The organism is Aliiroseovarius sp. F47248L, assembly GCF_023016085.1.
Classification (GTDB): Bacteria; Pseudomonadota; Alphaproteobacteria; order Rhodobacterales; family Rhodobacteraceae; genus Aliiroseovarius.
Window position 1 is genome coordinate 508,925 of the sequence record NZ_JALKBF010000001.1, and the last position, 57,671, is coordinate 566,595.

At 54.8% G+C, this 57,671-nt stretch carries 53 protein-coding genes (2 of these 53 running past the window's edge); 29 read left to right on the top strand and 24 right to left on the bottom strand.

Annotated elements, in window-relative coordinates:
* Window positions 1-1,282, top strand: the 3' portion of a protein-coding gene (locus tag MWU51_RS02565) for a bifunctional metallophosphatase/5'-nucleotidase (protein ID WP_247034336.1). 296 nt of this gene lie to the left of the window's left edge; only the last 1,282 of its 1,578 coding nucleotides appear in the window; its start codon lies off the left edge, out of view; it ends in the stop codon at window positions 1,280-1,282.
* A gap of 88 nt (window positions 1,283-1,370) precedes the next feature.
* The gene (locus MWU51_RS02570; protein ID WP_247034338.1) at window positions 1,371-1,676 is read left to right on the top strand and encodes a DUF1992 domain-containing protein; all 306 of its coding nucleotides are present in this window, start codon (window positions 1,371-1,373) and stop codon (window positions 1,674-1,676) included.
* A gap of 30 nt (window positions 1,677-1,706) precedes the next feature.
* Here MWU51_RS02570 and MWU51_RS02575 read toward each other — a convergent pair whose 3' ends face one another.
* On the bottom strand, window positions 1,707-2,267 hold the full coding sequence (locus MWU51_RS02575; RefSeq protein ID WP_247034340.1) for a flavodoxin family protein: 561 nt from the start codon (window positions 2,265-2,267) through the stop codon (window positions 1,707-1,709).
* A gap of 127 nt (window positions 2,268-2,394) precedes the next feature.
* On the opposite strand from MWU51_RS02575, the gene MWU51_RS02580 reads away from it, so the two are divergent.
* A complete protein-coding gene (locus tag MWU51_RS02580; RefSeq protein WP_247034343.1) occupies window positions 2,395-3,921 on the top strand; it encodes a malonyl-CoA synthase in 1,527 nt (508 codons plus the stop codon).
* A gap of 67 nt (window positions 3,922-3,988) precedes the next feature.
* Here the strand turns inward: MWU51_RS02580 and MWU51_RS02585 are convergent, their stop codons facing one another.
* The 6 genes from MWU51_RS02585 to MWU51_RS02610 form a co-directional block, all read right to left on the bottom strand.
* The gene (locus MWU51_RS02585; RefSeq protein WP_247034344.1) at window positions 3,989-5,314 is read right to left on the bottom strand and encodes an FAD-binding oxidoreductase; all 1,326 of its coding nucleotides are present in this window, start codon (window positions 5,312-5,314) and stop codon (window positions 3,989-3,991) included.
* Window positions 5,315-5,318: 4 nt separating this feature from the next.
* A complete protein-coding gene (locus MWU51_RS02590; protein WP_247034346.1) occupies window positions 5,319-6,665 on the bottom strand; it encodes a glutamine synthetase family protein in 1,347 nt (448 codons plus the stop codon).
* The gene (locus tag MWU51_RS02595) at window positions 6,662-7,474 is read right to left on the bottom strand and encodes an ABC transporter permease (protein WP_247034348.1); all 813 of its coding nucleotides are present in this window, start codon (window positions 7,472-7,474) and stop codon (window positions 6,662-6,664) included. Before MWU51_RS02595 ends, MWU51_RS02590 begins: the two co-directional genes overlap by 4 nt.
* Window positions 7,471-8,361 carry an ABC transporter permease subunit gene (locus MWU51_RS02600; protein WP_247034350.1) on the bottom strand — a complete coding sequence of 297 codons (891 nt, stop codon included), beginning with the start codon at window positions 8,359-8,361 and terminating at the stop codon, window positions 7,471-7,473. The genes MWU51_RS02595 and MWU51_RS02600 overlap by 4 nt, the downstream gene beginning before the upstream one ends.
* Window positions 8,358-9,503, bottom strand: coding sequence for an ABC transporter ATP-binding protein (locus tag MWU51_RS02605; protein ID WP_247034352.1), 1,146 nt, complete (start codon window positions 9,501-9,503; stop codon window positions 8,358-8,360). The genes MWU51_RS02600 and MWU51_RS02605 overlap by 4 nt, the downstream gene beginning before the upstream one ends.
* A 73-nt stretch (window positions 9,504-9,576) precedes the next feature.
* Window positions 9,577-10,662 (bottom strand): polyamine ABC transporter substrate-binding protein, encoded by a 1,086-nt coding sequence (locus tag MWU51_RS02610; RefSeq protein WP_247034354.1) that lies wholly within the window; start codon window positions 10,660-10,662, stop codon window positions 9,577-9,579.
* 164 nt (window positions 10,663-10,826) lie between these two features.
* Between MWU51_RS02610 and MWU51_RS02615 the strand changes: the two genes are divergently transcribed.
* From MWU51_RS02615 to MWU51_RS02625, 3 genes are all read left to right on the top strand, one after another.
* Complete coding sequence (locus MWU51_RS02615) at window positions 10,827-11,486, top strand: GntR family transcriptional regulator (RefSeq protein ID WP_247034363.1); 660 nt, start codon at window positions 10,827-10,829, stop codon at window positions 11,484-11,486.
* 129 nt (window positions 11,487-11,615) lie between these two features.
* Window positions 11,616-13,010: an aspartate aminotransferase family protein gene (locus tag MWU51_RS02620; RefSeq protein ID WP_247034365.1), complete on the top strand. Its 1,395-nt coding sequence runs from the start codon at window positions 11,616-11,618 to the stop codon at window positions 13,008-13,010.
* Between the two features lie 47 nt (window positions 13,011-13,057).
* Window positions 13,058-14,359, top strand: coding sequence for an FAD-binding oxidoreductase (locus MWU51_RS02625; protein ID WP_247034373.1), 1,302 nt, complete (start codon window positions 13,058-13,060; stop codon window positions 14,357-14,359).
* On the opposite strand, the gene modC is transcribed toward MWU51_RS02625, so the two are convergent.
* The 5 genes from modC to msrB form a co-directional block, all read right to left on the bottom strand.
* Window positions 14,356-15,456 carry a molybdenum ABC transporter ATP-binding protein gene (modC, locus tag MWU51_RS02630; protein ID WP_247034380.1) on the bottom strand — a complete coding sequence of 367 codons (1,101 nt, stop codon included), beginning with the start codon at window positions 15,454-15,456 and terminating at the stop codon, window positions 14,356-14,358. The genes MWU51_RS02625 and modC overlap by 4 nt on opposite strands.
* The gene (gene modB, locus MWU51_RS02635; protein ID WP_247034403.1) at window positions 15,453-16,148 is read right to left on the bottom strand and encodes a molybdate ABC transporter permease subunit; all 696 of its coding nucleotides are present in this window, start codon (window positions 16,146-16,148) and stop codon (window positions 15,453-15,455) included. Before modB ends, modC begins: the two co-directional genes overlap by 4 nt.
* Window positions 16,145-16,903 carry a molybdate ABC transporter substrate-binding protein gene (gene modA / locus MWU51_RS02640; protein ID WP_247034405.1) on the bottom strand — a complete coding sequence of 253 codons (759 nt, stop codon included), beginning with the start codon at window positions 16,901-16,903 and terminating at the stop codon, window positions 16,145-16,147. Before modA ends, modB begins: the two co-directional genes overlap by 4 nt.
* A gap of 162 nt (window positions 16,904-17,065) precedes the next feature.
* A complete protein-coding gene (gene msrA / locus MWU51_RS02645) occupies window positions 17,066-17,575 on the bottom strand; it encodes a peptide-methionine (S)-S-oxide reductase MsrA (protein ID WP_247034414.1) in 510 nt (169 codons plus the stop codon).
* Window positions 17,575-18,021: a peptide-methionine (R)-S-oxide reductase MsrB gene (gene msrB, locus MWU51_RS02650; protein ID WP_247034416.1), complete on the bottom strand. Its 447-nt coding sequence runs from the start codon at window positions 18,019-18,021 to the stop codon at window positions 17,575-17,577. The genes msrA and msrB overlap by 1 nt, the downstream gene beginning before the upstream one ends.
* A 499-nt stretch (window positions 18,022-18,520) precedes the next feature.
* Between msrB and MWU51_RS02655 the strand changes: the two genes are divergently transcribed.
* From MWU51_RS02655 to MWU51_RS02670, 4 genes are all read left to right on the top strand, one after another.
* The gene (locus tag MWU51_RS02655) at window positions 18,521-19,384 is read left to right on the top strand and encodes a hypothetical protein (RefSeq protein WP_247034418.1); all 864 of its coding nucleotides are present in this window, start codon (window positions 18,521-18,523) and stop codon (window positions 19,382-19,384) included.
* A gap of 179 nt (window positions 19,385-19,563) precedes the next feature.
* The gene (locus MWU51_RS02660; RefSeq protein ID WP_247034420.1) at window positions 19,564-19,815 is read left to right on the top strand and encodes a helix-turn-helix transcriptional regulator; all 252 of its coding nucleotides are present in this window, start codon (window positions 19,564-19,566) and stop codon (window positions 19,813-19,815) included.
* A gap of 1 nt (window position 19,816) precedes the next feature.
* A complete protein-coding gene (locus MWU51_RS02665) occupies window positions 19,817-21,118 on the top strand; it encodes a type II toxin-antitoxin system HipA family toxin (protein WP_247034422.1) in 1,302 nt (433 codons plus the stop codon).
* A gap of 305 nt (window positions 21,119-21,423) precedes the next feature.
* The gene (locus MWU51_RS02670; RefSeq protein ID WP_247034428.1) at window positions 21,424-21,888 is read left to right on the top strand and encodes a helix-turn-helix domain-containing protein; all 465 of its coding nucleotides are present in this window, start codon (window positions 21,424-21,426) and stop codon (window positions 21,886-21,888) included.
* 92 nt (window positions 21,889-21,980) lie between these two features.
* On the opposite strand, the gene MWU51_RS02675 is transcribed toward MWU51_RS02670, so the two are convergent.
* Window positions 21,981-22,727: a nucleotidyl transferase AbiEii/AbiGii toxin family protein gene (locus MWU51_RS02675; protein WP_247034435.1), complete on the bottom strand. Its 747-nt coding sequence runs from the start codon at window positions 22,725-22,727 to the stop codon at window positions 21,981-21,983.
* Between the two features lie 641 nt (window positions 22,728-23,368).
* Between MWU51_RS02675 and MWU51_RS02680 the strand changes: the two genes are divergently transcribed.
* The 3 genes from MWU51_RS02680 to MWU51_RS02690 all read left to right on the top strand — a co-directional run bounded on the left by MWU51_RS02680 (window position 23,369) and on the right by MWU51_RS02690 (window position 25,471).
* Window positions 23,369-23,671: a helix-turn-helix transcriptional regulator gene (locus MWU51_RS02680; protein WP_247034444.1), complete on the top strand. Its 303-nt coding sequence runs from the start codon at window positions 23,369-23,371 to the stop codon at window positions 23,669-23,671.
* Window positions 23,664-24,884: a type II toxin-antitoxin system HipA family toxin gene (locus MWU51_RS02685; protein ID WP_247034446.1), complete on the top strand. Its 1,221-nt coding sequence runs from the start codon at window positions 23,664-23,666 to the stop codon at window positions 24,882-24,884. Before MWU51_RS02680 ends, MWU51_RS02685 begins: the two co-directional genes overlap by 8 nt.
* Before the next feature lie 389 nt (window positions 24,885-25,273).
* On the top strand, window positions 25,274-25,471 hold the full coding sequence (locus MWU51_RS02690) for a hypothetical protein (protein WP_247034448.1): 198 nt from the start codon (window positions 25,274-25,276) through the stop codon (window positions 25,469-25,471).
* A 311-nt stretch (window positions 25,472-25,782) separates the two neighbouring features.
* Here MWU51_RS02690 and MWU51_RS02695 read toward each other — a convergent pair whose 3' ends face one another.
* The 3 genes from MWU51_RS02695 to MWU51_RS02705 form a co-directional block, all read right to left on the bottom strand.
* Window positions 25,783-27,150, bottom strand: a complete 1,368-nt coding sequence (locus tag MWU51_RS02695) for an exonuclease domain-containing protein (RefSeq protein WP_247034450.1) — start codon at window positions 27,148-27,150, stop codon at window positions 25,783-25,785.
* A gap of 78 nt (window positions 27,151-27,228) precedes the next feature.
* Window positions 27,229-29,256 (bottom strand): DNA phosphorothioation-associated putative methyltransferase, encoded by a 2,028-nt coding sequence (locus tag MWU51_RS02700; RefSeq protein ID WP_247034453.1) that lies wholly within the window; start codon window positions 29,254-29,256, stop codon window positions 27,229-27,231.
* 71 nt (window positions 29,257-29,327) lie between these two features.
* Complete coding sequence (locus MWU51_RS02705) at window positions 29,328-30,470, bottom strand: cysteine desulfurase family protein (protein WP_281502635.1); 1,143 nt, start codon at window positions 30,468-30,470, stop codon at window positions 29,328-29,330.
* Window positions 30,471-30,596: 126 nt separating this feature from the next.
* Between MWU51_RS02705 and MWU51_RS02710 the strand changes: the two genes are divergently transcribed.
* The 16 genes from MWU51_RS02710 (at window position 30,597) to MWU51_RS02785 (ending at window position 51,503) form a co-directional block, all read left to right on the top strand.
* Window positions 30,597-31,538 (top strand): DUF4007 family protein, encoded by a 942-nt coding sequence (locus MWU51_RS02710; protein WP_247034455.1) that lies wholly within the window; start codon window positions 30,597-30,599, stop codon window positions 31,536-31,538.
* Entirely contained in the window at window positions 31,528-34,878 is a 3,351-nt protein-coding gene (locus tag MWU51_RS02715; protein WP_247034457.1) for a hypothetical protein, read from the top strand. The genes MWU51_RS02710 and MWU51_RS02715 overlap by 11 nt, the downstream gene beginning before the upstream one ends.
* Complete coding sequence (locus MWU51_RS02720) at window positions 34,871-35,710, top strand: phosphoadenosine phosphosulfate reductase family protein (RefSeq protein WP_247034458.1); 840 nt, start codon at window positions 34,871-34,873, stop codon at window positions 35,708-35,710. Before MWU51_RS02715 ends, MWU51_RS02720 begins: the two co-directional genes overlap by 8 nt.
* Window positions 35,711-35,977: 267 nt before the next feature.
* Window positions 35,978-37,642: a DEAD/DEAH box helicase gene (locus MWU51_RS02725; protein ID WP_247034461.1), complete on the top strand. Its 1,665-nt coding sequence runs from the start codon at window positions 35,978-35,980 to the stop codon at window positions 37,640-37,642.
* Complete coding sequence (locus tag MWU51_RS02730; RefSeq protein WP_247034463.1) at window positions 37,639-39,405, top strand: ATP-binding protein; 1,767 nt, start codon at window positions 37,639-37,641, stop codon at window positions 39,403-39,405. Before MWU51_RS02725 ends, MWU51_RS02730 begins: the two co-directional genes overlap by 4 nt.
* A 1-nt stretch (window position 39,406) precedes the next feature.
* On the top strand, window positions 39,407-40,318 hold the full coding sequence (locus MWU51_RS02735) for a phospholipase D family protein (protein ID WP_247034466.1): 912 nt from the start codon (window positions 39,407-39,409) through the stop codon (window positions 40,316-40,318).
* A 419-nt stretch (window positions 40,319-40,737) separates the two neighbouring features.
* Window positions 40,738-41,616 carry a zincin-like metallopeptidase domain-containing protein gene (locus MWU51_RS02740; protein ID WP_247034475.1) on the top strand — a complete coding sequence of 293 codons (879 nt, stop codon included), beginning with the start codon at window positions 40,738-40,740 and terminating at the stop codon, window positions 41,614-41,616.
* Entirely contained in the window at window positions 41,613-41,816 is a 204-nt protein-coding gene (locus tag MWU51_RS02745; RefSeq protein ID WP_247034477.1) for a hypothetical protein, read from the top strand. Before MWU51_RS02740 ends, MWU51_RS02745 begins: the two co-directional genes overlap by 4 nt.
* Before the next feature lie 155 nt (window positions 41,817-41,971).
* Window positions 41,972-42,376: a hypothetical protein gene (locus MWU51_RS02750; protein WP_247034485.1), complete on the top strand. Its 405-nt coding sequence runs from the start codon at window positions 41,972-41,974 to the stop codon at window positions 42,374-42,376.
* A complete protein-coding gene (locus MWU51_RS02755; RefSeq protein WP_247034487.1) occupies window positions 42,377-42,607 on the top strand; it encodes a hypothetical protein in 231 nt (76 codons plus the stop codon).
* Between the two features lie 225 nt (window positions 42,608-42,832).
* Entirely contained in the window at window positions 42,833-43,423 is a 591-nt protein-coding gene (locus MWU51_RS02760) for a hypothetical protein (RefSeq protein WP_247034489.1), read from the top strand.
* Entirely contained in the window at window positions 43,410-45,218 is a 1,809-nt protein-coding gene (locus MWU51_RS02765) for a relaxase/mobilization nuclease domain-containing protein (protein ID WP_247034497.1), read from the top strand. Before MWU51_RS02760 ends, MWU51_RS02765 begins: the two co-directional genes overlap by 14 nt.
* Window positions 45,211-47,103, top strand: a complete 1,893-nt coding sequence (locus MWU51_RS02770; RefSeq protein ID WP_247034499.1) for a type IV secretory system conjugative DNA transfer family protein — start codon at window positions 45,211-45,213, stop codon at window positions 47,101-47,103. The genes MWU51_RS02765 and MWU51_RS02770 overlap by 8 nt, the downstream gene beginning before the upstream one ends.
* A gap of 249 nt (window positions 47,104-47,352) precedes the next feature.
* Window positions 47,353-49,056, top strand: coding sequence for an ATP-binding protein (locus MWU51_RS02775; protein WP_247034504.1), 1,704 nt, complete (start codon window positions 47,353-47,355; stop codon window positions 49,054-49,056).
* A complete protein-coding gene (locus MWU51_RS02780) occupies window positions 49,049-50,455 on the top strand; it encodes a UvrD-helicase domain-containing protein (RefSeq protein WP_247034507.1) in 1,407 nt (468 codons plus the stop codon). Before MWU51_RS02775 ends, MWU51_RS02780 begins: the two co-directional genes overlap by 8 nt.
* A gap of 178 nt (window positions 50,456-50,633) precedes the next feature.
* Entirely contained in the window at window positions 50,634-51,503 is an 870-nt protein-coding gene (locus tag MWU51_RS02785; protein WP_247034509.1) for an OST-HTH/LOTUS domain-containing protein, read from the top strand.
* 101 nt (window positions 51,504-51,604) lie between these two features.
* Here the strand turns inward: MWU51_RS02785 and MWU51_RS02790 are convergent, their stop codons facing one another.
* The 8 genes in view from MWU51_RS02790 to MWU51_RS02825 are tightly spaced (at most 20 nt apart) and all read right to left on the bottom strand, a layout consistent with a single transcriptional unit that may run on beyond the window.
* The gene (locus MWU51_RS02790) at window positions 51,605-52,603 is read right to left on the bottom strand and encodes a type IV secretion system protein (RefSeq protein ID WP_247034512.1); all 999 of its coding nucleotides are present in this window, start codon (window positions 52,601-52,603) and stop codon (window positions 51,605-51,607) included.
* Between the two features lie 20 nt (window positions 52,604-52,623).
* The gene (locus MWU51_RS02795; RefSeq protein WP_247034514.1) at window positions 52,624-52,800 is read right to left on the bottom strand and encodes a DUF4177 domain-containing protein; all 177 of its coding nucleotides are present in this window, start codon (window positions 52,798-52,800) and stop codon (window positions 52,624-52,626) included.
* Window positions 52,793-53,788: an ATPase, T2SS/T4P/T4SS family gene (locus MWU51_RS02800; RefSeq protein WP_247034516.1), complete on the bottom strand. Its 996-nt coding sequence runs from the start codon at window positions 53,786-53,788 to the stop codon at window positions 52,793-52,795. The genes MWU51_RS02795 and MWU51_RS02800 overlap by 8 nt, the downstream gene beginning before the upstream one ends.
* Before the next feature lie 2 nt (window positions 53,789-53,790).
* Window positions 53,791-55,104, bottom strand: a complete 1,314-nt coding sequence (locus MWU51_RS02805) for a TrbI/VirB10 family protein (RefSeq protein ID WP_247034518.1) — start codon at window positions 55,102-55,104, stop codon at window positions 53,791-53,793.
* Window positions 55,097-55,792, bottom strand: a complete 696-nt coding sequence (locus MWU51_RS02810; protein WP_247034520.1) for a TrbG/VirB9 family P-type conjugative transfer protein — start codon at window positions 55,790-55,792, stop codon at window positions 55,097-55,099. Before MWU51_RS02810 ends, MWU51_RS02805 begins: the two co-directional genes overlap by 8 nt.
* Before the next feature lie 3 nt (window positions 55,793-55,795).
* Entirely contained in the window at window positions 55,796-56,446 is a 651-nt protein-coding gene (locus MWU51_RS02815; protein WP_247034522.1) for a type IV secretion system protein, read from the bottom strand.
* A gap of 4 nt (window positions 56,447-56,450) precedes the next feature.
* On the bottom strand, window positions 56,451-57,230 hold the full coding sequence (locus tag MWU51_RS02820) for a type IV secretion system protein (RefSeq protein WP_247034525.1): 780 nt from the start codon (window positions 57,228-57,230) through the stop codon (window positions 56,451-56,453).
* Window positions 57,227-57,671, bottom strand: partial view of a lytic transglycosylase domain-containing protein gene (locus tag MWU51_RS02825; protein ID WP_247034526.1) — the 3' end only. Its footprint extends 704 nt past the window's final position; the window shows 445 of its 1,149 coding nt (coding positions 705-1,149); its start codon lies beyond the right edge, outside the window; the stop codon is at window positions 57,227-57,229. Before MWU51_RS02825 ends, MWU51_RS02820 begins: the two co-directional genes overlap by 4 nt.

The window sequence follows — 57,671 nt, forward strand, 5'->3', positions numbered from 1 at the left end:
GCTTGCCGCCGAGATGATGAACAAGATGGGTTATGACGCGATGACCGTGGGCAACCACGAGTTTGACGACGGCCCGGAGGTTTTGCGCGGTTTCATGGATGCCGTAGACTTCCCGGTGCTGATGTCAAACGCCGATGTTTCTGGGGAAGAGCTGCTGGCCGACAAACTGGCGAAATCCACCATTATTGAACGTGGCGGCGAGAAGTTGGGCCTGATTGGTCTGACTCCACAAAACACCGATGAACTGGCGTCGCCCGGTCCGAACATCATCTTCACTGATCCCGTGGAAGCGGTTCAGGGTGAAGTGGACAAGTTGACGGCGGAGGGCGTGAACAAGATTATCGTTCTGAGCCACTCGGGATATCGCATCGACCAATTGGTCGCTGAGAAAACTACGGGTGTAGACGTTATCGTTGGCGGACATACGAACACGCTTCTGTCGAACACGAACGAGCGTGCGGAAGGTCCTTATCCCACGATGGTTGGAAGCACGGCAATCGTGTCCGCCTATGCTTACGGAAAGTTCCTGGGAGAGCTGAACGTGACCTTCGATGATGATGGTAACATCACCGAAGCCACCGGCGAACCGATCATTATGGACGGAGCTGTGGCCGAGGATGAGGCAACCGTCGCCCGCATCACCGAAGCCGCAGCGCCACTTGAAGAGATCCGCAACAAGGTCGTCGCAACGACCAGCGAAGCGATTGAAGGGTCCCGCGATGTATGTCGCCACATGGAATGTGCAATGGGGAACCTTGTTGCCGACGCCATGCTGGATCGGGTGAAGGATCAGGGCATCCAGATTGCGCTGGCCAATTCCGGCGGGCTTCGCGCCTCGATTGATGTCGGTGAAGTGACGCAGGGCGAAGTTTTGACGGTGCTTCCGTTCCAGAACACGCTGTCCACGTTCTACGTGTCCGGTGCCACTTTGAAAGACGCGCTGGAAAACGGGATGGGCCAGTTCGATGACCCCGAGAATGACGGTCGTTTCCCGCAAGTTGCAGGGATGAAGTACGTGGTTGAAACGGGCAATGCCACGGGCGAACGCGTGGTAGAGGTCATGGTTGACATGAACGGAACGTGGGAGGCTTTGGACCCCGACAAGATGTATGGTGTTGTGTCCAACAACTATGTTCGCAACGGCGGTGATGGGTACAAGATGTTCCGTGACGCCGAAAACGCCTATGACTTTGGGCCGGACCTTGCGGATGTGACGGCCGAGTTTCTGGCCGCCAATGCGCCCTATCAGCCCTATACAGATGGCCGCATCACGTTGAAATAAAAAGATAGAAGCTCGGATGCCCCCGCTGGAAATCCCGGCGGGGGCTTTGCATTCTTGCTTGGTTTGTTGGGCAGGCTATGCTCATCACATGGATCATCCGCTTTTTGACCTTATTGACCAAAGAATACGTGATGCTCAGGCGTCGGGTGAGTTTGATAATCTGGCTGGTGCCGGGAAGCCTTTGCCAAACGTCGATGATCGAGAGAATGCGTTGATTAACCGGTTGGTCCGAGACAGCAACGCCGTGCCGGAAATTGTCAGCCTGTCACGCGAATTGCGCCGACTGCGAGATGAGTTGGCGGCCACGGGTGATAACACGCGCCGCCGCGACATCATGAAGGACTTGTCATTGATGGAGGCGCGGATTGCTATGGCGCGAAAGGCGTATCGCTAGAAGTCTGAGGAAAGATAGCTAGCGGGAAGGCTAAGCGCGCCCGTATGTCCATCGATCTGTCGCCGCCGCAATGCGAGCCCCGAAACGGCGCGCGGTCTCAAGATCGTCTTGTGGGAGGTCGTCATCCTGCCCCAATTGCTCGGTGACCATCAGCCCTAGCCAGCTTCCATCACGATTGGCGCCCAGGCGATCAGGCTTCACAGGCGCACCGATTTCGGAGAGCCCGACCCAGATCATACCCATCTGGGCTGCGAAAATGGACAACCTTTGTAACGTCGCCAGTTTATCGCCCGAGGGGTGGATGGCCGTCGTGAAACCCGCGCCGATCTTGTCGACCCATTTGCCATGCTCCCAGCGCGTGTCGACCTCTTCCAAAAACTGACTGAAGCGTGCGGCGGCGGACCCCATGTAAGTCGGTGCGCCGAATACGATGGCATCCGACGCATCCAGCGTTAGCCAATCGGCGTCGGTCATCGCCGCGACATCAATCAACTGGGCGGGCGGACCAATACCTTGCGCAATGGCCTGTGCTATGCGCTGCGTGTGCCCAAAGCCAGAGAAATAGGGGATACAGATGATCGGGTTCGTCATTCTGCCAACATGCTGCAATCGTGTAGATTGTCAATTTGGTAGATTTGACACCCGGCAATTGGAATGGCGGAGCGATTGACCCGTAGGGGGCGCGGGGCTAATCCATGCGCAGTGTCAGGAGGATAGAATGTACGTCTGGAACCACCTTGCCCAAGCCATCTCATGCGCGTCGGACGGGCGCCACGAAGCGACATTCCTGACGGATGCGCGCAGCGACAGGGTGATTACCTATGGTGATTTTTGGGCCAATGCGGAACGAATGGCCGCAGCACTGGTGGCGCTGGGCGTGCAGCCCGGAGATCGCGTGGCCGTGCAGGCTCCGAAAGAACCTGCCATGCTGGAACTTTATGTGGGCACCGTGCTTGCCGGTGGCGTGTTTCTGCCCCTGAACACGGCTTATACCCCTGATGAAGTGGGTTTTTTTCTTGGCGATGCCACGCCCCGCGTATTTGTCTGTGATCCGATCAATCAGGAGTCCTTGAAAAAAGTGGCGCGAGACGCCGATGTAGCGCAGGTTTTGACCTTGGGCAGGGATGAGGTTGGCACTCTCGTGTCAGCACGAGACGGGCAGAAACCGGGGTTTCGGGCCGTGCCGCGCGATGCACTGGACTTGGCGGCGATCCTCTATACCTCTGGCACGACGGGGCGGTCGAAAGGGGCAATGTTGACGCATCGGGCGCTGGCTTCGAACAGCGAAACTTTGCGCGATTACTGGCGGTTTACCGAACAAGACGTGCTGATTCATGCGCTGCCGATTTTTCATACTCATGGGCTTTTTGTCGCGACCAACGTGACCTTGATGGCAGGTGGGGCCGCGATATTTATGCCCGGCTTCGACACTGCCGCAGTGATCGAAGCGATGCCAAAGGCAACCACGTTGATGGGGGTGCCGACGTTCTATACCCGGCTGCTGAAAGATGATCGACTGGCCGAGGCATCGCGCAATATGCGCCTGTTCATCTCGGGCTCGGCCCCTTTGTTGGCGGATACGCATGATCAGTGGCGCGCGGTCACGGGACACGCGATCCTTGAGCGCTACGGAATGACCGAGACCAACATGAACACCTCGAACCCCTATGAAGGTGAGCGGCGCGCAGGAACGGTTGGTCTCCCGTTGCCCGGTGTCGAGGTGAAGCTTTGTGACCCGGAGACGGGGGCAGAGTTGCCCAACGGCGAGATTGGCGTTCTGGAGGTGCGGGGCGACAACGTGTTTGCAGGCTATTGGCAGATGCCCGAGAAAACGGCCGAAGAGCTTCGCGAGGATGGTTGGTTTATCACTGGCGACCTCGCCATGATTGACGCGGATGGTTATGTGACGATCGTTGGGCGTGGTAAGGATCTGATCATCACAGGCGGCTTCAACGTCTATCCGAAAGAGGTGGAAAGTGTGATAGACGATCTTGCCGGTGTCGTGGAAAGCGCAGTGATCGGCGTGCCACATGACGATTTTGGCGAAGCCGTGGTGGCGGTTGTTGTCCTTGAGCCTGAGGCTACCTTGGATGAGGCTGGAATTCTTGCAGGGATCTCTCGGCGCCTTGCAAAGTTTAAGCAGCCCAAGCGCGTCATTGTGGTTGATGCGTTACCGCGCAATACCATGGGCAAGGTGCAGAAGAATATTATGCGTGCGGACTACGCTGAACTGTTCAGGCGGTAGGGGCGTTGCCCCTCTTGGCTGCGCCAATTCACCCCAGGATGTTTAAGGCCAGAAGAAACCCAGAAGGTCAGGCGGCCGGTGGGCCGTCTTTTAACCGATAACCGAGGATGGCTGGGTAGAGATAGTTGCGCCTCAAACCCGGTAACGGGAAGCGCGGCAAAGCGCGCGTGTGAACAGGCAAAGCCGAGGATCGCCCCAGCGCCATATCCGCCAATCGTGCCCCCACCCACGTACCCATAGCGACCCCATTGCCGTGATAGTTCATGCCTGCCCAAGCGTTTTCCCAATCACCGATGGGCCCTGCATAGGGCAGAAGGTCGCGCGACAGGCTGATGAGGCCGGACCAGAAAAACGGGGTTTCAACGTTGGACCAGGCCGGAAATAATGCGGCGAGGTCTCGACGCATGCGCGCTCGCATCGCCGCTTGGCCGTGTGTACTTGCCCGGATGTTACCCCGCGCGCCGAACAGGAACCGGCGGTCTGGCAGCAGGCGGAAATAGTGCAACAGGTGTCGGCTGTCATAGGCCATCAGGTCGGTGGTCCAGCCTTGCGCAGAGATTTCGTCGTCAGACAAGGGGCGGGTGACCAGAATGTTGGATTGCAGCGGAAGATAGCGACCCGTGAGCCAGTCGGGTAGGCCGTCGGTGCCATATCCATTGGTGGCAAGGATCAGTTTCTTGGCCGTCAGGTGCCCGTTTAGCGTGACCAGCTTGTAGCTGCCATCCGTCCGCGTGATCGACTGGACCGAGCTGTGCGCATGAATGTGGGCACCTGCATTTCCAGCCGCATGCGCAAGCCCAGTCACGTATTTTCCGGGATTGAGCGCGAAGCCCAAAGGCACATGAAGTCCGCCATAAAAGGCACCCGACATGCCGTGGCTTACAAGATCTTGGTGTGGGATCAAAGTGGCGTTGATCCCGTGATCTGCCCATTGTTCCCGCTCGGCCTGCAAGGCGTGAAGCATGTCGGGGCGATGGGCCAGTTGCATCTCGCCGTCTGAATGGGTGTCGGCGTCGATATTGTGGGTTGTGATCAGATTTTTCACAAGGTCGATGGCACCACGCTGGGCCTTGAAGTAAGCTTGCGCCGCGTTCGCGCCATATTTCTTTTGGATGGTCGAGGGGGTCAACTTGTCGCCACCGATACAGCAAAACCCACCGTTGCGGCCAGAGGCCCCCCAGCCGGGTACATGCGCTTCCAGCAGGGTAACATCAACACCGGACTTGGCCAGATGTAAGGCCGCAGACAAGCCAGTATAGCCGCCGCCGATTATGGCAACATCTGTTGTTGTTTCGCCAATCAATGCGGGCCAGTTCTGGTCTGGCAGGGGCCAGATACATTCCGCCCGCGCCGCATCGGAATAGGCTAAGTCTTCATAGATGCGGCGGTGCATTACCCTAGAGTCGACCGAGATAGGCGCGGTATTCGATCTGGCTAATCTCGTTCGTCAACTGATCGATTTCATCCAATCGGACGGCGGAATAGATATCGCGGAAACGCGCGCCAAAAATGTCCGCTGCGATGTCGGATTGCGAGAAGCGATCGACAGCGCGGATCCAATCTGCAGTCAGACGCGGGGCGGTTTCTGCATTCGGATCGTCCAACGGCAAGGGCAGGTCCGGTGTCGTCTCCAACCCGTGCATAATGCCACCCAGAATAGCGGTGATGACCAGATAGGGGTTCACATCTGCGCCAGCGATCCGATGTTCCAGCCTAGCACCGGGCCCCGAGATCTCGGGCAGTCGGACGCCAGCGGCGCGATTGTCGTATCCCCAATCTGGGGCCGATGGGGCAAAACTCATCGGGCGATAACGGCGATAGGAGTTGAGATGCGGAGCGAAGATGGCTTGCAAATCACGCATTGTATCTAGCGTGCCACCCACGGCTGCGCGCAGCGTTTCAGAAGCCTGCCCACTGCCATCGTCAAAAATGTTTTTACCATTCTTATCAACAATGGACGCGTGCAAATGCATCCCGTTGCCAGGGAAATTTGCATAGGGCTTGGCCATGAATGTAGCCTCTAACCCGTGATTTCGCGCAACACCCCGCACCAACCGCTTGAACAGAAGAGCCGTATCCGCGGCCTTCATCACATCGTCTGTGTGGTGGAAATTAACCTCGAACTGGCCGGGGCCGTATTCGGCAATCAGCGTGTCGGTCGCAATACCCTGAATGGCAGAGATTTCCAGAATGTCATCCAGAACATCCTGCGTGCGTTCCAACACCTCAAGATCATAGTTCTGTGCGTCCGGGCTGCGGTCAGGCGGGGTTGGCGCCTCGTCTTCATTTTGGCGCGGTTGGATCAGATAAAACTCCAACTCGCTGGCAAGAACGGGATGCCAACCTTTGTCATGGAACCGGTCGACCATGTTTGAGAGCAACTTTCGCGACGATAACTCGCTGATCTTGTTGGTGTCGGGGTCCAGCATTTCAACTTGGACCTGTGCCATGTTGCCCTTGGCCCATGGTACGGGTTTAAGCGATCCCGGGATCGGAACAATGCGTCCATCCGGGTCACCCACGACAATGCCTAACCCTGTTTCGGACACCTCGGCCCCGAGGATATTCGGTACATAGGTGGAATGGGGCAGTCGCACTGCTCCGTCCGTTAGTTTCTGTTCGTCGTCTCCGGGCAACCATTTGCCCCGAAGAACCGCGTTGATGTCACAGAGCATCAGCTCAAGTCTGTCTGGCCGACCATGGGTGTCGCAATACCTGGCGTATTCTTCAAGGAAACTGCTCATTGGATGGCCTCTTGTTCGTCTTTCTGACGTTTGGCAATAGATCGTTTCGACGTGAGGGATGCACCAATCACGCCAATCGTCACCAAACCGATCATGATTGTAGACAGGGCGTTGATTTCCGGGCTGACCCCCAAGCGCACCGCCGAGAAGATCTTGATCGGTAGAGTGGTCGAACTTGGTCCGGAGGTGAACGACGCAATCACAAGGTCATCCAGTGACAGGGTAAACGCCAGCAGCCATCCCGAAACAACGGCCGGCATGATGATGGGCAGGGTGACAAGGCGAAACGCCTCGAACGCGGTGCAGCCCAGATCAAGCGCGGCTTCCTCCAGCGATTGATCGAAAGTGACAAGGCGCGATGAGACCACGACTGACACAAAACACATCGAGAAAGTGGTGTGCGCCAGCACGATGGTCAAAACCCCGCGGTCCAACCCGATCGAGATGAAGAGCAGAAGCAGCGACAGGCCGGTGATGACTTCGGGCATCACAAGCGGTGCATAGATCATACCGGAGAACACGGTACGACCGGGGAAGCGGCCCGCACGCACCATCACATACGCTGCCATCGTCCCCAGCACCGTGGCAATGGACGATGACATCACTGCGACTTTCAAGGTGACCCATGCGGCATCCAGAAACGCCTCGTTTCGGAACAGCTCACCATACCATTTGGTCGAAAACCCGGACCAGACGGTTACAAGTTTGCCCGCGTTGAACGAATAGGTGATCAGGATCATCATCGGGATGTAAAGAAACGCAAATCCAAGCGTCAGAGACACCGCATTGAACCATGACAGACGCCTCATTTCTCGGCCTCCCGTTGCTTTTCTTCGTTACGCTGAAACAGGACGATGGGGATGATCAGCAACAAAAGCAGGATGACAGCCACGGCCGAAGCCACGGGCCAGTCGCGGTTCGAGAAGAACTCTTCCCAAAGCACTTTGCCGATCATCAGTGTTTTCGACCCGCCCAGCAGGGCCGGGATCACGAATTCACCCATTGCGGGGATAAACACAAGGAACGAACCTGCTATGATGCCTTGCTTGGACAGAGGAAACGTCACCAGCCAGAAGGCGGTGAAGCGAGAGCACCCCAAATCCTCTGCCGCTTCCAACAGACTTTCATCCATCCGCTCGAGCGCTGAATAGATAGGCAGCACCATAAAGGGCAGATAGGTGTAGACGATGCCGATATAGACAGCGAGGTTGGTGTTCAGGATGATCAGCGGCTCGTTGATAATCCCCAGATACATCAAAAGTTGGTTCAGCAGACCCTCGTTCGACAGGATCGCTTTCCACGAATAAACGCGGATCAGAAAGCTTGTCCAGAACGGCAGAATAATCAACATCATCAGGGTGGGGCGCCATTCGTCAGGCGCTCGGCTCATCCCATAGGCAATGGGGTAGCCAACCATCAGGGTCAGAATGGTCGAGATGATGGCGATCTTCAGGCTGGAAAGATAGGCCTTCCAGTAAAGATCATCGCTGGCGAGCCACCAGAAGTTTTCCATATCCAACCCGGCCCACCACTCTTTCAGGCCCGCCCAACCTTCGGACAGGTCAAGCGTGGGAGTGTAGGGGGGGATCGATAGTGCGGTATCCGACAAGCTGATCTTCAAAACAATCAGGAACGGAACCAAAAACAGGGCAAGAAGCCACAGGTATGGGACAGAGATCAGAGCGAAGCGTTTCATTTGTCCAGCACCACGCCTGCTGTATCAGTAAAACTTAGCCAGACCTTGTCTTCCCATGTGATTTGACGGCGGTGTATACGGCGCGTGTTAGCGATCTGCGCCTTGATATTTTCGCCTGTCGAGGTTTCGATCACATAGGTGGACATGTTGCCCAGATAAGCTATGTCCAAAACCTTGCCCTTGATCACGTTGGTCTGATCCTTTGGGCGCGAGGTATAGATATTTAGCTTTTCCGGGCGCACCGCTAGTGTCGCTGCACTTCCAACGGGAAGGTCCAGATGCGAAATGCCGGTCAGCTCGGGTTGTCCTTCCGCCCAACTGATCGAGGCATGACCGTCGCCGGTCTTGGTGACATTTCCCTTGACCAGGTTTACGTCGCCAATGAAATCCGCGACATAAATCGACTTTGGTTCTTCATAAATCTTGGACGGCGTGTCGACTTGAATGATCTTGCCGTGGTCCATGACGGCAATGCGGCTGGCAACGGTCATCGCCTCTTCCTGATCATGGGTCACGATCACGAAGGTTGTGCCGGTCTTTTCCTGAATATCCATCAGTTCGAACTGTGTATCTTGCCGCAGCTTCTTGTCCAATGCGCCAAGAGGTTCGTCCAGCAACAAGAGCTTGGGGGCTTTGGCGAGCGACCGTGCCAAGGCAACACGTTGGCGTTGACCGCCGGAAATCTGGTGCGGTTTGCGATTGGCAAACCTGTTCAACTGCACAAGGGTCAGCATTTCTTCGACCCGTGCAGCGATTTGGTCTTTCGGTTTCTTGTCGCGTTTCAGACCGAACGCAATATTTTCGGCCACCGACAGGTGGGGAAACAGCGCATAGCTTTGGAACATCATGTTCACGGCGCGCTTGTTAGGGGGAATGGCGGCGATATTCTGGCCGTCAATCAGGATGGCACCTTCGGTCGGCGTTTCGAACCCGGCCAGCATCCGCATCATTGTGGTTTTGCCGCAACCAGACGGTCCTAACAGCGCAAAGAATTCCTGTGCGTAGATGTCGATTGAAAGGTCGTCGATCGCAGTAAAGTCACCCCAGCGTTTGGTGACATTCTGAAACTGGATCAAGGGCTTGGCCTGGGCGTCTTCCCATGGTGCGAAAACAGAAACCGGTGCAGTTGCGGCGTCAGACATAATAACCTCGGGTGGGTAAAAGGTAACGCCCCCCACATGAGAAGATCATGCAGGGGGCGCGAAAGCTCTTGTTTTAGGTGCCCGATTTGATCTTGGTCCAAAGACGCGTGGCAACGCGCTGCACCTTGGTCGGATAGGCTTTCTTCACATAGGTGTTCGCCATGGCTTCCTCAGTCGGATAGATGGCCGGGTCACCGATGACATCTTCCGCCAGAAATTCTTGCGAAGCCTTGTTGCCATTGGCGTAGTAGACATAGTTTGAAGCCGCTGCCATGTTCTGCGCATCCAGAATGAAATTCAGGAACTTGTGTGCGCCGTCCGGGTTTGGAGCGTCGGCGGGAATGGCCATCTGGTCAAACCACATCAGCGCACCTTCTTTCGGTGCGTTGTAGGCAATTTCAACTCCATTGTCGGCTTCTGCCGCGCGGTCGCGGGCTTGCAGGACGTCGCCTGACCATCCGAAGGCGACGCAGATATCGCCATTCGCCAGTGCGTTGATATATTCCGAGCTGTGGAACTTCTGAATGAATGGTGCGACCGGGCCCAGCACCTCTTCGGCGCGGGCGATCACGTCGGGGTCCTGACTGTTCGGGTCTTCGCCCAAATAGGTCAGGGCTGCCGGGATCACCTCGTCAGGTGCATCCAGAATGTGCACTCCACAGGCCGCCAGTTTTTCCATGTTGGCTGGGTCAAAGATCAACGAAAGGCTGTCGATCGGTGCATCGTCACCAAGAACTTCTTTTACCTTGCCGACATTTACACCCAGACCAGTGGTGCCCCACATGTAGTTGATCGAATAGGCGTTGTCGGGGTCGAACTGTGCTGTACGCTCGGCGATGACATCCCAGAGGTTGCCAGCATTCGGCAGTTTCGAGCTATCCAAAGTTTGAAACACACCGGCAGAGATTTGTCGTTCCATGAAAGACGCGGTGGGGACGACAACATCGTAACCCGACCCGCCAGCCAGCATCTTGGTTTCAAGAACCTCGTTGGAATCAAACACGTCATAAATGAGTTCAATTCCGGTCTCTTCTTCAAATTTCGCAAGCAGGTCCTCGTCGATGTAATCCGACCAGTTATAAACGCGCACTTCCTCAGCGGTGGCGGCGGTTGCCCCCAGTGCCAGTGCGACACCCAACATTACCCAAGTTTTTTTCATTTGCAGCTTCTCCCTGTTTGAGGCCGAAGCCCCGATTTGCAACATTTGATCAAAAAAATGCCATTTGCGCAATATGGTAATATTGCTGATAGCATAGTAGATTGCTTTCAAAGATTATCTTTGCAGCCGGAATTGGCAAAACAATTGTGATAAAGGGGGCGCACGTGTCCGAAAAACCCGCGAAACTACCGGATCACCAACGTGTTTACCGCAAATTGCGAGAAATGATTCTGTTTGGCGAGCTCGCTCCGGGTCAACCTGTCACCATTCAGGGGTTGGTTCAGGTGCTGGATGTCGGCATGACCCCGGTGCGCGAAGCGATCCGGAGACTAACTTCGGAAGGGGCGTTGATCTTTAAGGGCAACCGCCGAGTGTCAGTGCCGCAACCCGATATGGCGCAGTGGGATGAGATTGCATTCGCACGTCTGAGCATCGAACCAGAGTTGGCTCGTTTGGCTGCGAAAAATATCGGGCAGGCTGAGCTTGAGCGCTTGGTTAAGTATGATGATATGCTGAATGCGGCGATCGACCGTGGTGACGTGCGCGGGTATCTGGAACACAATTATCGCTTCCATGCCTATTTGTATGATCTGGCGGATTCCGAAGTTCTGTCATCCATCGCGAACATGTTGTGGCTGCGCGCTGGTCCGTCACTTCGCGTTGTTTTGGGGCGCTATGGCACTGCCAACCTGCCCGACAAACATGCCGAAGCGTTGGAGGCGCTGCGATCCGGCGACGCAGATCGGGTCGCCGGTGCCGTTCGTGGTGATATTGAACAGGGAATCGCTCAGGTTCGGGAAACTCTGATGACCGAGAAGATTTGATCAGATTGCGGTCCCGCCGTTGACAGCGGAAATTTTGATCATATTCTGACCGCAGCTTTTTGCAAGGCCGTGGCACAAACTGATTCCATGCCCGAACTTTGCGCTGGACTGTTTCTAGGAGTTCCCGAAATGAACAAGATCACAAACCACCTTCCCACCGCTGAGCTACAAGCGATCGACGCCGCCCATCACATGCATCCTTTCACCACAGATGATGAGTTGAAAAAGAAAGGCGTCCGCGTCATCACGTCTGCCGAAGGGGTCTGGCTGACCGACAGCGAAGGCGAACGGATCCTTGATGCGATGGCGGGCCTGTGGTGCATGAACATCGGATATGGGCGCAGCGAAATGGCGGATGTGGCCGCGCGCCAAATTCGCGAGCTTCCATTCTACAACACCTTCTTCCAGACAACCCATGTACCCGCCATTGCCTTGGCCCAGAAACTGGCCGAACTGGCACCGGGCGATCTGAACCACGTGTTCTTCGCCAATGGTGGATCGGATGCAAATGACACCAACATCCGTATGGTGCGCACGTATTGGGCCGAAAAAGGCCAGCCCGAGCGCCAAGTGATCATTTCGCGCTGGAACGCCTATCACGGATCAACCATTGGCGGCACCTCGCTGGGTGGTATGAAGGGGATGCACGAGCAAGGCAGCCTGCCGATTCCGGGCATCGAGTTCATTGATCAACCTCACTGGTATGCCGAAGGTGGCGATACTGATCCCGAGGCGTTTGGCTTGGAACGCGCCCAACAATTGGAAGCCAAGATCAAAGAAGTCGGCCCTGACAAAGTCGCTGCCTTCATCGGCGAGCCAATTCAGGGCGCAGGCGGTGTGATCGTCGCACCTGAAGGTTATTGGGCCGAGATTCAGCGCATCTGTAAGAAATACGATATTCTGTTGATTGCGGACGAAGTCATCACAGGCTTTGGTCGTACCGGCAACTGGTTTGGCTGCCAAACGCTGAACATCCAGCCGGACATCATGACCGTCGCAAAGGGGCTGAGCTCTGGTTATGTCCCGATCGGTGCATCAATCGTATCCGATAAAGTTGCCAAGGTTCTGGCTGCGACAGAGTTCAATCACGGTTATACCTATTCGGGTCACCCGGTCGCCTGTGCTTTGGCCTTGGAAAACCTGCGCATTCTGGAAGAAGAGGGCATCATTGACCGCGTTCGCAATGAAACCGCGCCTTACCTGGCCGAGAAGTGGCATGCTCTGGCTGATCACCCGATGGTCGGAGAAACCAAGATCGTCGGCATGATGGGATCGCTTGCGCTGACACCGGATAAGGCTAAGCGCGCACCATTTGCAGCGGATGCCGGGACCGTTGGCTACATCACGCGAGAACGCTGTTTTGCGAACAATCTGGTCATGCGTCACACGGGCGACCGGATGATCATTTCGCCCCCGCTGGTGATCAACAAAGCCGAGATTGAAATCTTTATCGAACGCGCCCGCAAATCGTTGGACGAGGCGTATGAGATCGTAAAAGAAAAAGGTCTGCTGGTTGCAGGCTGATCACAAACGGGCCGGGGCATTCCCGGCCCGATTTTCATGAGGTTTCAATGGATCTTTTGACCGCCAACGACAAGCACGGTGAATACCCGCAGTCTTGGTATGCTGCCACAGCCGTTGCGCCCGGACCCTATCCGGCGGCGGCGGGTGATTTGGCCTGCGATGTTTGCATCATCGGGGGTGGGTTCACGGGGCTGTCGGCGGCCCTTCATCTGGCCGAGCGTGGTTATGATGTGGTGCTGCTTGAAGCACAGCGTGTGGGCTTCGGGGCTTCAGGTCGCAATGGCGGGCAGGTTGGCACCGGACAACGGCTGGAACAGGACGCGCTGGAGAAGATGGTTGGGCGCGATGACGCCCGCAAGCTCTGGGATATATCCTTAGAAAGTGTCCAACTGGTGCGCGATATCGTCGCCAAACACGCGCCCGATGCCGGGTTCACCGACGGTATTCTGCACGCCATGCATCGGCCCCGTTATGTGCCCGATGATCACGCCTATGTTCGTAAGCTGAACGAGGAATATGGCTATGACCTGATCCGCTCAGTTGACAGGGATGAGATGCGCACATTGTGCGGATCGCCCGCCTATAGCGGCGGTTCACTGGACATGGGGGGCGGACACACCCATCCGCTTCGTTTGGCTTTCGGGATGGCGCGTGCCGCAGATGCTGCTGGGGTCCGGATATTCGAAACCAGTCGCGTGACGGGTGTGACGGATGGCCCGAAGGTGGTCGTTGATACAGACGAGTCGTGGATCACAGCCAGCCATGTCCTGTGGGCCTGCAACGGGTATCTTGGCCATGCAGAAGGTAACGTCGCCGCGCGTGTCATGCCTATCAACAACTACATCCTCGCGACCGAACCGCTAGATGACAGCTTTGCCAAGACGCTGATCCGCGACAGGCACGCCGTCGCCGACAGCAAGTTCGTGATCAACTATTTCCGCCTGTCGGAAGACAACCGGATGCTGTTTGGCGGGGCGGAAAGCTATGGCTACCGCTTCCCAAAAGACATTGTGAAACTGGTGTCAAAACCGATGTTGGAAATCTACCCGCAACTCAAGGACACCCAGATTGACTATGCGTGGGGCGGCACGTTGGGGATTACCTTGAACAGAATGCCCCATTTTGCTCGGCTTCAGGGCAACGTATTATCTGCGTCGGGCTATTCTGGTCATGGGGTGGCGATGGCAATCTTGGGTGGCAAGATGGCGGCCGAGGCCATTGCCGGTCAAGCCGAGAGGTTCGATCTGATGGCATCCGTGCCGACGCCGCGCTTCCCCGGGGGGGTCGCAATGCGCTGGCCGCTTCTGGTTGCGGCAATGTTCTGGTTTTCCCTGCGCGACAAGTTCTAACGGGATGCACCACCGACATCGCCCGGTGCCACGGCGACCGATTTTGCCACCGCAAAAACCGTGACACCGGGGTGTAAATCCATCGCTTTGACAGAGCGTTTCGTTACACGCGCCAATACACGTCCCGCAGCGGTATCAAGCGAGATGACGGCGCCCGGTCCATCGCTTGCCTGGATGTCTGCGATGGTGCCTGGCAAGATGTTCAGCGCCGACATGCCCTTAGGCCGGGAGTTCGACAAAATTACATCCTGCGCTGCGATGCGCAGACGCAGTTTTTCCCCGACAGCGCGATCAACATACGGTAAAAGAAAGGGCAGGCCGCCCGCCTCAAGTTCGGTCAAATCGTCGGGGTGATGGGCCGTCACCCGCGCTTCGATTACGGCGCCGATGTCACGCACACCACCAGGCCTGAAACTGGGATCGCCCAGTACCTCGGCAGCGGTTCCTTGACGAACCACCGTGCCCGCCTCCAGTGCCACTACAGTGGTTGCCAGTCGCGCAACCTCGGTCGCCGCATGGGTGACATAGAGGATTGGGACATCGCTTTCGTCGCGCAACCGTTCGAAATATGGAAGGATTTCGCCTTTGCGGGCATCGTCCAGGGCGGCCAGTGGTTCGTCTGCCAAGATCAGTTTTGGGCGCGCCAACAGTGCGCGTCCGATTGCGACACGCTGCGTCTCACCACCCGACAGACGGGCGGGACGTCGGGGCAAGAGCGGGCCGATGCCCAACATTTCAACTACGCGATCAAAAGCAAGTTGGTTTTTGGCCTGTCCTGTAACCCACCGGGCGTAGTCCAGATTGCGTGCGACGCTCATGTGTGGAAACAAGCGAGCATCCTGAAAGATGTATCCGAGTTGCCGTTTATGTGCGGGCAGGTGCAGGTTCTGCGCGCTGTCCATCAACACCTGATCCCCAACGACGATGCGCCCAGATGCTGAACGGCGAAGCCCCGCAACGGCATCAATGACCGATGTTTTGCCCGACCCCGACGTGCCGAACAGTACGGTCAGACCAGCGGGCACGTTGAACTTAACATCTAGCGTGAAGTTTTCCATCGCCTGTTGCAGATGGACGGACAGAACGGTCGTTGTCATGCGCCTTCCATCCGTTTGGAAATACGTCGCGCAAAGATCTCGGATAGGATCAGCGCGGCCATGGCCACAACAATTGAAACGATGACCAAACGCATCGCTTGTATTTCGCCACCTGGAACTTGCAAAAAACTATATATGGCCGAAGGAAGCGTCTGGGTTTGACCCGGAATGTTCGACACAAACGTGATTGTCGCCCCAAACTCGCCCATCGCTTTGGCAAATCCAAGGATCGTTCCTGTTAAAACACCAGGCAGGGCAAGTGGCAGGGTGACGGTGGCAAAGACATGCAAGTGGCTGGCACCAAGGGTCGCAGCAGCTTGCTCCAACCGCTGGTCAACCGCTTCGATGGACAGGCGGATCGCCCGCACCATCAAGGGAAACCCCATGATCGCAGCAGCAAGCGCAGCACCCGTCCATTGAAAAGCAATCCCCATGCCGACAGACTCAAGCAATCGTCCACCGGGGCCATTTACACCAAACACCAGCAAAAGCAGATAGCCGGTGACGACCGGGGGCAGGATCAGGGGCAGGTGCACCAACCCGTTGGCGAACTGCTTGCCTGGAAACTTCCACCGCGCCAAGGCGTGCGAAACAAAGATGGCTGGCGGAAGGGACAGAAGAGTCGCCCAAAACGCCACCTTCAAGGACAGCGCGACCGCCTGCCATTCCTGCGGACCAAGCCAGTCAGTCATGACCCATCCAACGTGATGAAGCCATGATGTTCAAAGATCGCTATCGCAGCGTCCTGCTGTAGCCAAATTAGAAAGTCACGCGCCGTGTCTGCGTTGTCGCCGGCAACAGCAGCGGCGGGATATTGAATGGCAGGGTGGCTGTCGGCAGGAAACGCCATTTCCACCTGCACCCTAAGTTCGGCTTTCGCATCACTCTCATAGACAATCCCAAGGGGTGTTTGCCTAAGCGCCACAAGCGCCAGTGCTGCGCGAACATTGTCAGTTTGTGCAACAAGTGGTGCGACGGCTTCCCATTGGCCCAATGTCTCAAGCGCCGCCTTGCCATATATCCCGGCAGGAACGGCTTCAACCAGACCCATCGCCAAGCGACGACCGCCCAGGTATCCGGCAAGGTTGGATAGTTCGTCGGGGGTAAGTGGCGTTTCTCCGTTCGGCGCAACAAGCACCAATGTGTTGCTTAGAAATTCAACGCGCGTGTCGGGAATGATTTGTCCGTTGTCTTCCAGAACATCCATCCAATCGGCGTTGGCCGAGATGAAAACATCCGCCGGGGCGCCCAGCGAAATCTGGCGCGCCAACACCGATGATCCTGCATAAGACCGGCTGACTTTGTGGCCAGTCTGAATTTCGTACTCTAAGACGGCAGAATCCAGCGCCTCTTTCAGGCTTGCAGCGGCAAAGACGGTGATTTCATCTGCTTGTGCTGGAGACGGGCTGATACAGGCCACAAAGGCCGTTGCTGAAAAGACCAGCATGGCGACGCTGCGACACAGCAAACTGATGTATGAAAAGATGCGAGAGGCAAACATGATCGTTGTGCAGATAACGACATGCGGGCGAAAGCAGCAAGGCCTTTTGCTGCAACGGATCAGGCGCAAGGGTCGTGGCAATTCCGCCCCATGCGCCTGATCGTGGTGTTATTCCGCCGCGTCGCGTTTTGGCAAAACCCAGTCGGGGCGCACGAAGTGACAGGTGTATCCGTTGGGAATACGCTCAAGATAGTCCTGATGCTCTGGCTCGGCTTCCCAGAAGTCGCTGACGGGTTCGACTTCGGTCACGACTTTTCCGGGCCACAGGCCAGAAGCGTCCACGTCAGCGATTGTATCCATGGCTTCGGCTTTTTGCGCGTCATCCACGTAGTAGATCGCCGACCGATATGACGGGCCGGTGTCATTGCCTTGTCGCATGGGCGTGGTGGGATCATGGATCTGGAAGAAAAATTCCAGCAGCCGACGAAAGGATATCTTCGCAGGGTCAAAAATGATCTCGATTCCTTCGGCGTGGGTGCCGTGGTTGCGATAGGTCGCATTTGGCACATCACCGCCTGTATATCCCACACGGGTCGAAATCACGCCGGGCAGTTTGCGGATCAAATCCTGCATGCCCCAAAAACATCCGCCTGCCAGAACCGCTCGTTCGTGTGTCATCAGATATCCTCCACTTGGTTAAGATAGGCACCATAGCCTTCCGCTTCCATTGCATCGCGATGCACAAACCGGAGTGAAGCCGAATTGATGCAATATCGCAGACCACCCCGGTCCGTCGGCCCATCCGGGAACACGTGACCCAGGTGGCTGTCGCCATGGGTTGATCGAACCTCAGTCCGTACCATGCCCAAGGTCGCGTCTTGTAACTCCTTGATGTGGGCGGTTTCGATCGGTTTTGTAAAACTAGGCCACCCGCAACCGCTTTCATATTTATCCGAGGATGCAAACAAGGGCTCGCCCGAGACGATATCGACATAGATTCCAGGTTCTTTGTTGCCAAGATATTCGCCACTACCGGGTCTCTCCGTACCGTTTTCCTGTGTCACGCGATACTGTTCCGGTGACAGTTTGGCGATGGCGTCAGCGGATTTTTCATATGTGCTCACTTCATTACCCCCTTTGGCATTGCAGATCAGTCTCTAGATGGGGATTGTACATCTAATTTTCCATGGGTCAGCGATCGTCGAACCGGTAGGCACGCATCGTAAGCTGAATAGAGGTTTAGCTGATATTTGTCTTGCGGAGATCGGCGCTCAACCCTCACGCGACTGGTGGCGCGGGCTTGGGCACCGGATATAGCAGGGGTTCTTGAAAAACATGCTGGAGGCGAGTACCGGAATCGAACCGGTGTACACGGATTTGCAATCCGGAAAATTTCGTTGATTTCAAAGGGAAAAATTGTAAACGGACTTGTTTCGTTCAGGGTCACTTTTCAATAGGTTACGAGGCCCAAGTAAACGGTTTTTCACAGTCTCCCGCTCTGGCGAAAGGGCAAAGAAAAACCGCTGAGGGGGCGGCCACCCACCTCAACGGCATAGAAGAATATTTCCGTCTCCAAACATATGGCATTTTCGGTCTGACCTCAACCCAATTGGCGGTGAGATCATGAGCTGGCGTATCGCAAATGAATGCGCCGAGCGCCGCTTTGGCAGCGCTGCGCGCAAGCAGATCATCATGTTCCTCGCCGACAAGGCGAGCGATGACGGCTCGGGCATCTGGTGCTCCAAGGGGACGATCCAGCGCCACACAGAGCTTAGCGAGAGCACGGTGAAGCGCACCATCATCGACTTTCTGCGCGAAGGCATTCTGATCGAGACGGGGCGGCGGCACTGCAAGAATGGCTACACCGTCATTTACCGCATCGTTCTTGAGCGCGTAGCCGCGCTCGAACCCACGGCCGAGCCCGATATTGAGACGGGGGTCACTGTGAACCCCGTCCAGCCTGAACCCGGTACGGGGTCCACGGTGAACGGGGTACGGGGTTCACGGTGGACCCCAAACCATCCTAAAACCATCCATAAACCACCTACGCGCAGGCGCGAGGCGGCGGAGGAGGTTGAAGATCTTGAAGCTGAGAAGATCTTGTCGGCCTATCCCGAAGACAGGATCCGAGACCGGCGAACCAGTCTGCGTCTGATCTCAGCGGCTGTGAAGGCCGGTGTGACGCCCTATGACCTGCTGCAGGCGGTCAAAGCCTATGCCAAGGAAAGCGAAGGCTTCACGCGCAGCAAGGTCTGTTTCTCGGATAACTGGTTCAAGATGCGCCGGTGGGAGAAGGGACTTGCCCAGGTACAGGCGGACCGCGAGAAGGCACGAGAGGCCGAAGCCAAAGGCCGTGCGAGCCTTGCCGAGTGGATCCACGAGCGCCATCCATTGTGCCGCCACATCACAAACCGACAGATCGAGGACTTGATCGCGTCAGAGCTGGTGACGCCCGAACAGGTTCGCGCTGCGGGGCTGCAGGCGTGAGTGTCGTTGTGCAATTTGAGATATGCCTTTCCATATCTCAGAAACGGCATTGTTTCTTGAGATAAGGCTGATGATGAGGTTTCGAATATGATGCTCAGATCATACCCGCTCTTTATGGTGCATAGATCATATTGACAATTTATGACTTAGAGGTCATATGTGGCGACAGGAGAACCGCAATGAAGCACCTCGTTCGTACATCAAAAAACTTGGGCCACGCAATTCGCGAAGCTCGAAAGGCAAAGAACCTTACCCAAAAGGAACTCGCCTCGATGAGCGGTGTCTGGCAAGAGACAATTTCCAAAATCGAGAACGGCAGCGGCGGAACCAAGCTGGAAACGGTATTCGATTTGATCGCGGCCTTGGAGCTCGAAATTACGGTGACCGAGCGCAGCAAAGGCGTATCAGACGGGCTTGAGGACATCTTCTGACATGGGCCGCAAGCGCAGCTACATACCGCTGAAAGTTTTCCTGAACGCGCGGCTCGTGGGTCAATTGGTGCGTGAGCCCTCGGGCGGCGTCAGTTTCGCCTATGCACGAGATTGGCTCGATTGGGAGCACCGGATGCCGGTGTCGCTATCGTTGCCATTGCGGGAAAACCGGTACAGCGGCACGCCTGTGATGGCCGTCTTTGACAACCTGTTGCCTGACAGTGACCTCATCCGCCGAAGGGTCGCGGAACGCGTGGGGGCCGAGGGCGTAGATGCCTTCAGCATGCTGTCACAAATTGGACGCGACTGTGTTGGAGCGCTGCAGTTTCTGCCTGATGGGCAAGAGCCCCAGCCATTGTCCGAGTTAACTGGAGAACCTGTTGACGAGGAACAGATCGGGGCCATTTTGAGCGACCTCGACCTCGCGCCACTGGGTATCCGCCGCGAGAATGACTTCCGAATTTCAGTAGCTGGCGCACAGGAAAAAACGGCCCTTCTTCGCAAAGACGGCCAGTGGATTGAGCCAACCGGCACAACGCCAACCACCCACATCATCAAGCCCCAAATCGGCAGGCTACCCAACGGCATGGACCTGTCCGACAGCGTTGAAAACGAATACTTGTGCCTGAAGCTGATGGAAGCGTTTGGGCTTAGAGCTGCGAATGTCGAAATGGCTCAGTTTGGCGACAAGAAAGCCTTGGTGGTTGAGCGTTTTGACCGGCGCTGGACGTCTGATGGCCGCTTGATCCGTTTGCCGCAGGAGGACTGCTGCCAAGCGCTATCTGTTGTGCCCACGCAAAAGTACCAGAACGAGGGCGGCCCAGGTATCTCAGATATCATGGAACTCTTGTTGGGGAGTGATGATCCCAACAATGATCGGTACGATTTTTTCAAAGCGAATGTCCTGTTCTGGCTGCTGGGCGCGACAGACGGGCATGGTAAGAACTTCAGCGTCAGTCTTTTGCCCGGAGGGCGTTTTCACATGACGCCACTGTACGACGTTCTGACGGTGCAACCGACAGTCGACGCCCGGCAGATCGAGCGGAAATACTTCAAGCTCGCTATGAACTTCGGCAACTCGAACCACTACAAAGTGGCGAACATCCTGGGCCGCCACATCGTGGAGACCGGCGTGCAATCCGGCTTGTCCCGCGCAGTCGTGCAGGGCCTGTTCGAAGAACTACAGGAGACCTCGCACGCGATCGTTGAGGCCACGTTCAATCAGCTGCCAGAGGGTTTTTCAGAGGCGTTGCTTGCCTCGATCGACGGGGCTTTGAAATCGAGGCTGCACCTGTTGAGTTAATGCTCACAAATAGGGTTGCGCCAAAATATCTACCTTAATCCATGCGTGAATCGCAGAGCAATATTGGGCACAGAAACGGCATGAACTGGGCGCATCGACGAACAGGTTGATGTTATCGCTTTTTCGGTGATCGATCTGTAGCATCAGCGCTTTACTCCTGCCTAAACCGAGCTCGTCCTTTGGTGAGAGGTTTCACCAATTTCGGAAGATCTTCATTTTATGAACGAACTGTTGGTTGCATTTACGTTTATTTCGATTATTTCGAGTAGGATGCAGGATCCCATCGCGTGAAAAGGAAAGAACCCATGATGATCCAAGCAAAAGAAACGTTCTCAGAACGTTTGCCGGATCAGGTCGAAATTGAAAATGCCGACAGTCTTCGCCGCATCCTTGCCTCGCAGGTGAAGGGTGATGAGGCGGTTGAGCTTCGGCTGGCATTTGGCGAGAAGCAGATTGAATCTGTGACGTTGGCCCCAGCCCTCGCGGCATCCTTGATGGAGTTGTTGCGGTTGGTTTCAAGCGGCAGAGGGTTCCGGATGATCCCTGTGGATGCAGAGCTGACGACCCAGCAAGCGGCCGATTTGTTGAACATGTCGCGCCCACACCTGGTGAAACTTCTAGAAGACGGGGAAATCGCCTTCTTCAAAACAGGTCGGCATCGTCGTGTGAAAGCAGCAGATCTGTTTGAATACAAAAAGAAACGCGACACTGATCGTTCTGACGCGCTGTCTGACCTCGCGGCGATGGACATGGAGGGCGATCTTTTGTGAGTGACTATGCCGACCGATTGCCCGATTTAAGCTGTTGTGAGTCCGACGTCAGCCGCCTTCCGAACAACTGTCCAGCTGGGGCAGGAGGCATGCTATTGGGTGATTTTTGAAAATAGTTCAATCGCCGATGCCTGAGCCGTCTTGGTCAAGTCTGAGAAATCCTCGCGAACAGTTAAGCCCGAAAGGATGCCCTGCGCGAGCGCAGGGCTCATCTGTTCAGCAACATTTTTTGCAAGCCCCACTTCCTTGGGAAAAGCTGAAAGAGCATTGACGACATAGTCGTCGCCGAAGACTTTCTGAACCGCTGCAATGTCGAACATATCACGTGGCTGCAGGTTCCACCCCCTGTGGAAAACTTTCTTGGCAATAATTTCGCTTGGGTTTTCAAGCAGAATTTGATGGCCGTTGACCTCGGTTGTGGTGGCATAGCCGTCGGTGAGCCAGCCGCAGCAAATGACATCGATCTCGCCGACCTCGTCAAAAACGATCTTTAGAGACTGCGTGCCGTCAGAGGCATAGCTGCTGGGACGCAGGTCGAGGGCGAAGTCTTGCGTTTCTGGGTTCATAAACGGCATGAGCTGAGGATCATCGACGAAGAGGTCGATGTCATGGCTTTCGCGGTGATCGATCTGTAGCATCAGAGCGGTACCCCCACCCAACGTCCAACGATCGATGATGAGTGCGTCTTTGTTTGCCTGTTCAATGATGGAAATGGCGATGTCGAAGAGATCGCTCCAGCGACTCGGGGAAGGCGCATTCATCCTGAGGTGCTTAAACTGCGAGAGGGATGGAGTTTGCGCACTGGGTCTGAAGATAGGCAGCGACAGTCTTCGCCCCATCTTCCACGCCCATCTCCTTCACAAAGTCCAACTGAAGGTCGGGCTTAACCTCTGTAAAGAAAGAAAAAACCGGGCCAAAAGCCTCTTTCATCGCGTCTAAGTTGGACACGCAGCTGGCGAGTTGATGTGCAGAAAGGTTCGCGCCATAAGGCGCGTTCACAGTTCCCAATACCTTGGAAGCCACTGCGGACACTTCTGCTTTCTCCTTTTCTCTGGCTATGTAGATAGCTGTTTTTCCCTAATTTTGCAATAAGGCAGAGCGCTCGCGCACAGTATGTGGTCTTAAGCGCGGCTTAGAAGCTTCTTTAAAGCAGGGCAGGCTGGGAGTGCTGCCATAAAGGCTTGTAACGCCTGAGCAGGTGCGCGCGGCGGGACTGCAGGCGTGACCTTCGAAAGAATGCACCGTGGCCGTTCCGCGCGAACAGAACCGTTGTGTGAGTGTGGTGAAGTGAGCCAGCAGGTGCAATAGAGTGACTGGGCAGCGTTTCGTAATGGTAACTTTAATGCGGTTAATGTTTTATTGAGATAACATAAATCTTGATTAGCGAGGGTGTTTGATCGGTGTGTTGGGTGGTGTTAATTGACATTAATGTTTTCTCAGCGTAACATTTATGGGCTTAGTGTCGCTTGGAGGTATCATTATGGCTGTTGCGATCAAAACGCCCAGAGCGGCGCGTAAGGAACTCGTGACACTTGGGGAAAACATTCGTGTAGCGAGACTGCGTCGCAAACTGACCGCTGAGATTGTCGCGCAGCGCGCCGGAACAACGCGGCAGACCATCGCGAAGATCGAAAGCGGGAACCCTGCAGTCAAGATCGGCACTTACGTGGCCGTGTTACAGGCGCTTGGCCTCCTGAAAGGCTGGGGGGATATCGACGACCCGGTCGGCGAGCAAATGGCCCTGGATGACCTCCCGCAGCGTGCGAGACTGAAAAATGGTTGAGGTCTGGATCGACTGGAAGGGGCTGAAACGCGTCGGCACGCTTCACCGCACAGCGGGGCGCGGCCGAGAGCGGGTGTCCTTCACCTATCATGACGATTGGCTTGCCGACGAAAATGCCTTTGGGCTTTCGCCGGACATGCCTCCCGTTGCGGGGCAATTCGTGCCTGAGGCAGGACAGGACATGCTTGCGCCGCTTGGGGATTCTGCCCCCGATACCTGGGGGCGAACGGTGATGCGGCGCTATGAGGGGCGCATGGCAGAGGCCGAGGGGCGACGTCCGAGAGTGCAGCAAGAAACCGACTACCTGCTAGGGGTGAATGACGAGACCCGTTTGGGCGCGCTGCGCTTCAGGGTTGATGGCGAGTTTCAAGCGCGCGACGGCATTGGCGTGCCTGCCCTCGTGAGCCTCGGGGATTTGCTTCATGCCTCGCAACGCGTTCTGCGCGGGGAAGAGACCGCTGAGGACCTTCAAATGCTGTTTGCACCGGGAAGCTCTCTGGGCGGCGCTCGGCCAAAGGCCAGCATCCTCGACCAACACGGCCGTCTTTCTGTTGCGAAGTTCCCGAAAGAGACGGACACCTATTGCGTGGAACGCTGGGAAGCCATTGCATTGGAGTTGGCAAGACGCGCCGGAATCACGGTTTCTGATCACACGCTTGCGACGGCGGGCGACAAGCCGGTTTTCTTGTCCCATCGGTTTGATCGGAACGATGACGGCAGGATCCCGTTCATGTCGGCCATGGCCATGCTGGGCGGCAAAGACGGCGAAAGCTACAGCTACTTGGACCTGGCCGATATCATCACCTCAGAAAGCGTGACGCCTGACCAAGACCGCGAAGAGCTATACCGGCGGGTCGCCTTTTCCATTCTCGTCACGAATCTCGATGACCACATGCGCAATCACGGATTTCTGCGGGGGCGTGGCGGCTGGCACCTATCACCGGCCTACGACATCAACCCTGTGCCGAACCAACCACGGGTGCTCAAGAGCTACGTTGATGACGACAATCCGGATGCCAGTATCGCCCTGCACCGCGCGCAACATGAATCCTATCTTCTCGAACGCGGCGAGGCAGATCGCATCATTGCAGAGGTGGCTGAAGTGACTGTGGCTTGGCGCGAAGTTGCCCGGGCCTTGGGGGCTCCGGAGAGGGAAATCAGGGAGATGGTGACAGCCTTTGAGCACGAGGAAGCGGATATGGCGCGTGCGTGAACTGGGGCAGCTATCGCCTCGCGATGATTTGCTTTGAAGACAAAGCAACACATCGGCGCGAAATTTACGCTGAAGCGCAAATCTCCAAAAATTACGCTGCAGCGTAAGATGTTGAGAATAATGGCCGCTGCGGTCTTTGAAGTTCCTGCGCCCTTATGGAGCAGGTTGACGAGACCAGTTAAATTTTGAGTGCCAAATCAGTTCCTCAATGCCGTGTTTCCGATTGCTGAACATAAGCGGGCAGCCGTAGCAGACGCGGTGCAAGCCTCGCTTCAACAAGAAAATTCCCCTGCGCCAGCGCATTCCTCGCGAGGCAATTTTCTCGCTGACAGCCCCTTGGTGCCAGCTTTGGTCATGTTCATCGAAACACTCAAAGTGAGGATCAAAAAATGGCTACTCAAACTCTGAAACTGAACGTCAAATCCGGCGAAAAAGACGGCAAGAATTTCTGGGACCGCTGCGGCGTCCTCTTCGTCAACACCGACGACAGCGGCAACATCACCTCAATCAACGTCAAACACAGCATGTTCCCCGATGTCGAGATGGTCGCCTTCCCGCGCCGCGACGAAGAACAGGTCACTGAGTGACCGGTGCGCCGGGGCGGGTTTCCCGCCCTGGCTTTTTGCAAGAACGATAGAACTTAGCATTACATCGAATTTCCCTCGAAATTTCATGGGAATACCAGCCAAAGCTAAGGTTCCTGAATGTGAAGGTTTCAACATCATTCAGGGCGTGTGCGGTGATCTGAATTAAAGAGGAGAGCTTTAGCCCGATGGCGATGAGCGCTCTACCGTGTTTGTATTTGGGATCAACTCACTACAGTTCTTCTAGTGAGCCAAGACCCATACGAAAGATCAGGGGCCGGAATAGAAGACGCGCCATGACAGGTGATGCAAACTCATGTGTCAATTTCCGAAATTCTTGTGCGATAGAAGTCTTGAAGTGCGCAAATCCGACCACGGTCTAACACCTCAGCACTGATAATCTCGTGGAGTTGTTCTTCTACCGTTGCCTTGGTCGTCCATGGAGTGGATGGCTCGTTGGTCAGCCAGCGGTCTCGGATCGCAGCGTTTGCTGCTGATCGGTAGTACACGGGTGCAAACTCTGGGGCGTTGGAGAAGATAAGCCGCATACCCAGTTGCTTGAGCCGGATGTCGTCCAGTTGAGTGACAATTCGAGCGCGGTCACGCCAGTCGGCTGAGGTGAATTCTTCAAGGGCCTGTTTGTCACCGGCGCTGTAGAATTCGTCATAGATCAACTGTTCGACGTTTTGAGCTGGCTCCTCATCCGCATAACGATCGGCCAAAGCCTGCCCCACTCGTTTATGAAATTCAGGATGCGCACGAACTAGCTGGGCGAGCGAACTGTGCGAAGCGTTGGGGCTGGCTACTGGAAAAACGTTCGGGACTTTGTTTAGGGAAATCGTCCGTATCAGCTTGGGTGATGTAGCAACCGCTTTGGCAAGTTCGCGATCGTTGGCATCGATGATAGACGCATCACAGAGGTCTAGATCGAGAAATGCGACAGAGTTACGGTTCTGCGGGTTTGTGCCTGCGTATGCACCGAAATAGGATCGTGGTGGTGCCGCCCCAAATCGTTCGACCAGGCGCACGGGATGCCCGCTTTTTAGCAATCGATCAACTTGGTGTTTGTCGCGGTTCAACAAGCATTGAGCCCAGACGGCAGGCGCGCGCTTGCGAATGAGTGATGCGATATGGATCGTTGCCTCTACGTCGCCGAGGGCATCGTGGGCGTCATGATTGGCAAAGCCGTTTGCCGGGGCGAGGCGATCCAGTTTGAAACTTTCGCGTCCAAGATCATCTATTGGCCATTCGAGGGCGTCTGGCTCGCGATCCCGGACTGCGTAGACCACCTTCATGAGATCTAGGCGGTCATTGTTGTCAAACTGGGTTTGATACAAGCTGGGATGAAGATTTTGATAGAATGACTGCCTGAGAAACTCTTCGTCAAAGGCAAGTGTATTGTATCCTGTCCATGTCGCCGGAGCCCAGCGTTTGATCAGGCCGCTAATCTGATGCGAAAACTCGAACCAGGATGGAAGAGCAGGGTCCATCAGCTGGTCTGGCGAGACACCTGTCACAGCAAGTGCCCATGGTGCTGGAAGTATGTGCGGTGCGAGCTTGCAGCGAATGTCCACGCGTTCAACCTGGTTAAGGTCGTCGTCCGTCAGGATCGCCGCAAACTGAAGGGGCTGGTCGAAAGCGGGTGATGTGCCAGTGGTTTCAAGATCGTAAAAAGCGAACATGCGTGACTACTAACGTCCTTTTTCTGCCAAAGTCCAATTCCTGCCTACCGTAGCGATGAAAGCATAAGTGCGTTTCATCTAGTTAGGAATTCTCACGCCAGCCTTAAGGAGGGTCTGAGCAAACTCCCGAAAACTTGGTCCTTCATTGCTGAAACTGAGAGTATTCAGATCTAGGACTTCCTGATCGAATGCTTTCTGTGCCGGTCGTCGAGGATCAGTCTCTGGCATATAGCGGGACTTAAGGTACAGAAGTCGGACGTCATTGTCTGCAGAATGGTCGATGATGGAAACGTCGAAGGTGTCGAACTCGACTTTCACTCGGGTCATCAAACGAGGCAAGAACGACGTCTCAAAATCGGCGTAGGTCAGCGCAGTCAGCTTTCGGCTGGTAATGTGAATTCTCAGCAGAGTTGTTTCGGACAGATCACCCGCTAGCCTTTCAGCGAGAGCTACGAACCCTCGAAGCCTGACGGAAAGTTCTTGGAGCCTATCAGTGGGAAATTGAAATCTGCCCTGTTCTAAATGACCGATTCCAGCAGCGGCTGCTGTTTCAGCATCTTCTAGGAGAAGGTCCTGGTTGCCGATCGAATAGAGGAGCGCTTGTCCAGATTCCTGCGCTCTTTTGTGGCTGCCAAAGAAAGCACGAATGTCGCGCCTTAGTTCAGGAGGAAATGAGCCATACGATTTTCTTTGTGAGAATGCATGCATTGCGAAGTGAAGGCTTAGATCTTCAGTTCTTGTGGCGACGATTCCTTCAAGTTCCTCGTGACCTATTTCTGCAATTGCCTGACTTGCCGCATACTGAAGGCCTTGCTTTGATCGCGAAAGCTTTGTCACAAGGCTTTTGGGAAGTTCTGAGATGTCGGGCTGACGGCCAAAGGCCCTGATCTCAGCAGCAAGGTCTCGGATGGTTGTTTTGTTGAGCTTGTCGTTAGGGTTTTTTGGGGTGCCTTTTTTCGATGCACTTGGTTTTGGAACGGAGCGATACTCACGGCCTTTGAAGCCTATTTGACGCCTTAGTAGGTATCTTTGCTCTTCCAACTCGTCCCGAAAGACCAAAAATATACCTTGGCCTACGGCCAAGGGTTCGACATTCAAAATGCTTACGATGAAGTCTCTGAGTTCTGCTTGGGTATAGTACTTTTGGAATGTCTGTCGGGACGTCAAGTATCCGTCGCGGTAGGGCCGCACGCCACTCAGGTCAGCCTTGCCGTACAACATGACGGATACGGCCAAGCAGAGCTCCGTTAGGCTGAAGGCGCGCCTAAGTGCCTCTGCCCGCTCTTCAGGATCTTCGATTACGTTGAGGACAAATCCAAGATTGGTGATTTGGTTCTTTTTTAGAGTACTGGGATTTGGTCGATAATGGGGATCCCAACCTTCGACGGTATAGCCATCAGACTGTAGGGCTCGGATGTCATCACCTTGACCGCATCCATAGTCCAAAACGGTTCTACCGCGACGGATCAGACCACTTGTAAACAGCAGGTACATTGGCGCTGAGAGCGCAGCTCGCGTGATCGCCGTTTTGTGGCGCTCAACAGTGTTTTTCTCTGGGCCATTCATGTCATCGGCTGATTTCTTGGCGGACTCTTCTGAGATCAAATCGCTCTGCACGATGTGTGGACCTTTGACGGTCAATCCGGCTTCAGCCAATGTCTTCATCCAAATCCGCCGCGTTCCCTTGTTTGCCATGTTCTTAAAGAGCCCCTTGCTCTCTAAGGACTGCGTCAGCTTTGCAAAGTCATCTCTTAGCGGATGATCCGGGGCTAGGAGTAGCTCCTTTCTGTGGAGAATGGGTGGGTTTGCGTCAGAATATTTTCTCATTTTTGCGCCTTCTTCCGAGAGGTTGACGAGTAGGCTTGCCCGCAGCTCTGGAAAAGCCACGGCGCTGAAGTCTTGATAGTCCAAAAACGAGAAGGTCTGGTCGTTTTGCCCCGAGATCTTCAACACTGACCATTGGAAATCTTCCGGAACCCTTTGCAGTGCAAGGCTCAGCTTATCCTTTGCGCTCGTCTGAAGGTGATCGACCGCGCTACGGTGCACGTAGATCGCCTGGCCTACCTTTTTTCCAACCGCATTTTTGAGAGATTTATTGTTTTGCAAGTTTCACCCCTCGGGTAGGATCTTTCTAAAGGCTCTTTTGAAACATCCTACCTGACCGAGGGGCGATCGATCTAGAGTACTGCTATGATGGCCTCCGCGGCTTCTAGAACTTCATCCGATGTATTGGTGTGCCCAAAACTAAAGCGTATGGAGGCTTGCGCTTCATCCGATGTGAGCCCGATTGCACGGAGGACGTAGCTTGGTTCCGAAATTCCCGAAGAGCAGGCCGAACCTGTAGAAGCTGACACGATGGGTTGTAGTCGTTGGAGCATTTCTCCCGCATCGCGTCCTTCGAACCTTAGATTCGCATTGCCAGGATGACGGGAGCAAAGCTTATCTCCATTCAATCCAATATGGTCGCGGTTCGATTGCAGTTTGTCTACGAAGAGATCTCGTAGACCTGCGACCCGCGCTCTCAAAGCAGATCCGGCTTCAGAGGAATGGAACTCCGCCGCTGAGCCAAGACCAACACACAAGGGAAGGGGCAGTGTGCCGGACCGAAGCCCACCCTCTTGCCCACCTCCGTGAAACAGAGGTTCAATCCGGTCCTTCAGCTCTCGGCTCACATAGAGCGCCCCAACACCCATTGGCCCACCAAATTTATGCCCCGACAGACTAACCATGTCAGCCATATCTGCATATTCTTGGAGGTTGACTGCGCTTGGTGCCTGCGCGAAGTCGGAGTGGAGGATTGCGCCCATATCACGGCAAAGTGCTGATATTGAAGCAAGATCTTGGATGGTCCCGATCTCATTGTTGACCAATGCCACGCTTACCAAAAGAACATCCTCGCTTAGCATGTCTCGCAGTTTGTCGAGGTCGACGTGGCCTTTCCCGTTGACCGGAATCTCTCGAACCGCACATCCTTTTGTCTGAGCCACATAGGCGGCACTTTCCAATACGCACTTATGCTCCGTCGCTGAAACAAGGATTGTCGTGCGCTGACTTTGCCGTTGCTCCGGAGTGCTCAGACCCTTGATGGCAAGATTGTTCGCCTCTGTAGCGCCGGATGTAAAAATTATCTCATCCGGATCGACTCCAAGGAGGTTGGCCACTTTGGCCCTCGAAGTCTCGGTAGCCTTATTCGCGGACCACCCTATGGAATGTTCGGAGGAGTGCGGGTTGCCATGGAACTCAGTCCATAACGGCTGCATTGCGGCCCGAACTGTTGGCAGCATCGGAGTGCTTGCTTGATGATCAAGGTATATGGTCAAAGGGTTTTCCTGCCAAATCGAAGGTTATCTGTAGACCAAGCTTGATCCTGGGGTCAAGCACCAGGTCGTCGTTGACCATCCCCTCGGAAGATCGCTATAACAACCACTAAGCGGGGTAGCAGATTTATGAAAAAGCAAACAACATTTACACAGGATTACAAGCCGCAGTTCTCCGGCCACGAGACCTTTCCGTTGCGCTACGGATGGTTGGAAAAGGCTTTCGAAGCTGTTGATGCTAGCGGCTTGAATAACAAAAAGATTTTTTCAGAGAGCGAGGCGATTGCGCACTTTGGTGTGGGCAAGAACATGGTGGCGGCGATTCGATTTTGGGCACAGGTCGCAGGTATTCTCACAACGGATGGCAAGGATGTAAGAACGACCGAATTTGGTCAGCAGTTACTTGGCCCCAATGGGTGCGATCCATACCTTGAAAGCGCTTCGTCTCTTTGGAAAATCCACTGGGATATTGCCTCCAATCCTAAGCATACAGCCACCTATTGGTTGTTCAATGTTTTCAATGAACCCAACTTTGACCGCGATACTGTTCTGCGAAGACTGATGGAATTTATTGGTCAGCGTGGTTGGAAATTGCCAACAGAGAAAACGTTAACAAGCGATATAAACGTCTTATTGGCTAACTACGTGCCTAGCGTCCCAAAGCGGGGACCTGGCGAAGAGGCGTTCAATTCTCCGCTGACCGAGCTGGGATTAATACGGCGGCGCTCAAATGGAAAATTCAGTATGAACTTAGGGCGAAAGCCAGGCCTGTCTAACGGCGTGTTTCTCTATGCGGTGTGCGATTTTTGGGAGCGAACTTCTTCTGCAAACACACTTGGCGTCCAATCAATGCTACTAGAGCCCGGTTCTCCTGGAAGGGTTTTCGTACTTGAAGAGTGGGAACTGATTGATCGGTTGGCCGATGTCGCTGACATGTCCGACGGTTTGATTTCTTGGTCTGAGACGGCTGGATTGAAACAACTTCTTAGACAAGAGGAGTTTCCCCAAGGTTTTGCAGAAAACCTGTGGTCCTCCGACATTTCTGCGTTGAGAGGTTCATATGCCGCTTAACGAAATTGTCTCGGTGAATGGGCGCTTTCTGCGATCTGTTCGAATTGATCAAGATGACCGTAATGAAGCCCTAGAGGGGTTTGTCTTTTCATCATCAGTAAGGGAGACCCTTAGTAATTTCTCACACCAACAATTTGAGAGCGGGCAAGGTGCCTTCACTTGGACTGGTCCGTACGGAAGCGGGAAGTCGAGCCTCGCACTCGCCCTCTCCGCGTTGTTGAGTGGTAGTAAGCAAGAACGCGCAACGGCTGCGAGCAAGACTGATCCGGAGTTTGCAAAGGAACTATGGAAGTTACTCCCTCCGAAGCGAGATGGCTGGAAATGTGTGTCGGTCGTTGGGCGCAGCATGGAACCCTTTCAGCTGATCGGTGATTGTATCAAGGATGCAGGATTGGCGGCGCGCCAAAGGAAGTTTGATACGCCTGAAAAAGTAATTGAGTACTTGCAGTTTTTGGCCGCCGACGACCGTGAGCATTCTGGGGGTTTAGTCCTCTTTTTGGATGAAATGGGGAAGCTACTTGAGCACGCGGCATCCTCAACAGGAGATGCATATTTCTTCCAACTGCTTGGTGAAGCGGCGTCGAGAAGCGGTGGCCGCCTTATTGTTGTGGGTATCCTTCATCAATCCTTCCAAGAATATGCGAGCCGCTTGGCACGCGACATCAAAGATGAGTGGGGAAAGATCCAGGGTCGCTTCATCGACATTCCCGTCAATGTATCTGGCGATGAGCAGATTGAATTGGTGAGCAAGGCGATTATCGCTTCAGAGCAGCCGGATAGCGCTAGACGGAACGCAGAGGCAGCCACGGAACTACTTGCCGATGTTCGACGTGGCGCGTCCGTAGTTTCGAAAGAGTTGCTTACTAGCGCTTGGCCACTCAACCCGCTTGTTACACTGGTGCTAGGGCCTGCATCGCGTCGGAGTTATGGGCAAAACCAGCGTAGCATCTTCAGTTTCCTGGGCTCTTCCGAGCTGTTCGGCTTTCAGGACTACCTTGAGAAGGCGAGCAAAGAAAATCCGAAAGACTACGGATTGGCTGATTTTTGGGATTATCTAGATTTCAATCTGCAAGCTGCGATCGCCGTGTCTTTGGACAGCCATCACTTTGCAAATGCGAGGGATGCAATTGCGCGGTGGGAAGCGAAAGATGGCGGTGAGATCGGTGTGCAGCTGCTAAAGTCGCTAGCCATTTTGGAACTGACGCAAAAGCAGACCGGAGTAGGTGCGACGCTGGGCGCACTTAGCCTGGCAATAAATCAAACAACTGCTGCGGTAGAGGGGCTCTTGTCAGAACTTGAGGCGGCGTCGATTGTTGTTTTTCGAAAGTTCAGGGGCACTTACTCTCTCTTTGACGGGAGCGACTTTGACATTGAAGTGGCGTTGGATGAGGCATTGAGAGAAAGATCAGACTTCGATCTCAGCTCAATCTCAAACGCTTTATCTTCACCCAATATCGTCGCGAAGCGGCACTACCGTGAAACTGGTGCTCTGCGCTGGTGCGAACTCAAGGTACTGCTCGAAAGCCAAGTCGAGAACTATGTTACTAGCTTTACACCTACAAATGGATGCTTTGGCGCATTCATCATTACACTGGACGATGCGACGCCAAGCATTGTTGAGGATTTTGGTGAGTATGGGTGGGGGGCCGACTTTGCGGTTGTGAGGTCTGAAAAATCGAAGAACCTTGTGGCGCTCGCACGAGAGCACTCCGCTTTGAAGGATATCTTGGCATCGAACCCCGAGATTCATCGAGACAAAATCGCGCGCAGAGAGCTTACCGATCGTATCGAGGCGATTGGGGGTAGGATTGAGCATGAAGTCTGGCAATTGATCGCAAGCGCAGAATGGGAAACTGGAATTGATGATCTCCCGATTTCCGCGCGCCGGAACCTCACAGTTTTGGCCTCAGAAATGGCAGACCGTCGGTTTTCGCAGTCGCCCAAACTAAACAACGAACTGCTGAACCGCACCAAGCCCTCGGCATCGGCCAATTCAGCGCTCAAGCTGTTACTGCATGCTGCCGTCCTTAAAGAAGGTATTCCGGGGCTTGGGTTTAAGAAGTTCCCAGCGGAAAAAGCTCTGTTCGTATCGCTCGTTGAGGCCAACGAGCTATACGTGCAGGAGGGTGACAGTTGGCAGTTTGTGCCGCCTTCAGGAGAGGACCCCGCAAATCTGTTGCCCATTTGGAAAGCAACGAAAGACTTCTTGAAGAAACGGGGTAACCACAACGTACAACTTACCGATGTTTATGACCTATGGCGGGCACCTCCCTTTGGGTTGAAGGACGGTTTGATGCCATTCCTTGCTGTGCTGTTCATGCTAGCTGAACGCCGGAACCTGTCACACTATCGGGAAGGTATTTTTCTATCGACTATTTCGGATGTCGACGTGGACTATGTTCTGAGAGCGCCGCAAATGGTCCAGCTGCGCTGGATCGAAATGAACCGAACGACCAAGAGGCTGCTTACTGAGCTGGCAAACGCGGTCGGTGAAGTTGTGGACAAACCAATCTCAACTTTAAGTCCGCTAGAAGTTGGACGCGCGCTCATCGCAGCTTACGAAACTTCAGCACCTTGGGTTCAACGAACCGCACGTCTTCCTGAGCACGCAAAAAAAGTCAGAGCGCTCTTCAAGCGTTCTAATGACCCACAAAAGTTCGCATTTGATGACATTCCTGGGCTCTACGGACAGGACATCGACATTCTCACAGATCAAGGAATCTCTGAGATCGCTCAAAACATCAAAGAAGGGCTCATCGAAATCCGCGCAGCTTACCCTGCGATGCTCACAAGAATGCGCGAACACATTCTGAACGAGTTACAAGTTCACGGGCGCACTGCGAAAGCGTACCGAGAACTGAATGAGCGCGCGAAGAATATCCGAGATGTTGCAGGTGACTTGCGGCTTCGATCTTTCATCACCCAGCTCACAAGCTTCGGAGATGACCTACAGTCGATGGAGGCACTCGCGGGGTTGGGCATCAACAAGCCTGCTAAAGCTTGGATCGATAGCGACATAGACCGTGCAATTGTGCAACTCACCTTGCTTGCGCAACAGTTCAACCAGCACGAGTCTGTCGCGCGCGTGGCCGGGCGGAAGGACAAGCGCTCCGCAATGGCCTTGATTGTCAGCGTTGATGATCGGCCCACGCCTGTGATGGAGGAATTTGATGTCTTGGACTCCGACGATGAGCAGGTGAACAACCTGAGTAGAAAGATTGAAGAAGTGTTGCAGGAAGCTGCGGAAGGCACCGGTAGAAACGTCATCCTAGCTGCATTGGCAAAAGTCGGGGCTGCGAGGATCAAACAATCGAACGCAAGTGAGGAAGTAGATGGTTGACAAAGTTAAACATGTTCTAGGCTTGTCAGGGGGCAAAGATAGTTCAGCCCTCGCGATTTACATGAGCCAGGCTCACCCCGAACTTGATATTGAGTATTTCTTCACTGATACGGGCGAAGAGCTGGATGAGGTTTATGAGTACTTAGCGATGCTCGAGGGTTTTCTTGGCAAGAAGATCCGGTACCTGGATCCGGGGCGAGATTTTAAGTTCTACCTAGCCCAGTATAATCAATTCCTCCCGTCTGCCCAGACGCGTTGGTGTACGAAAGACCTAAAGATCAAGCCCTTTGAGAAGTGGGTGAAATCTGAATTCACCGAGCAGGGATATACAGTCTATAGTTATGTGGCGATCCGGGCTGACGAAGATTTTCGTCAAGGTTTGAACTCGAAAAATGGAAATTTGATTACCAAGCTGCCTTTCAAAGATGATGGGATCGACAAGGCCGGCGTTTTCGAAATTCTTGAGAACTCGGGTCTTGGCCTTCCATCATACTACGATTGGCGTTCCAGGAGTGGCTGCACGTTTTGTTTCTTTCAGCAAAAAATTGAGTGGGTTGGCCTAAAGGAGCGTTACCCTGAAGCCTTCGAGAGGGCTAAGCAGATGGAGAAAACTTCTCTCGACCACGGATCGCCGTTTTCATGGAGTGAAGGGGAAACACTGCTTGAACTGGAAAAGCCTGAACGCATCGCTCAAATCCGCGCAGATCATGAAAAGCGTGTCGAAAGAGCTAAGGCGAAGAGGAAGGTTGATCCTCTACGGCCGGAACAAGGCGCAGTTGATCTAGATGAGATTTATGGCCAGCAAAAGGTGTGTTTGGCCTGCCATAAATGATCTGATGTAGGAATTTTTTTAGGATGCAGCGATGAAGGTCTTTGGAAGCGGGCTCGCGGATATCCACCGTCAGATTGTTTCGTATGAATCCAAAATTGGGTTTTGTTTCCTCAACAGATCACTGAGCTCGCATTTAGGGGTCGTCGATGAAAAAGCATTTCCCTTCAGGGGCTTTACCAAGCAGCGGAATCTGTCAAAGTATGTTGAAAGCGCACACCCTTGGGGCGAGCTGCTGGCGAGTAGAAAATCGAGAGAGTGGAAAACAAGATGAGTTCGACTGCCGCAGTTGACGCCCTCGCAAGCATAGGTATCGCACGACTGGCGGCTTTTTGGGGTGAGAACCGGTTAGAAGGGCTTTCAGAGCTCGGGGTTAGTACTCGACCTCGCGCGGTAGCTGAAGCCATGCTGTCTGAGAGTGGGCTGGCTATCTTTAAGAAGCGAGACCTCAGAAACGCTGTACTAGAAGTGTTTTCGCCACAAGTTATCCGAGACAAACTCGGCTCAGGGCCAAATGGTTGCCCTGTAACTATTCCACCGAATTTTACTTGGGGAAGAAATGAGGCAACGACCAATTTTCTAAAGCTGATGGACCTGAACATCGACGAAGCTTTCCCAAACGATTTGATGTCTGGCCCAGAGCCGCATCTGCAAACACACATTGAAAAACCCCTATTTGATTATCAAAACAGCATTAGAAAACAGCTTGTTAGTTTTTCGTTTTTGGAGGCAGGTGCCCACGCCAATGCAGCAAGCAGAAGAATCGTTGCACATATGCCGACAGGCTCGGGGAAAACTCGAACAGCCATGGAATTCATTTCAGATTTCCTTAGGTTTAGCTGTTCACGTGAAAATCCCGTTGTGGTTTGGCTTGCTCATAGCGAAGAGCTCTGCGATCAGGCGGTTCAAACGTTCCTTAGCATTTGGACAAAACTGGGAACTGAGAATGCAAATGTTTACTCAATGTGGGGGGGCAGGAAGCCAGACAACATCGATCTGAGCAAGCCCTGTTTTATAGTTACTAGCTTTCAGAGTTGCTACTCTAGCATTCACTCAAACAAAAACGCTGATTTTGACCGATTTGCAGAAATTAGGCGCGAATGCAGTCTCCTGATTGTCGATGAGGCGCACATGTCGATGGCGCCGACTTACAAAAAAGCAATAGAGTTTCTCTGTAACTCGAGCACTACTCTGATCGGCTTGACGGCTACGCCTGGTAGGCATCACGTTGGGGGTGATGTAGCTCAAACCAAGGCTCTATCGGACTTTTATGGCAACAAAAAACTCACGATAGACCAGCGATTGACCGGCGAGCGAAACTCAATTGAGTATCTTCAGGATCGTGGGATTTTGTCTTCTGTTGAGCGTATGCGTCTCAACACCAGCGCTACTGTTAATCTTGACGCCGACGCAGTCAGGTTAATTTCCGATCTTTTAGACATCTCACCCAAAGTGCTGGCGGAGTTAGGCAACAACGCCCAGAGGACATTGGAAGTAGTCGCTGCAGTCGAAAAGCTTGCACTTGTTGATAAGAAACAGACCATCGTGTTTTGCCCATCGAAGCAGAATGCATCTGATATGGCATTGGTCTTAAGGGAAAGAGGGTGCGCGGCAAGAGCGGTAACCGGCGAAACTCCACCAAGCGATCGACGCGAGGCGATTGAAGATTTCAAAAACGGAAGTGTCAGGGTTCTCACAAATTTTGGTGTTTTGACAACCGGATTTGACGCGCCAAAGACAGAGGCCGTTGTGATTGCGCGTCCGACAACGTCGGTTGTCCTTTATTCACAAATGGTGGGACGGGGCCTTAGAGGCTATTCAGTTGGTGGGACGCCTAGCTGCACTGTGGTGGATGTGGTTGATAATATTGTAAATTTACCCAACGTGCCGCAAGCTTTTACGTATTTTGACGAACATTTCGGGGAAGCAAAATGAACAAACAAGACAAGCCAGTGCAGATTGTTGATGCGTACTTGGCGCTGAATGCATTGCGCCAAGTCGGCTATCGAAACACAGCTACTGCGGTAGCTGAATTGGTTGATAACTCGATCGAGGCCGAGGCAAAAAAGATAACCATAGTTACGCTGTCAGCCAGAGAACCTGTAGCAAAGCGTACGGTCTACCGAGTTCAAAAAATAGCGGTTTTGGATGATGGGCACGGGATGACACCGGATGAGTTGGGGCGCTGTCTATCACTAGGTTGGGGCACTCGACTAGATACCCGAGATGGTCTCGGACGTTTTGGCTTTGGACTTAAAGGTTCGTCTCTTTCACAGGCGGAGCTTGTTGAGGTTTATTCTTGGCAAAATGGGTCGGTCCACAAGACGTATCTTGATCTACCGGAAGTCAAGGAAGGCAGACAGCAGTATCTTAAAAGCGTTGAAGAGACGGACCTTCCCAAAGAGATAGTTGAAGCGGTTGGAGGAAAGATCGGTGGCAGTGGCACGCTGGTCTTATGGTCCAAGCTAGATGGAGTGGATTTCAAGCGCCCGTCGACGCTCTTTTCTCGGATGCAGGAAGAGCTCTGCCGCATTTATCGGCACTTCCTGGATGACAATGATGATTATGGCAAGAAACGTGATGTGAGCTTGGTCGACTTCGATCTAGACAATAACAAAGTCGAAGCGTCGCACGAGTTGAAGCCCAATGATCCTTTGTATCTTTTGGAGCCGTCAAGCTGCCCTGACAGCGATGGAAAGGCTACGAACGTCGAGTTTGAGAAACCATATGCCATACCAATAGAGTATGAGCAGGGAAAATTTTCGGACATTGAAATTCGCCTTAGTATAGCAAAGCCAGAGACCCAAAAAATGGGTGGTAATTCAAATCTCGGCAAGCACTACGCACGCAATACTGGTATCTCGTTTGTTCGAGCTGGCCGTGAGATAGACTTTGGTTCCTTTGGTTTTCTAGACAGTGATACCAGGCAGAGGTGGTGGGGCGTAGAAGTACGTTTTAAGCCGGTTTTGGATGAGTTGTTTGGTGTTACTAACAACAAGCAGCATATTCGAGGCTTCAAGAAACTAGACCCGAAACACGACGTCGAGCAGATTGAAGCCTTGAACGAAGCTGCGGAGGACCCGGAGAATTCTGGCCACTACAAATCCTCATTGCACCTTGAGCTCAATCGAAATCTCACAGTTAAGATCAATGCAATGTTGGACGTTATTAAAACACGAAAGGAAGGGAGTTCTGCGGACCCATCTAAAGCCAAGCCTGACCCCGTTTCTGAAAAGGTAAATAAGGATGTGGCGGAGGATCACACTGAAACATCCTCAGACAAAGAGGCTGAGACCAAGTCGGAACAGGAGAAGCTGGCAGAACGTACAAAATATGTTCTGGAAACTCGCCCAGAGCTTTCTGAAGAAGATGCACAAGCGTTCGCCAAAGCAACGATTGACTACAAGGTTGACCTGAACAAGGGCAGTTGGCCTGGGACAATGTTCTTGGACCTGCAGTTCGTAGCAAATGCAGCGGTTGGAGTTATCAACACCCGTTCCCCATATTACGAAAAATTGTGGCAGCATGTCGAAGACTCTGGCGATGATCGAGCGCTGAGTGCTCTTGAAGTGTACACGATGGCTTATGTGCGTACTGAAGATGAGTTCAGGAAAACCCTAGATGGCGAAACCTTTGAGAAATTCCGTGACCGGTGGGGCTACTGGGTATCCAAACTCTTAGAGAATGTTGACGAGTAGAATGCTTCTCTTAGAGACGGGTGCTTTTCGAGAGGAACTTGCGTTTGCCTTGTCATCGGCAGAGCAAGAAGTCATCGTTATGAGTGCATTTATTAAGCTCGATGCGCTTAAGTGGCTTATTGAAAACAGTAAAACGAGCAACCTTAAGGTCGTAGCCCGTTGGCAGCCGACAGATTTAGCAGCTGGAGCCTCCGACCTGGAGTGCTTTTACCTCTGTGATGAGGCTAATATTCCATTCGGGATTTCTCAGAACCTGCATGGAAAAGTCTATATCGTAGATTCTAAGATCTTCATTGGTAGCGCCAATCTAACATCAAAGGGGATGTCCCTTTCGCATTATGTAAACGACGAGTTCGGAACTGGATTCGAATACGGTCAGACCGAGAAGATCAAAGTCCAGGACTATCTCGCTTCCGTAAACTGGCTTGATGTCAAAACTGTCGAATTGATGGCTGACTTCTTGAGAGGCTTTGGCGGCAACACGGATGTGCAGTCGAATGAGTGGCCCCAAGAAATTTCTGAAAAACTTGGTTCTCAACCCCTCGGTGTTTGGTTTCACGATCTTCCAATGTGCAGCCCAAATCAGTTGCTAACGCAGACGGCTGCAGCAACGGCAATAGAGCACGATCTAGATTGCTTTCGAGGCAAGAAAGGCGCTGCCGAAGGCGAGCTGTTGAAAGGCTTCATGTCGTCGCAAATTTGCTTTTGGCTTGAAGTGCAATTGCAGGAATACGGTGAGCTATCCTTTGGGAAGGTCACCTCGCTGTTTCACGACCAGATACTTGATGACCCTATGCCATATCGAAAGAACATCAAGGAAGGTGTGGCAAACCTGTTCGATTGGGCTAGCAGGTGCAACACAAAGTTTGAAGTGGCCAGGCCGCAGCACAGACAGGTAATCCGTGCGGTGTAGTAATGAGCCCGCGCTTTCGTGCGCGGGCGACGTTTCCCAGTAGACTGCACCGGAGCTCAACGGGCCGTTGGCCCGCTCACCCCGATCCAGACATCATTCTTTTTGTTTGGTCCGCCCATCATCCCTGACCGTGGCGGTCAACCTTAGTCCATCCCCAAAATCAGCCACCAATTTCCCCTGTCTCGCGGGCGAGCCATTCCTCGCGGGTCAAATTGGCGTCTGATTTTGGCGCAGACATTTTCTTCGCAAATGTGGCCGATTGACAGCCCCGTTCAGGGCCGTGGGTCGGGCTTTGCCCACTCCCACTCTGTTCCGCCGAATACATGCGTATTCGGTCAGATCAGGTGGCCGAGGCGCAGCCCATCGGCGGAAGGGGGCGCGAAGCCTCACCCGCGTCACTTTGATCGAGGAGGCCACAAATGGCACCGAAGTTAGATGTTTATGCACATGTCACTGACACCATTATTGCAGAGATCGAGGCAGGCACACCGCCATGGCGCAAGCCGTGGACCGGAAGCGCGTCGGGCATTGCCCTGCCGAGCCGACATAACGGGGAGGAATATCGCGGGATCAATATCTTGATGCTCTGGGTCATGGCGGCCAAGCATGGCTACGTGTCCAGCCGCTGGATGACCTACAAACAGGCGCAGGAGCTAGGCGGCCAAGTCCGCAAAGGCGAAACGTCGTCGACCGTGGTCAAATACGGGACGTTCACCAGAGAGAACGAATTGGGCGTCGAGGAAGAAGTGCCCTATGCACGCGCCTACCGCGTCTTCAATGCGGATCAGATCGAGGGCTTGCCGGAGGATTACTACATCCGGCCCGAGGCCCCGCGCGACCTCGGCACGGCGGAAGATCCAGAGCTGGAGGCGTTTTTCAGCCAGACAGGGGCGGAGATCCTCACCAGCGACGACCCGCGTGCCTATTACAGCCCCGCCAAAGATCACATCCACATGCCGCCGATTGCCACGTTTCACGATGCGGCAGGCTATTATGGGACGTTGGCCCATGAGGTGATCCATTGGACTGGCAGCGAAAAGCGGCTGGAGCGGATCAAGAAGTTTGCCAACCGTGAGGCCTACGCCTTTGAAGAGCTGGTGGCGGAAATCGGCGCTTGTTTTCTTGGTGCTCAGATTGGCGTCGCGCCGGAATTCGACCAAAGCGCCGCCTATGTCGAAGGGTGGTTGAAAGCTCTCAAAGAGGACAAACGGGCGATTTTTCGTGCGGCGTCCGAGGCCCAGAAGGCAGCCGATTTTGTTTTGAACGCTGCAGGTCAAAGCAAGGAGGTGGCAGCATGATTCCAGACTATCACAGCGATGATTTTTCGACCGCGCGTCTGGAAGATACCGTCAGCTTGCGAAGCGCCGCCCGTGAGGCGCGCGCCACGCTTTACGCGGTGTTGAACCGACTGGAACTGAACGATCTGGACGGCGAAGAGCAGCCCTATATCGACGATTGTCTCGGGGCACTCGCAATCCTTGAGGAGGCGTTGCGATGACCTTGGAAGAGATCAAAACAACAGTGGACGCGGGCAACCGCGTTCACGGGGCTATGGAGTGAGGTTTTTCTCTTCAGTGGATCAACAGCCATAAGTTGAACACAATCAGACTTTAGTGATCTACTGATGTTGAATTGAAATCTGATTGAGCTCTGATGGCTGGGAACTACGAAATTTTTGAGACCGATTTTTTAGGTGATCGCATTGGCAAGCGCTGGGAGCAAGAGATTGTCGTTTCGCGAGGTCGGGAGGCATTTTTGCGCTTTGCGGGGGATGGCGCGCACTACCGTGTTATGACAGCGACAACTGGTCAGGATGATCTGGGACTTAGAGCTTGCAGAGATCCTGATAGACTGATGAACGCTGCGCGTGAACTCGCTTTAAAAAAAGTGACTGCGGTTGATGACGAACCGCCAGTGGATTGCCAAGGGCGAAAGTATGTAAGGTTGTTCACGTTTTCTCAGGACGTGGATGTTTCTGACGCGCAGTTTACTTGTGAGCTCCACGAGCTACTCGTGGAATTTTTTGATATTTATGACAATTTGGAAGGCAAGAGATAAATGAAGACGCTGGTGTTTCTTTGGTTCGTCGCTTCAGCAAGCGTTGCTTGGAAGGTTTACTTCGGGATTATGTCCCCTGACTACGATGGAAGTAGAATGGAATCTTTGATTGGCATGGCAGGAGTTTGGGTTCTGCTTTCGGTTGCAATCATTGCAGTTTGGATATTTGGAAAATTGCGCCGCGCATTGTCAGGTAAAACCGGAACCAAGCCAGCGGTTCGCCAGTCATAGCCTTACTGCACTAAATTGCATGAAATTGGCCGCCAATCTTGGCGGCTTTTTTTGTTCCAAGCCCTGCGCATGTGGCCAGGCTTTGCCCGGCGGTCGTAGCCTAGGGCTGCTCCAAACGGAATACAGGCAGTTGATGCAATATTATAATATTGAATCAATTATGGCGAAATGCCATAACAGGGCTGCCTGTATGATGCTGGCAAGAAATAGGGGTGATTACTTCACATGGGCCGACCGCGCGCACCACGGCACAAGCGACTAACGCAGAACCAGCGTTTTGCGATCGTGCGCAAGCGTGCCGAGGGGGTGCCGATCGAGGATCTAGCCCGCGAATTTGGCGTTACGACCCGTACCATCTTCTACACGTTGAAGGGCGATCAAAGCCGCAAGCTCGATGCGCGCGTGCGTTCAGAGCTGGTGAATGTCCGGCTGACGCCTAAGGAGCTTGCGGGCTTCGATGCGGTGTTGACGCGGCATGATATCGCCAGCCGCGCGGAAGGGTTGCGGCGGTTGATCCATGCCTCAAACGATCTCTTTGTTCCTGACGATGAACTGGCCAATCAGATGCAGGGGCTCTCGGCCTCGCTCAATCGCACCGGCAACAACATCAACCAGATCGCACAGCGCCTGAACGAGGCAAAGCGCCAGGGCAAGACGCCGCCCTATGGCAATTCTGCCCATGGCCAGGTGCGCGCCTTGGCCGAGCTGATCTTCGAAATCGCCGACCAGGTTCAAGACATGGCACAGCGCCGCCGAAGTGCGCTGTCTGGCGAGGTTGCCCGCGTTCTGGGAGGCTTTGCTTATGGCCCGGAATAGCGCCGTTGCCGCTGCGCAGGAGTCCTTCTTTGATCGCGACTGGAGCCGCATTCGTGGCAGCGTGTCGCGTGCCCGTGCCAAGCAAATGGCGCGCGCCGCCATGGGGCATTCACCCGCGATCTTCAAAGCCATTCGTGATGGCGGCACGCACAACAAAACCCAGCTGCGCAACCAGCTGGAATATCTGACCACCAAGTCGAGCCTTATCATCGACAGCCGTGGCACATATGACGGCCAAAGCGTTCTGTCGGGCAAGGAAATCGAGCAGGTCACACGCCGGTTTTCAGCGCAGTGGAATGAGGGGTTTCATCCCAAGCTGGGTCACACTTCTCATCTGTTGATGGCTTTCCCGATTGGAACGCGCGGCGAGGATGTTGCCGAGATCACGCGCGAGATTTGCGAGCGGTTCTTTCAGGGCGAAGGCAGCCACTTTGACTACATCGCGGCCGTGCACGAGGACCGGGATCACCCGCACGCGCACATCGTCCTGAACCGGCGCAGCAAGGATGGGGAGTTCTTCTTTCTGAAAAAAGGGCACCACTTCAACTACGACAGTTTTCGCGAAGCGATGGTGGAGGTATCGGACCGCTATGGGCTGCGGCTTGAGGCGACCCGAAAGCTCGAACGTGGGATCACGACAAAAAGGCCAAGCGATATAGACCAGCGTCGCGCGGAAGCCACGGGCCAGAAGCCGACCGAGCGCGAGCGCGTGGGCCCCGAGCTGGACCGCGCCTTGGCGGACGTGGCGCAGAACGCGCGGCTTTATCGCGGCCTGGCCGCCGAGGCCTCGCGCGAGAACCAGCATGACATTGCAGCAGCCTTGGACAAGGCCGCGACGCTTTTGGCGCAGGGCAATCCGATTGAAGCAGATGGAAAGGTATATGGCATGGCCGAAGAACAGCATTCGTTTGATGAGGTCGTGGATGCCTTCCACGACAAGATCAACCAAGCCGAACGTATTGTAGCTGACGCCCCGGTGGAGCGGCGTGCCGCGCTGGAGCATGAGCTGAACGACATCTATCGCTCTTTGTCGCATCTCAGCCCAATAGGAACGCAGTCGCACACCTTGCTCGAAGATGCGTCCAAGAGTGGGATCTATTCGACTGCGAATATACGGGCCGAGGCCCAAGGCGTTTTGCAGGATCCAGCTCTTTCCGAACGTCTTCAGCAGGCTTTGAAAGGCACCGGCATAGACGCGCAAGAGGTGACACGTCGTGTCGAAATCGGCGCGGGCAATGCCGCGCTGGAACGGCAATGGCTTGGACAGGATCTGAAGGCGATTGCCGAGAAGGAAGGCTTTGACCTGTCTCGCGCCGATGAGCTCGAGAAAGCAATCGACCGTCTCGATCAGGTGCACAGTGATCTGGGCCGTATGTTGGCAGATGCCGAGGTTCTTAAAGACAGTGGGACGGCGGAGACCGACCGGCAGGAAGCCCTCATCGACCGGCTGCCGCCGACCACTGCTGAAATCCTGAGCCGTATGAGGGACGACCCAACCGCCGATCCATTCCGCAGCGATCTGGAGCGCGAGACCTTGCGCGCCGAGCTGGAGGAACTGGCCGGTGAAGAAAGCACCCTGGACTTGGCGATTGGCGATGAGGCCGCGCTGGAGGAACATATCGAAGACCGCCTGGACAGGCTCTATGCGGCCAAGGCCTATCTGCAGAGCGATGCAGCTCTGGCGAACAGTGTGGCGATGGAGCATGTCCTCGACGAGATCGCCAATGAAGAAATTGATGTTCAACGCGAGCGGCATGTCGATGCCGACGGCGAGAAGGGTGTGACGCATGGGTAAGACGCGGATCGCACTTGGCGTCATGAGCTTTGCTCTTCTCGGCGCGGTGCTGGGGTATGTTCTGGCGTCAGCCTTTCTGACGTTCCGCTGGTTCGGGGTTGGGGCGGATATCGATTTTCTGATGCTGGCGCGCAGCTACGGGGTTCTTCGAACAACCCATCCCGACGATTTGCAGATCGTTCACTTGATCGTGGGGATCAGCACTTGCGCCGGTGTTTTGCTTAGCGCTGTGTTGATGAACGACGCGCTGACGAAGTTCGGTGAAACCCACTGGCAGCAGATGTCGGAGATGAAGCGGAACGGCTTTTTCGGCAAGCCTGGCCACGGCTTTGTCCTCGGGAAAATGGGCGCGCCCAAGAGCCGAAAACCCTTTGTGATGTCCAAGGTCTTCCCCCATGCCCTGATCGTGGCTCCGACCGGGCGCGGCAAGACGACGGGCTTCGTCATCCCGAACCTTCTGACCTATCAGGGCAGTGCCGTGGTGCTGGACGTAAAGGGCGAAAACTTCGAGGCAACGGCGCGCCACCGGGCTGCGCAGGGCGACAAGGTGTTCCGGTTTGCGCCCACTGATTGGAAAGACGGCCGCTCGCACCGGTACAATCCTTTGCTGCGCATATCGGCGCTGGACAACGTCGATCGCCAGCAGATGGAGCTGCAACTCCTGGCTTCGCTGTTCCTGCAAGCTGATAACGACCGGGTCCAAGGGCTCCTTGATGGCGGTATCGACCTCTTTGTGGCGGCAGGGCTTTTGGCGTTCGAGCGAAAGCGGCCGACCCTGGGTGAGATCTACCGCATCACCGCATCAGGCGGTGACAAGCAAAAGGAATATCGCCGCCGCGCCGATGAAGTGGTCAATCCAGCCGCTAAGCTGATCTTCATGCGGATGGCCTCGACCAACAACGACACGTTGACGTCCTACCTGTCGCTCTTGATGACATCAGGCCTCAAGCAATGGTCAAACCCCGCGATCGACCGTGCGACCGGAACGTCAGACTTCGATTTCCGCGAAATCCGCAAGACGCCGTTTTCGGTCTATCTGGTGGTGGAGCCGCTGATGGTCAAACCGCTCGCGCCGCTGATCCGCCTGTTTTTCTCTGATTTGCTGGCATCGCTCCAGGACCATGAACCTGGCAAGGACGAGCCTTGGCCGGTGATGATCATGCTCGATGAGTTCAACCGCCTGGGCAAAATGCCAATCGTTCTCGATAGCATCGAAACCCTGCGATCCTATCGTGCCAATCTTGCGATCGTCACGCAGACCATCCCGGCGCTAGACGAAATCTACGGCGAAAATGCCCGCCGCGCCTTGCAGGGTAACGCGGGCATCAAGCTCTATCTGACCCCCTCAGATGAAAAGACCATCGAAGAGCTCAGTAAGGCCGTCGGCAAAACCACCAAGCGCGTTGTCACCCGCTCGCGGTCGGTCGGCCGCAACCCATTCGCCGGGCGCAGCATGTCTGAACGAACGGAAGAAACCGCGTTGCTGCCAGAGGATGAGGCGCGGCGCATGGATCTTGATGACATCGTTCTGGTGGTCGACGCGCAGATGCCCGTTCGGGCGAAGCGGATCAAATACTATGAGGATCGGTTCTTCAAACAGATCTTCGACAAGCAGAGCGGCGATCTGCCGTATCCGTCCGCCGGGGACCAAATGCGCGGGTTGCAGCGGCAGATCAAGGCGCTGGAAGCTAAGATGGGGGCGCTTGAGATGCCGAGAGAGGTTTCAGGTGACGGGTCCGAAAGCGGAGGGACGCGGCGCGAAGAGATCGATGCTTTGGCCAATGAAGAGCGGGGTCCGGCGTCAGGCGAAAAGCCTGGTTTGGGCGAGTATCAAGCAGGAGCTGCACGGGTGGAGAGATTTATGGAGGAGGCAGCTCGGGGTTAAGGGCGGAGAGCCGATCTTCGCAGAAGCGCAATATTGTCACTTGCAAATAGGGAGGAAGACCTTGGCTGCGCGAAATCGAATTCTGCCTTGAGCTCATTCGATGCAAGGTTCTCTCAACGCTATTGAAACGTGTGAGCTTGTTCTTTCATTGTGCACAACCTAAAGTTAAGTGATTGAATTCGTGTGCTCTTGGCAATCGATCGAAACCCTAAGCGTTTGGTGCTCATTGACCTTAATTAGGAACTTTAAATGGCTCGTATCCGAAGATTAGAAGTATACAATTTTAGAAGCATCCAGAAACTGGTTTGGTTTCCCTCCCCTAATATGAACTGTCTGGTCGGTCCCGGTGACAGCGGTAAATCCACAGTCTTGGACGCAATTGATTGGTGTTTGGGAGCTCGGCGCAACCTCCCTGTCACGGATGCAGACTTTTACAATATGTCAGTGGACGACGAAATTATCGTTCGAGCAACTATCGGTGACTTGCAGGATGGACTGAAAACGCTTGATACGTATGGCCCCTTTTTGTTGGGGCTCGACAAGGAGGGAAACCTTGAAGATGAACCCTCAGAGGGTTCGGAGACGGTCCTTACGGTTCAGCTTACAATTGGTGACGACCTAGAGCCACAATGGCATTTGAAATCTGACCGTGCGGAAGCTCAAGGCCTATCCAGAGGCCTGACATGGGGCGACAGGGTTAACATTGCGCCCAACCGTATAGGCGTTTTTGCAAATCAACATCTCGGATGGCAACGCGGCTCAATCTTAAACGCACTAACGGAGGAAAAAGCCGATGCATCTGCGGCACTGGCTGACGCAGCGCGGCAAGCTCGGAATAGCTTTGGTGACACCGCAGGTGACCAGTTGAAAGATACGTTAGGCATCATCTCAGGTGCGGCTCAAGCCCTTGGCGTTGATGTTGGGGATACAGTTCGAGCGATGCTGGACGCACACTCTGTGAATTTTTCAGGAAGCACTATTTCGCTGCATAGTTCAGAAGGTGTCCCGCTCAGAAAGTTGGGCCTTGGATCAAGTCGCCTGCTCGTCGCTGGACTGCAAAATCGGGTTGCCGAGACGGCGTCGATTGCTCTGGTCGATGAGGTGGAAATCGGGTTAGAGCCACATCGAATTTCGAAATTTCTTTTGGAGCTGGGTTCTAAGACCGAAGCAACGTTGTTTCAGATATTTATGACGACCCATTCGCCAGTTGTTTTACGTGAGCTGAGCGGGCCACAGCTCTACGTTATTAGACGTGGAGATGAGCATTCAGTTGTTCAAGCGGGCGTTGATGACGCAATTCAAGGTACGCTTCGCATCGCGTCTGAGGCCTTTCTAGGGACTAACGTGCTGGTTTGTGAGGGGGCAACCGAAGTCGGACTGGTTCGTGGTATTGACCGTTATCGGGCAGAGGGCGGGCGCTCGACATTTGCCGCAGCAGGTGGCGTTTTGGTCGATGCTGGTGGCGTAAGCAAAATCTACCGATCTGCGATGTCTTTCCTGACGTTGGGATATAACGTAGCTACCTTGCGGGATGATGACGTCCAACCCAAAGAAAAAGATGAGAGAGATTTTGTTGGCGTGGGTGGGAAGGTCTTCAAGTGGACGGAAGGCTGGGCAATCGAGGCTGAACTCTTTGATTGCGTTAGTGATGAAGCAGTCTTGCAGTTATGGTCATACGCGAAAGAACTCCATGGAGAGCAACGGATATTAGATCATTTACGGACCGCATGCGAAGGACCGATCGATCTCAGCAACTGGTTCAATGAAATAACCGAAGAGAAGCGCAGGCAGTTGGCGGCAGCTGCCGGTAGCGGTTCTTGGTTCAAGCGAATTTCCCACATGGAGGAGGCTGCCTATTCAATTATCGGTCCAGATTTAGATAACTGCGTTCACTCCGAGTTACCGGATCTACTAAGCGAAATTCTCAAGTGGTCAGGGGCCATCGATGGCTGATGTTGATCTGCTAACTATCGAGCGTGGGATGGTTATCGCCCCCGCTGGGTGCGGAAAGACACAGCTCATTGTAGAGGCGCTTCGCAATAACCAATCCGACAAACCTATTTTGGTCTTGACCCACACGAACGCTGGGGTGGCAGCCCTGCGGCAGAGATTAGCCAAGGAGAAGCTACCAACTGGTGGTTACAAGCTGGCGACGATTGATGGTTGGGCGATAAGGTTGGTTTCGACGTTCCCCGAGCGTTCAGGATATGATGGGGGCGCAAACCCCAAAAAACCCAACTATCTAAAGATCAGGAAGGCCGCGTGGAGCCTTCTTAAGGCAAACCACATAACTGATGTGCTACAAGCAAGCTATTCGCGCATCTTGGTTGATGAGTATCAGGACTGCTCTCACAATCAGCACGGCATCATGTTTTATGCTGCGAAACATTTGCCCTGTTGCGTCTTGGCGGATCCAATGCAAGCAATATTCGGTTTTGGGAATGACCCGCTGGCTGACTGGGATAAGCATGTTGCAAAACATTTCCCAAAAGTTTCTGAGCTAGATACCCCCTGGAGGTGGCGAAATGCCGGAAACGAAGAGCTTGGGGAGTGGCTCTTGTCTGTGCGAAAAGAACTGCTTACAGGCGGTGCCGTTGATTTGGAGGCAGCCCCCAAATCAGTCAAATGGGTCAAATTGGATGGCGACAATGATCATTCAAAACTTGTTGCTGCGGCCCGATGTGCTCACAAAGCAAAGAACGAAACCTCGCTAGTAATTGGCGACAGCATGTCAGCAGCAAGCCGATATAGGGTTGCGAAAAATGTTCCCGGTATTGTCGCAGTTGAACCAGTTGATCTCAAGGATCTCACCACGTTTGCAAATGGTCTAGATTTGTCTGATGGGTATTCAGTCCGCGAGACGTTAGATCTTGCTGAGAGCCTAATTACCAACATTGGTTCCGAGGGAGTCCAAAGCCGAATGAAAGCCATTAAAAGCGGTAAGGCGAGAACGGATCCGAGCGAGCTAGAGTTACTTGCTCTAGAAGTTGAAAAAGCGCCTACCTTTTCTGGATTGGCTCGCATCCTGTCGTGTTGTTCGGCCCAAACCGGATCGCGTTGCTATCGGCCTGGCGTCTTGCGCGCAACCCTCCGTGCGTTGTCTTTGGTTCAGTCAAACGCGGCATTGACCTTTAGCGAGGCCGCCATTCAAATTCGCGAAGAAAACCGCGCCGTCGGGCGTCAACTCCCCTTAGCTGCTATTGGCTCGACGTTACTTTTGAAAGGGCTGGAGGCTGATCATGCTGTTGTTTTGAACGCCGATCAACTTGATGCACGAAACCTTTATGTTGCGATGACGCGTGGAGCCAGAACGATAACTATTTGCTCAAAAAATAGCTTGCTGAATCCGTGACAGTATTGAATGGCTGCTTTGATGAAGCTGCATCGGAATGTGTAAAACCCCAACAGATGCGGGCTCTGCGCCGGTAACGCTAGATCTTTGGATTGTTTGGGGGGCAAGATGATCTATAGCATCGCGTCTAAGGTCGAAATATGGTTGATATGACCGGGGCCAGAGACCAGATGTTACTATGACGATGTTAGGCGACGAAGACCTGCAGTCACTTCAGCAAGAAGTTCAGCGGTTGCTGGGTCGATGCATGTTACGGCTACAACAGTATGAGCGGCTGATTAAAGCCATGGTGGCGCATCATAAGGTCTCAGGACCGTTTCATGACTTGGAGCGGGCAAAGGCAACGCAGATTGACGAAGCGGCCCGCAAGACGCTCGGCACCTTGGTTGGTGATCTTCTTGGATCGTATGTCGTTGCCGATGAGATCGACCCTCCCGAAATGACGACAACCAGTTCTCCAGACAACGTCAATTGGTTCGCCATGAAGATGTCGCTTGGCTTGCCGGATGCAGAGTTCGTCCGCGTTGAGAGTGATCTGAGAGAAATGGTAGTTCTAAGGAACAATTTGGTTCATCACTTTATCGACCAGCACGACCTCTGGAGCCCGGATGGATGTCGTGCCGCGCAAGATGCATTGATCATGGCATACGACCGTATCGACCATCACTTCGGACAACTTCGTGAATGGGCCGAAGACATGGACAAAATACGGCATACGATGTCAGAATTCTTGCAGTCGAAGGAATTCGAAGAGCTATTTATCAATGGAATTGCCCCCGACGGAAAAGTAAATTGGGACGCCTCGGGCATTGTGAGCGCCTTGCGAGAAGCATTCGGTGCGTTAGCTGTCGGTGGGTGGGTACCTGTGGCTGCAGCTGGCAAATGGGTTGCCAAGCGTTACCCCGAACAACTGCCCGCCAAGTATGGATGCCTCAGTTGGCGACAGGTTGTGCATAACGCACCCATCTTAGAGCTTCGGTATCTTGAAATGGATGGACAGCGCACCGCTTGTTATCGTGAAAAGGATAGTTCCTCGACGCAGCAATAATTTCGCTAACGTTGCATGATAACTATGTTCTATCCCACAGTCGCTTTGGAGTCTGCATGGCTATAAGTTCGATCTTGTGATTGCAGGGTAAGTGCGGAAACCTATTCTAGACGTTTCGCCCGATCTGCCACTTTTTGAACCATCGAAACCGTCGCACCACCAGCCTGCCGGATTCCCGCCCCCGCGATCTCGGCGTTTGACCTGGACCCAAACCGCGCTCGCGCCCGTGAGCCCTTGGTTTCGATCAAGCCTTTGGCGAAACCGCCCGGTCCCGGAATGCTAGGCGGTCCGGCCATCATGAAGTTGCCTGAGATTGAGCGGACGATCAGCGGGGTGGCCATGATCATGCCGCCTGCGAGGAACATCATCATGAAGAAGGGCACCAGTGCGCCGATGTTGCTTGCGCCGGAGGGATCTCCGAGTTCGGTCATCAGCGAGCGTGACATGCCGACGACCGTGGAGAACACCCCTGCGATCACGAGGGGGTAGAGCGCGTAGGACACCGTGCTGGACAGCCAGCGATGGAAATAGTCCTTACTGACATCGAACAACGAAAGCGCGATCATGACGGGGGCGATGCCGATCATGAAGGCTAGCATGATTTTTGCGAAGATCAGAATAAGCCCGCAGAGCGCGCCGATGACGCCCAGTAGGAACGCGCCGATCGCGCCGATCAGGGCTCCGGCCATCCAATGCATGTTGTCTCCGGCTGCGTTCAGGTAATCGCCAAATTCTTCGATTAGATCGTCAAAGGCCTCGGCAAAGTAGGATGCGCCTGCGCCGCCACCGCCAAGCCCCGCCACCATCCCGCCCGCGAGTTGGTCAAGCCCATCAATGAGCGCGCTGGCCACGGCGTTGAATTGGACCCAGTTCATCGCAAAGAGGGTGATGAGCATAAGCTTGAGGGCGAACCAGAAGGCAGTTCGTCCATCCATGGATTTGTACTGAAACACCATGTTGAGAAAGACGCCTATGACAGCGAGCGTCGAGGCCACGGCGATGATGCCGCCTAGTTGACCCGCGACGTTGCCAAAAGTGGTTTGGGCCGCGTCGTCCAGAAAGTTGTCGGTTGTCTCGACCATCCAGGTGACGACGCCCATGGGATCCCCCTCGGTTAGGTTTAGGCGCTCGCGCCGGTGCGACGTTTCAGGAAGGCCTTCAGGATATGTTCGCCGTCAAAATCCGGTACCACCGAGACAAGCTCCCAGCCATCTTGGCCAAGGGCGGTCAGCTGCGCTTCGATCTTCGGCGGCTTGGTTTTGGCGGTGTTGATCTGTTGAATCTTATACTCAAACATGGGCTGTTTCCTTCGCTTGGGCCGGATCAATCGGCAGGTAGAATTCGGTGATGCCGCGCGCGCCTTCATGGCGACCGGCCTGGATGATCACATCGATCGAGCGCGTGATGTAGTCGTTCATGTCCTGGTAGGTCATGGGCACGTTGGTTTTCAGGGCCGCAATAGCGAGCCGCTGGACTGCCAGCTGCGGCGTCTCAGCGTGCAGCGTGGTCAGCGAGCCACCATGCCCGGTGTTGATGGCCTCAAGGAAGGTCATGGCCTCTTTGCCGCGTACTTCGCCTAGGACAATGCGGTCCGGCCGCATGCGCAGGGTGGAGGTCAGCAGGACATCGGCGCTGCGCGTAGCTTCGTCGCGATCAGACATCAGCGTGACGACATTGGGCTGCGCCGGGCGTAGCTCCGCGGCCTCTTCGATCGTGATGATACGCTCGTCGGTGGGCACGAAGGAGAGGATCTTGCGTGCTGTGACCGTCTTGCCGGTCGAGGTTCCGCCGGACACGATCATATTGAGCTTGTGGGTGACGCAGAACTTGATCGCAGCGTCGATGTCGCCGGTGGCCACGACATCGCGCAGCTCGGCATTGCGCTTGCGTCTTGCACCCTCATTGCTGCGCTCTTTTCCGAAGAGGTAAGACAGCCTGATTTGTTCCAGTGGCAGGTCGGCGAAGAACCGCAGGGAGATCGCATAACCGCCATCCACGGCGGGAGGCTGGATGACTTGCGCGCGGATCGGTCGGTCGCGGTAGGTGACGCTGACCGACACGATCGGTTTTGTCCGGCTGAGCGTGGTGTTCGCGGCGGAAGCAATCTGGTTGCCAAGATCTTTGATTTCATTGGGCGAGAGTTGTCGTTTGACGCGCCGCATGAAGTGATCCCCCTGAAACTCCGCCCAAAGTGTGCCATCAGGATTGATGCAAAGCTCGATCAGCTTTGGATCACGCGCCTCGGGGATCTTGTCCATCGAGCTTTGCAGGTAGCTGGCCGCCATGATCAGAAAATCTCCAGATCGCGATCAACCATCACGGTGACACGGGCACCTTGATCGACATAGATCACCGGCGAGACGGAGAGGTATTCGCCGATCACGCTTTGGGCGCTGTCTTGCAGGTCATCGCCAATGCCTTCCAGAACATCAGAGGTGATCTCGTCTTCGGTGTTTTGGGCAGCGACAGCAGGCAAGGCTCCGATCAGCGATATCAGGGCGGCGGACCCAAATCGTGTTCCAAAGCGGCTGTCGACGAAACCAGTTGTGCCGGAGCGGCCCAGTTCATCGCCACCGAAGGCGCTGATTTCGACGGTCTGGTTGCTGGGCAGAATGATCCGGTCCCAGGCGATCGTGACGCGTTGCTGCGCAATGTCGAGAACGGATTGATACCGCCCGATCAGACGTGCGCCGCGTGGGATCAGGATCCGCGAGCCGTCATAGGCGTGGACATCTTCAGACACCATCGCGCGGACCTGACCGGCGAGCGAGCTGTCGATTGCGGTCTCCAGAACAGCCTGGATCATCGTGCCCTGAACAACCGTGTTTGACGGGTTTACGATCAACTGGGCTTGCGTCACCTCAGCAGGTTCAGCGCCGTTGCGGACAAAGTCTGTGTCGCCATCAAGTCGCCGCTGCTGCGCGGCGGTTTCATTGTTGCCGTTACCCGAACCGCCAAAGGCGATGATTGGGCTGGCGATACGAGCTTGGAGTTCCTCAAGTTCGGCTTGCCGCCGTCGCTCGAGTTCCTGAAGACGCAGTTCTTCAACAGTGGGGCCGGTTGGTGCGGGCGAGCGCGGTGTTTCAAGGCGTGCAAGCTCCAGATCGTTCTGCAGTCGCTGGATTTGTCGGGCACGTTCTTCCAACTCTTCGCGCAAAGCGGCCTGAGTTGCAGCGGCCTCACTGCGAAGGGTATCGATCTCTGCACCCAAAGTATCCAGCGCCTCGAGGTCGACCGTTGGGGCTTCGGGCGCTGCCGCGTTGCGAAGGGCCTCAAGCTCACTCCGCATGGCATCCATTTGCGCGCGCAGCTCTTCTGTTTCGCTGGCCAGTTCCGGCTCCGGCGGTGGGGATGTGTCGATCGGTGCAGGCGTGGGCTCGAGCGCACCAAAGCCTGGTCCCGCCGCCTGGAACTCATCCGGTGAGGCGGTTTCCAGGCTATCGGGTTCAGAGCCGCCAGAGAACAACAGCAAGAGACTGCCAAGGGTCGCGATTGCTCCGATGCCTAGGGCAATCGTAACAACAGATGGCCGTGCATTTCGGTTTTGTGGTTTTCCTTCAAGTGCTTCGAGGCGCTTTTTAAGCTCAGCTGTTTCACTCATCGTGGTTTGCCTCGCCCACCTCTTGTACGCAGATTTCATCCTCGCCGAGCCGAAGAACCCATCGATCGCTGACACCTGACACACGGATCACGCCATCAGGTCGGGCCAGAGCATTCACGCTGCGCTCATTGCCGTTTGACCAGCGAAAGATCGCGGGCAGCGGCGCGTTTGCGGCAAAGCGGAAGTAGGTGAAGGTCCCGTCGTCCCAGATTTCGCGTGGGGTGATCTCGGATCGCGCGCTAACGCCATATGCATGGTTTGCGGGCTGACTTGCGGCAACTCGAGACTGTTGAGGGGCCGCCTCGGGATAGGTGAAGCGAATGACGTAGAATGTCGGCGAACTCGCCTCGGTCACGTTGAAATAATAGCTGCGCCGGTTGGTATAGACGGTGATGTTGGTATGCGCGCCGCGCGAAACCGGCTTGATCGCAAAGGCCTGTCCGCCGGGCACGCCGTCGAGAAGGAAGCCCTCAGTGTCGCCTGCAATGATCGAGCGGATGGTTTCGCCATGCCCGAATTCAATGCTGGTCACATGGGTCAGGCTGGTGCGGATGCGGTAAACCTGCCCATCCTGATAGGTAGCCAGCCGGAAGCGGGCATCAAAGGGGCCTTGGCGCGGCTGAGTCTCCGCATAGGCGGTGCCAGCAAGCGGAACAATGAGGGAGAGGATCAGGAACAGGCGGCGCATTGGTTACTCCAGACGATCCGAGCGGATCGCGTATTCGGTGACGGTGAAGCCGAAGGGGTTTTGCCAGACATCATCGATCGAGCGGCTATTCTCGGGCCGAAATTGAAACATCAGCGTTGCGGTGAAGAGCCCGTTTTGACTGCCGCGTGGTGAGTTTAGTCGCTTGCGCAGGCGCACCTGGGCGCGATTGGCGCTGATATGGGTGATCGACAGAACCTCGACATCAAGCCGGGCATCTGTACCGTAGCTGTCCGGCGGATAGGCTTCGTGGCCGCTGGTCCAAAGCGCGCGCAGCCCTGCGGCGGCCGCTCCGTCCGACTGGTCCAGGACCCGCCGCACGCGCACATCATTGTCGAGCTGATTATACGTCTCTCGATCAATGACATAGCGGTAGACCTGTGCCTCGATGATAGCGGGGCGTTCCGTGAGTGAGACCGCTTCAACCACGGCATTGGGGAGGGCCATGCCGGTTTCGCTATCAAAGGGCACGATCATGGGCGGCGGGTCCACGTCGAACAGGGCAACGAGGGCAGCGGCGAGGCAACCTGCCATGCCAAACCCCATGCCTGTCAGACCTAGTTTTTGCCAAAGGAGCTCGCGTCGTCGTGCGCCGTAGACGAGCTCCTCTTCGATGATTTCTGCCTCGCTGCTCATGGGGTCAGTCCGCACGCAGGTCTGGCAGGGTGAAGTCCATGTAGCGGCGCTCTTCGGCCAGCGTGGCAGCATCCACCACGCCAGATTGGCCCGCGCCCACGGTCTGGATGGCTTCCAACTCCCACATGCGCGTCAAAGCGATGGCCAGCTCGGCGGTGACGCGGGTGTTGTGATCGACGGCTTCCTTGAGCGTTTCCATGTCCGGGATCAGCGAGACCAGCTTCTCGACCCGTTCAAGGGATTGCGCGGCCTCGTCATAGCTGTTCTCGGCTGCCGCTGACATAACGGCTCCAGTACCCGCCTGACTGGCAATGCGCTCCGCCCCTGGATTGCCGCTGCTGGCCATGTCGGACAGGCTGTCTTGGTCAAAGCCTGCATCCTCCAGTGCTTGCGTCATACGGCCTTCCATCTGTGGGGCGGCATTGCCGATGAGGCCGCTGAAATCGCCGCTTTGGATTTGACGGATGGTCCCTAGGAGATCACCGAACTCTTGGTCGAGGAGGCCGTCGAGACCACCGCCCATGGCCATCTCAATGATGTCCGTCGCGCCGGTCAGTGCTGCGTAAGTCTCATTGAGTGTGTCAAGTTGCTGCTGCACCAGATCGAGCTGTTCGAGAAGCGTGTCGAGCTGGTCGGTCTGGATCCCGAAATCTTCCAGCATCTGCTGCAGCTGGCGAATTTCCTGGGCGATGTTGCGCGTGTCGACTGTCGGAACGCCTTGGGCAGATACGGGTGAGGCAACCAGCAACGCGCAGGTGGCAAAGGTGGATAGAAAGCGGATCATGGGAGTGCCTCCAGATCGAATTGCATGAAGTCTTGTTCGCGGGCCTGCGCGGCCGCCATGGCCAGCTCTGCGGCGCTAAGCGGGCGGGTGTGGGCGGCTTTGAGGCGCGTGCGGATGGCGATCAAACGGGCGAGTTCGGCCCGCGCGTAGGTGTTGAGCGACATGGCCGCGTGAATGTCATCTGTCTCGCCAATGCGGGTTATGATGTCCTGTACGCGCAGCGCGGCCGCTTGCACGGAGACCAAGGAGTAATCGCCATAGACGCCTGCACCGAAAGAGGTCAGGCTCATAGTGGAATTGGCGAGCAGAACCGGATCGATGGTGCCAAGCGCATCAACGCCGCCGACGCGTGCAAGGTAGAGATTGTAGCGCTCGGGGATGACCTGAACGTAGTGCTGCGTCTCGGCAAATGGCGGCACGCCACCGTAGCGCTGCACATTA

Bases quoted from the DNA above. Each gene is read 5' to 3' on its own strand.
- MWU51_RS02790 (WP_247034512.1), bottom strand. From the start codon at position 52,603: ATGGGCGTCGTCACCTGGATGGTCGAGACAACCGACAACTTTCTGGAC.
- MWU51_RS02675 (WP_247034435.1), bottom strand. From the start codon at position 22,727: ATGGGGCGAAGACTGTCGCTGCCTATCTTCAGACCCAGTGCGCAAACT.
- MWU51_RS02755 (WP_247034487.1), top strand. From the start codon at position 42,377: ATGAAGACGCTGGTGTTTCTTTGGTTCGTCGCTTCAGCAAGCGTTGCT.
- modC (WP_247034380.1), bottom strand. From the start codon at position 15,456: ATGACAACGACCGTTCTGTCCGTCCATCTGCAACAGGCGATGGAAAAC.
- MWU51_RS02585 (WP_247034344.1), bottom strand. From the start codon at position 5,314: ATGCACCGCCGCATCTATGAAGACTTAGCCTATTCCGATGCGGCGCGG.
- MWU51_RS02625 (WP_247034373.1), top strand. From the start codon at position 13,058: ATGGATCTTTTGACCGCCAACGACAAGCACGGTGAATACCCGCAGTCT.
- modB (WP_247034403.1), bottom strand. From the start codon at position 16,148: ATGACTGACTGGCTTGGTCCGCAGGAATGGCAGGCGGTCGCGCTGTCC.
- MWU51_RS02575 (WP_247034340.1), bottom strand. From the start codon at position 2,267: ATGACGAACCCGATCATCTGTATCCCCTATTTCTCTGGCTTTGGGCAC.
- MWU51_RS02570 (WP_247034338.1), top strand. From the start codon at position 1,371: ATGGATCATCCGCTTTTTGACCTTATTGACCAAAGAATACGTGATGCT.
- MWU51_RS02610 (WP_247034354.1), bottom strand. From the start codon at position 10,662: ATGAAAAAAACTTGGGTAATGTTGGGTGTCGCACTGGCACTGGGGGCA.
- MWU51_RS02795 (WP_247034514.1), bottom strand. From the start codon at position 52,800: ATGTTTGAGTATAAGATTCAACAGATCAACACCGCCAAAACCAAGCCG.
- MWU51_RS02820 (WP_247034525.1), bottom strand. From the start codon at position 57,230: ATGATCCGCTTTCTATCCACCTTTGCCACCTGCGCGTTGCTGGTTGCC.
- MWU51_RS02735 (WP_247034466.1), top strand. From the start codon at position 39,407: ATGCTTCTCTTAGAGACGGGTGCTTTTCGAGAGGAACTTGCGTTTGCC.
- MWU51_RS02770 (WP_247034499.1), top strand. From the start codon at position 45,211: ATGGGTAAGACGCGGATCGCACTTGGCGTCATGAGCTTTGCTCTTCTC.
- MWU51_RS02760 (WP_247034489.1), top strand. From the start codon at position 42,833: ATGGGCCGACCGCGCGCACCACGGCACAAGCGACTAACGCAGAACCAG.
- MWU51_RS02595 (WP_247034348.1), bottom strand. From the start codon at position 7,474: ATGAGGCGTCTGTCATGGTTCAATGCGGTGTCTCTGACGCTTGGATTT.
- MWU51_RS02600 (WP_247034350.1), bottom strand. From the start codon at position 8,361: ATGAAACGCTTCGCTCTGATCTCTGTCCCATACCTGTGGCTTCTTGCC.
- MWU51_RS02580 (WP_247034343.1), top strand. From the start codon at position 2,395: ATGTACGTCTGGAACCACCTTGCCCAAGCCATCTCATGCGCGTCGGAC.
- MWU51_RS02780 (WP_247034507.1), top strand. From the start codon at position 49,049: ATGGCTGATGTTGATCTGCTAACTATCGAGCGTGGGATGGTTATCGCC.
- MWU51_RS02745 (WP_247034477.1), top strand. From the start codon at position 41,613: ATGATTCCAGACTATCACAGCGATGATTTTTCGACCGCGCGTCTGGAA.
- MWU51_RS02800 (WP_247034516.1), bottom strand. From the start codon at position 53,788: ATGGCGGCCAGCTACCTGCAAAGCTCGATGGACAAGATCCCCGAGGCG.
- MWU51_RS02715 (WP_247034457.1), top strand. From the start codon at position 31,528: ATGCCGCTTAACGAAATTGTCTCGGTGAATGGGCGCTTTCTGCGATCT.
- MWU51_RS02730 (WP_247034463.1), top strand. From the start codon at position 37,639: ATGAACAAACAAGACAAGCCAGTGCAGATTGTTGATGCGTACTTGGCG.
- MWU51_RS02670 (WP_247034428.1), top strand. From the start codon at position 21,424: ATGATGATCCAAGCAAAAGAAACGTTCTCAGAACGTTTGCCGGATCAG.
- MWU51_RS02655 (WP_247034418.1), top strand. From the start codon at position 18,521: ATGAGCTGGCGTATCGCAAATGAATGCGCCGAGCGCCGCTTTGGCAGC.
- MWU51_RS02740 (WP_247034475.1), top strand. From the start codon at position 40,738: ATGGCACCGAAGTTAGATGTTTATGCACATGTCACTGACACCATTATT.
- MWU51_RS02775 (WP_247034504.1), top strand. From the start codon at position 47,353: ATGGCTCGTATCCGAAGATTAGAAGTATACAATTTTAGAAGCATCCAG.
- MWU51_RS02720 (WP_247034458.1), top strand. From the start codon at position 34,871: ATGGTTGACAAAGTTAAACATGTTCTAGGCTTGTCAGGGGGCAAAGAT.
- MWU51_RS02685 (WP_247034446.1), top strand. From the start codon at position 23,664: ATGGTTGAGGTCTGGATCGACTGGAAGGGGCTGAAACGCGTCGGCACG.
- MWU51_RS02690 (WP_247034448.1), top strand. From the start codon at position 25,274: ATGGCTACTCAAACTCTGAAACTGAACGTCAAATCCGGCGAAAAAGAC.
- MWU51_RS02605 (WP_247034352.1), bottom strand. From the start codon at position 9,503: ATGTCTGACGCCGCAACTGCACCGGTTTCTGTTTTCGCACCATGGGAA.
- MWU51_RS02665 (WP_247034422.1), top strand. From the start codon at position 19,817: ATGGGCCGCAAGCGCAGCTACATACCGCTGAAAGTTTTCCTGAACGCG.
- modA (WP_247034405.1), bottom strand. From the start codon at position 16,903: ATGCTGGTCTTTTCAGCAACGGCCTTTGTGGCCTGTATCAGCCCGTCT.
- MWU51_RS02810 (WP_247034520.1), bottom strand. From the start codon at position 55,792: ATGCGCCGCCTGTTCCTGATCCTCTCCCTCATTGTTCCGCTTGCTGGC.
- MWU51_RS02710 (WP_247034455.1), top strand. From the start codon at position 30,597: ATGAAAAAGCAAACAACATTTACACAGGATTACAAGCCGCAGTTCTCC.
- MWU51_RS02785 (WP_247034509.1), top strand. From the start codon at position 50,634: ATGACGATGTTAGGCGACGAAGACCTGCAGTCACTTCAGCAAGAAGTT.
- MWU51_RS02750 (WP_247034485.1), top strand. From the start codon at position 41,972: ATGGCTGGGAACTACGAAATTTTTGAGACCGATTTTTTAGGTGATCGC.
- MWU51_RS02660 (WP_247034420.1), top strand. From the start codon at position 19,564: ATGAAGCACCTCGTTCGTACATCAAAAAACTTGGGCCACGCAATTCGC.
- MWU51_RS02805 (WP_247034518.1), bottom strand. From the start codon at position 55,104: ATGAGTGAAACAGCTGAGCTTAAAAAGCGCCTCGAAGCACTTGAAGGA.
- MWU51_RS02620 (WP_247034365.1), top strand. From the start codon at position 11,616: ATGAACAAGATCACAAACCACCTTCCCACCGCTGAGCTACAAGCGATC.
- MWU51_RS02725 (WP_247034461.1), top strand. From the start codon at position 35,978: ATGAGTTCGACTGCCGCAGTTGACGCCCTCGCAAGCATAGGTATCGCA.
- MWU51_RS02815 (WP_247034522.1), bottom strand. From the start codon at position 56,446: ATGAGCAGCGAGGCAGAAATCATCGAAGAGGAGCTCGTCTACGGCGCA.
- MWU51_RS02680 (WP_247034444.1), top strand. From the start codon at position 23,369: ATGGCTGTTGCGATCAAAACGCCCAGAGCGGCGCGTAAGGAACTCGTG.
- MWU51_RS02695 (WP_247034450.1), bottom strand. From the start codon at position 27,150: ATGTTCGCTTTTTACGATCTTGAAACCACTGGCACATCACCCGCTTTC.
- MWU51_RS02590 (WP_247034346.1), bottom strand. From the start codon at position 6,665: ATGAGCAGTTTCCTTGAAGAATACGCCAGGTATTGCGACACCCATGGT.
- MWU51_RS02765 (WP_247034497.1), top strand. From the start codon at position 43,410: ATGGCCCGGAATAGCGCCGTTGCCGCTGCGCAGGAGTCCTTCTTTGAT.
- msrA (WP_247034414.1), bottom strand. From the start codon at position 17,575: ATGACACACGAACGAGCGGTTCTGGCAGGCGGATGTTTTTGGGGCATG.